Origin of the sequence: Streptomyces apocyni (assembly GCF_009739465.1) — a bacterium.
GTDB classification, from domain to species: domain Bacteria; phylum Actinomycetota; class Actinomycetes; order Streptomycetales; family Streptomycetaceae; genus Streptomyces; species Streptomyces apocyni.
In genome coordinates this window covers 57,672-113,519 of record NZ_WHOM01000055.1, presented here as the reverse complement: position 1 = coordinate 113,519, position 55,848 = coordinate 57,672, and the positions used below count along the sequence as shown (strand labels likewise).

Here is a 55,848-nt window from a genome sequence, read left to right as displayed (position 1 = left end):
CGAGCGTCTTGAGCCCGCGCTCAAGGAGGAAGCACATCCCGGCGTCCAGCGAACCGCCCAACTTGAGCATCTGAGCCCAGATCCTGTCGACGTACTTCCGCGGTCCCGCTGCCGCACCGGCCGTCACGTCGCTATGACCGTTGAGGTACTTGGTGGCACTGTGGATCACGAGGTGCGCGCCGTGTTCCAGCGGCCGCAGATGGATCGGCGTGAGGAAGGTGTTGTCGATCACCAGGAGCAGGTGGCGCTCCCGGGCGAGCTTCCCCAACTCGACGAGCGGGACGGCCTTGAGGAGGGGGTTGGTGAGTGACTCGAAGAACAGGACCTGCGTCTCGTCACGTACTGCGGCCCGGACGGCGTCGATGTCCGTGGGATCGGTGAAGGTGACGGTGCGGCCCAGTTGATGCATGTCCTCACGGAGCAGGTTGTACGTTCCGCCGTACACGTCCCGGCTGCTCACGATGTGGCCGCCGTGGTTGGTGAGCGCGAGTAGCGTGGTGGTGATGGCGGCCATCCCCGAGGAGAAGACCATGGCGCTTTCGGTGTTCTCCAGCGAGGCGAGTTTCTCCTGCACGGTCCACTGGTTGGGGCTGCCGTACCGCCCGTAGATGGGGACGTCCCGAATGTGCCCCTGGTCGAACGCGGCGTAGGTGTCCTCGGTGAACCGGAAGGTCGTGGTCTGGAAGACCGGTGTGCCCACCGCGCCGGTGCCGGGGTCCTCGTAAGTACCCGCGTGCACACTACGGGTGCCCAGGCCCCGACCGTCCACGACCCGCTGCTGGTCCAGCCTCGGTCCCGGAACGCGTCCCCTGGACAGGCTGTCCGTCCACTCCTTGCCGCTGCCCGGTTCGGGGGCGTTGCCTTGGGATCTGGCCACGACGCTCCTCTCGCGTGAGTGGCTGTCACTGTAAAGTGGCCCACCCTTCAGCGCGCCCCAGGGGAATCCCTGACTACCGGCGTACGGCACGAGGCCGCGAGGATCGCCGCCAGGACACGTACGCGCAGTACACGGGCACTTCGGGAGGGGCCAGGTGACTTTCGCGGCACGATCTCCACGACCGTGCTCCGCCCGACTCGACAATCCGCAGAACGGGGGCTGGAGTGAGGAACGCGTCCCACCAGATGCTGTTGCGAGGCAGCAGGTTTCCACTGAGTCATCTGGATGTACTGGAGTCGGAAGGTGTGCACATCTTCCGGGAGGTCGCCGGGGAGTTCGACCGTCCGGTGCTCCTGTTCTCGGGCGGCAAGGACTCCATCGTCATGCTCCACCTGGCGCTCAAGGCCTTCGCTCCCGCACCTCTTCCGCTCGCTCTGCTGCATGTGGACACCGGCCACAACTTCCCCGAAGCGATCGCCTACCGCGACAGGACCGTGGTCAAGCACGGACTGCGCCTGCATATCGCCTCCGTGCAGGAGTTCATCGACAGCGGTGAACTGCGCGAGCGGCCCGACGGCACCCGAAACCCCCTCCAGACCCTGCCTTTGCTGCGTTCCATCGAGGCCAACAAGTTCGACGCTGTCCTGGGCGGCGGCCGCCGCGACGAGGAGAAGGCCCGCGCGAAGGAGCGCGTGTTCTCTCTGCGTGACGAGTTCGGCGGCTGGGATCCACGCCGCCAACGCCCCGAGCTGTGGCAGCTCTACAACGGCCGCCACGCCCCTGGCGAACACGTCCGGGTCTTCCCCCTGTCCAACTGGACCGAACTGGACGTGTGGCAGTACATCGCCCGTGAGGGGATCGAACTCCCCGCCATCTACTACGCCCACCGGCGCGAGGTCTTCGCGCGGGGCGGCATGTGGCTGGCACCTGGCGAGTGGGGAGGACCGAAGGACAGCGAACGCACCGAGATCCGCCAGGTCCGCTACCGCACCGTGGGCGACATGTCCTGCACCGGTGCCGTCGACTCCACCGCGGACACCGTCGAGAAGGTCATCGCGGAGATCGCCGCCTCCCGCCTGACCGAACGTGGTGCCACGCGGGCCGACGACAAGCTCTCCGAAGCGGCCATGGAAGACCGCAAGCGCGAGGGGTACTTCTGATGACCCGGCCCACCACCACAGCACTGGACACCGACCCGGCCGCGTCGGCCACTTCACTGTTGCGGCTGGCCACCGCCGGCTCCGTCGACGACGGCAAGTCCACTCTCGTCGGCCGTCTCCTGCATGACTCCAAGTCCGTCCTGACCGACCAGCTGGAAGCCGTCGAGCACTCCTCCCGCAACCGCGGCCAGAGCACCCTCGACCTCGCCCTTCTCACGGACGGGCTGCGTGCCGAACGCGAACAGGGCATCACCATCGATGTCGCCTACCGCTACTTCGCCACCCCCAGACGCCGCTTCGTTCTGGCCGACACCCCCGGGCACGTCCAGTACACCCGCAACATGGTCACCGGCGCCTCCACCGCGGAACTGGCGGTGATTCTGGTCGACGCGCGCAACGGCGTCGTCGAACAGACCCGCCGCCACACCGCCATCGCCACGCTCCTACGCGTCCCCCATGTCGTCCTCGCGGTCAACAAGATGGACCTCGTCGACTACGCGGAACCCGTCTTCGCCGCCATCGCGGCCGAGTTCACCGGCTACGCCGCCTCCCTCGGCGTCCCGGAGATCACCACGATCCCGCTCTCCGCGCTGGCCGGGGACAACGTGGTCGAACCCTCGGCCACCATGGACTGGTACGCCGGGTCGACCCTGCTGGAGCATCTGGAGACGGTACCGGTCGCCCACGCCCCCTCCGACGGCGTGCCCCGCTTCCCTGTCCAGTACGTCATCCGATCGCAGAGCCCCGACTACCGCGGCTACGCGGGCCAACTAGTCTCCGGCGTCCTGCGCGTCGGACAGCCCGTCACCGTCCTCCCCTCCGGACACACCACCATCGTCGAAGGCATCGACGCCCTCGGAGAACCGGTCGACATCGCCTGCGCTCCCCAGTCGGTGACACTGCGGCTCCGCGACGAACTGGACATCTCCCGCGGCGACCTCATCGCTTCACCGGACGCCCCGCCCACACCCAGCCAGGACCTGCACGCCACCGTCTGCCACCTCCACGACACCCCCCTGACCGAGGGGCAACGGGTCCTGCTCAGGCACACCACCCGCACCGTCGCGGCCATCGTGAGAGAGATCCCCTCCCGGCTCACCCTCGACGACCTCTCCCCACTCCCCCGGCCCGGTCGCCTCGTCGCCAACGACATCGGCCATGTCGTCCTACGCACCGCCGAACCCCTGGCCGTCGACCCCTACGCACACTCCCGCCAGACGGGCTCCTTCCTCCTCATCGACCCCATGGACGGCAGCACCCTGACGGCCGGCATGGTCGGGGACACCACCTTCTGGTAGGAGCCCGGCAGGTTCCGCGCCCTCTCCCCTTCTCCCCGGCCCTTCTCCCCGCCCTTCCACCAGGCCGTCTTCGATCTGCTGCGCGCCGAGCGAGGCGAGGGCGAGGCGCTGCTGTTCGCCCGCTACGCCACGGCGGGCGGCCCAGCAGTACCCGGTCCACGGGGGCGGCGACTGCGAGTCCCACTTCGGCCCCATGGCCGAGTCGTTGCGCGGCGGACTCTCCCTCGGCCTGTCCGGCTTCGGTTTCTGGAGCCATGACATCGGCGGCTTCGAGGGCACCCCGACCCCGGCCGTGTTCAAGCGCTGGGTGCAGTCGACCGTGCACACCCGCCTGGCCGGCGCCTCGGAGGCCCCCAGAGACTCTCGGCTTCTTCTCACCGCCCGAAGCAGGCACCTGAACCTGGCGGCCCGTTGCCCGCCCGTCGGCGGTCGCCGACGGGCAAAGTTGAGGCGCGTTCGCGTATCACCGGAGATACCAGGCACACTTTGCGTGTCGAAGTCCCGTCACCCAGAGGATGACTCACGCATGATTACGCTCACGAAGGAAGCTGGCCCCGCGGACCTGGACGGGGTGACCCATCTGTCCATCGGAGTGTCCTGGGACCCCACCGCCGGAACCAGTGGCGGGGTGATCGGCAAGCTCCGCCGCAAGTCGGGCACCGATCTCGACCTGATCGCCATCGCCATGAACGGCGGGGACCCGGTACGCCTGGCGGGCCTCGACTCCCTCGACCCCATGGGCAACGGCTCCTTGGTGCACAGCGGTGACAACCAGTCCGGGCACGGGGACGGCGACGACGAGACGGTGACCGTCGAGTTCGCGCGGATACCGTCACACATCACGTCGATCGTCTTCGTCGCCGCCGCCTTCAAGAAGGGCAGTTCCTTCCAGAAGGCGCGCAACATCAGCTTCAAGGTGTACGACGCGACCGGCGGCAGCATCGCGCAGGTCGCCGACATCTGGCCGAGCCTGCTCACCCAGGACAACGGCTGCGCCGTGGCCAAGGCCGTGCGCGCCGGTGACAGCTGGAAGCTCGAAGTGATCAACACGACAGGGAAGATCAAGCAGGGTGATGAGCACGCCCTGATGCGCTTCGCCGTCAGCAAGTAGCGTCAGGCCCAGGCCCCGCGACCTCTGGTGATCAAGGCTCCTGGAAGCCCTTCATCATCAGAGGTCGCGGGGACGCGTCAGGGAACGTCGTGACGGGCTGTCTCAGTCAAAGACCCGCTCCGCCGACTCCCGGATCGTGCCCGCCAGTGTCTCGGGGGCCGTGAGGTGAGCGTGGTGACCTTGGCCGGGAAGTGTGACGACCCGCGCGTTCGGCAGGGCGATCGCCAGGTCAGCCAGTCGCTCCCGCAGGCGGGACGGGCTTGTGTCACCCTCCACCAGGGTGGTCGGCACGTCGAGCGTCCTGAAGCGGTCGACGCCGATCTCGAGCGCGTCGATCGCGCCGATGTCGGCGAGCCCCGCGGCCACCTTCGAGGTGAACGCGGCCCCTGCCGTCAGATCCGCGGTCAGCCGTTCCACCACCTCCGCGGGTTCTTGGGCGATGTCACGCAGATGGATCCGCATCGCCTCCCGGGGATCGCCTGCGGCGAGGGCCTCGCGGGCGCGCCGGGCCGCCTCCCCACCGGCCAATGACCGGGTGGGCACCGGCGGTTCGTAAAGGAACAAGCCCGCCAGCATCCGGGGCGCTCGCAAAGCGGCTTCCAACGCGGCCACGGCCCCTGAGGAGTGTCCGACCAGGAGTACGGGCGGGTCGAGGAGTCCGGCGATCGCGAGAATGTCCTCCGCCTCGGCGGCCATGGAGTGTGTCGGAGCAATGCTCGCCCCGGGGGCGTAGAGGCGACGGACGATCCTGACCACCCGGAAATCGTCGATCAACGCCCGCGTCACGCCGTCCCAGGACGTGGCGCTTTCTGCGCCTCCGTGAACGAGCAGCAGCGTCGGCCCTTCACCGTCGTCGAGAGCTGTGATGGGCGGGCCAGTGGTGGATGTCGCGAGAAGCTCAGCCATGCGCGGAAGTCTGCGCCGTCCGCCCGTGCTCTGGGTGGACAACGAGCAGACAGAATCACGAGAGATCATCAGCCGAAGGGGCGGCAAGAGCTGCCCGGGTGACGATGCTGACGTGAAGCCCGCCCCCCGCCTGCGCGGTCGGGTGGTCAGGCGGGGTGATCAGCTGCCCGGTGTCGGGTGGCCGTCCTCGTCGGTGTGGTCGGTCTGGGTGGAGAACTTGGACAGGAATACGTCGTACCGGCCGTCGTCCCTGCGGGTGAGGGTGGCTCCGTCCTGCCAGATGCCGTTCTCGTCCCACCACTGGCTGCCGAGTGGGTCGCCCTGGTTCTGGTGGATGTTGTGCATGCCGAGGTCCGGCGACTCGAAGGGCTCGCCGAAGACGAGCACGCGGCGGCCGGGTACGAGGATGGGTTCCAGGGCGCGGGCGGCATCCAGGTTGGTGCCCGCGGTCCAGGGGCGGGGCGAGAAGAGAGGGCCGAGCAGCTTCTGCAACGGGAGCGGCAGCTTCGTCGGGAAGGCGCAGCCAGGCTTGGCGGCGAGGGCCGGGTGGCGGATGAAGTCCAGGGCACCGGAGCCGGGGGCCCGGGTGAGTTCGTGGTAGCCCTGCGGCAGCCCGCCGACGGGGCCGAGGGCTTGGGCGGCCAGCGTGAACACCTTCCACCGCACCGGTGGCGGACTGCTTACTGTCCACGTCGACGGCGCAGCGGTAGCTCCCGGCGGGCGCGTCGATCTCGAGGTTGACGTGGAACCAGCGGCCTTGTGTGTCGGGGCGGTCGCGGAAGTGGTGGCGCAGGATTCCGGAGAGCACGCCATAGGCATCGAGCGGCATGACGCCCAGTCAACCACCGCGACGGGAGCCAGGCGGTGACCACCGCACCCCGTTTCTCGCGTCCCATGGGATTCCCCGTCGGGATGGCGGACCCGCAGGTCACATCGCCACCGGTGCGTAGACCGCGCCGCCCGCACACCTCGGCCTGAACACCGCGCACAGGCCAAGAAGCTCCAGAAGCACGGTCTGCGGCCCCACGGCTACAAGGGCGAGATCGACGGCATCGCCGGATCGGGGACCCAGGCCGCGTTCAGGAGGCTGGCCAACTCCTCCTGACCAGCGCCCGAGCTGACGAGCTGACGAGCTGACGGGCTGAACAGCTGATCCAGGCCGGGTGGCGCACTATCGGGGGGTGCGCCACCCGGCCGCGCCTACCCCCCGACGCTGCCCAGCCAGAGCGTGTCACGCGCGCGCGTCATCGCCACGAAGAGCTGGCTGCGCAGCAGTTCTTCACGCTCCCGCGCCGTTTCGGGCACGTCCGCGACGCCGGAGCCGCCCGCTGATGCTCCGTTCGGCAGGGCGGCGTCGTGTCGCGGCAGGTACACGTGCTTAAACTCCAGGCCCTTGGCCCTGCGGTACGTGCCCAGCTTGACCGCGTCGACAGGGCGGCCGTCGTAGTGCTCCAGCAGGCATACCGGAATGTCCGCCTGAGCGAGCAGTCGCCGGTAGTGGCCGATGGCCTTCATCGAAGGGCACAGCACGGCGGCGTCGGCTCGCGCGCCGTCGGGCAGCGCACGCAAGGCGTCCAGGAGCAGGCGGTCGTGGGCGTCCACGGTGGGCTCCGTGACACGGACCACCTGCCCGTCGTGGTACGTGAGGTCGATATCGCGGCGGCCGGGTGTCCGCAGGCCGTCGATGTCCTCGAAGGCGTCGTCGGCCACGACCGTGAGTGCCGCGTCCAGGATCTGCTTACTGTTGCGGTAGTTGGTCCGCAGCACCTGTCCGCGGTCCCCGCGAATGTCGATGCCCGCGTCGGCGAGGCGGAACCCGCCCGGGTAGACGGCCTGTTGGCCGTCGCCGACCAGGAGCAGTCCGTTGGGGGCGTCATCGACGAGGGCGTGCAGGAGGCGTACCCCGACGAGGGTGAGGTCCTGCACCTCATCCACGATGACGGCCGCGTACGGGGGCCGGGCCCTGTGACGCGCCGCTTCCGCCAGGGCGAGCGAGAGGACGTCGTTGAAGTCGTGCACACCGCGCTCGACGCGCAGCGATTCGTACGCCTCGTACAGCGCCCACACCGCCTGCCGGTGCGGGCGACGCAGGCTCGCCCTGCGGCGGCGCCGGGGGACGGTCGCGTACTCGTCGAAGGTGGTGATGCCGCGGCCCTTGATGACGTGGGCGATCTCGTCGCTCCAGTACGGTGGCGCCGGGTCGATCTCGGCCAGGCGGCTGTCACGTCCGACGTGCTTCCACGCGAGGCTGAAGGCGGTCTCGGCCTTCTCCCTGTGCAGCCGTACGGGGACGCCGCGTTCCCGGAGAAATTCCCGCGCCCAGGAGTGCAGGCTGCAGAAGTCCACGCGGTCGGCGGTCGCCGGGGCCATGGTCGTGAGGAACGTGCCCTGTACACGCGGGAGGTTGTTGGCGAACGTGACGTACAGGACGCGGCCGCCGCCGCGCCTGGCGAGGTGGGCCGCGCGGTGCAGCCCGACTACCGTCTTGCCGGTGCCCGCCGGGCCGCTGATGCGGGCCGGTCCCGACCAGTTGCGGCGTACGAGCGCGACCTGATCGGGATGGAGGAAGGTCATCCACTGCTCGATCGGGGCCCGCAACGCCTCTTCCACGGCCGCGTCCCGTAAACCCTCCAGGTCGAACAGTCCGTCAGACACAGCCTGTTGCGCCTTCTCCGGCACGGGCGGCCCGGGCGCTGGCGGCGGTGCCTGCCGCGTGACCGTCGATCCCTCGTAGTCGGGGAAGACCCGTTCCAGATGGTCGGCGATCGCGCGGACGGACTCCCCGCGCAGTCTGCTGCGCTCCGACAGCAGCGCGGACCCCACCTCGTGCTCGCCCAGGATCCTGATCCGGCCGAGCATGGCGTCGACCCGTTGTCCCGCGAACACCATGAGCGGCTGAACCGCCACTGGGGACAAGCCGAGCGCCGCGACCGCGCCCTCGGCGGCCTTCGTGACCGCGAGCAACTTCACCGCGTGGTCATCTCGTGGCTCGCCCCCGGCACGGAGCCTGCCGTCCGTGACCACGGGAGCAGCGCGCCAGTTCTTGACGTCGATGACGAAGACCCCGCCCGGCCCCACCAGCAGCATGTCCACGTTCGCGGTACGTGTCCCGGGCCAGCGGCGATCCACGAGCAGCCGCCACCCGCGCTCCGCGAGCACCAACAGCTGTGCGGCGACCAGCCGTTCGCCCTCGCTCGCCGCTTCCCATTGCCGCGCCTGCTGGCGGGCGGCCTGCCACTGCTCCCGCAGCAGCCGTTCCTGCCGCCGCGCTTCCTGCGCCCGTCGCGACGCCGACCCGCCTGCCGCCATGCACTCAGCCCCCTCGTACGCGGAGTAGTGATCATAGGACGGACGGCAACCGCTGCGGCAGGGCGCGTGCACCTCGCGTCGGGCGTGCAAGCGCACTCCAGGCCGGTTTTCAAGAGAAGAACGTCACAGTCGATCACCCTGCTGCTCGCTTGTTAATCTGGCCTAACATCCGAGCATGAATGTCCTGCCTGACGACGGGCTCTCGCTCGCCGCCGAGTTCCCCGACGCGACCCATGAGCAGTGGCAAGGTCTCGTGGAGGGTGTCCTGCGCAAAGCGGGCAAGGAGGTCTCCGGAGCCGCCGCGGAGGACGCCCTGTCCACCCTGCTCGAGGACGGCCTCCGCACCCAGCCCCTGTACACCGCGCGCGACGCGGCGCCGGAACCCGGCCTGCCCGGTTTCGCCCCGTTCGTACGCGGCGGCCGGGCGGAGGGCAACACCGTCGGTGGCTGGGACGTACGCCAGCGGCACGCCGCGGCGGACGGCGGCGCGGTGCTGGCCGACCTGGAGAACGGCGTCAGCTCCCTCTGGCTGGTCGTCGGCGAGGACGGCATTCCGGTGCCCGCGCTCAGCGGAGTCCTGGAGGGTGTCTATCTCGATCTGGCGCCGGTCGTCCTGGACGCTGGCAGTGACGTCGCGTCGGCCGCGGCGGAGCTGCTGCGGATCTACGAGGAGCGGGGTGTCGGCAAGGAGGCCGCGCGCGGCAACCTGGGCGCGGACCCGCTGGGCCACGAGGCCCGTACGGGTGAGGCCTTCGGCTTCGCGCCGGTGGCGGCCCTCGCGCGGCGCTGCGCCGAGGGGTACCCGGGGCTGCGGGCGCTGACGGTGGACGCGCTGCCGTACCACGAGGCCGGTGGCTCGGCCGCCCAGGAGCTGGGCTGTTCGCTGGCGACCGGGGTCGCGTATCTGCGGGAACTGACCGCTGCGGGGCTCAGTATCGAACAGGCCTGTGCCCAGGTGGAGTTCCGGTACGCGGCCACCGCCGACCAGTTTCTGACCATCGCCAAGCTGCGTGCGGCGCGCCGGCTGTGGGCCCGCGTAACGGAAGCCTGCGGGGCCTCGGAGGCGGGCGCGCAGCGCCAGCACGCGGTGACCTCGCCGGTGATGATGACGCGCCGCGACCCCTGGGTGAACATGCTGCGGACGACGATCGCCACGCTGGCCGCCGGGGCCGGTGGCGCGGACTCCGTCACCGTGCTGCCCTTCGACGACGCGCTCGGCCTGCCGGACGCGTTCGCGCGCCGTATCGCCCGCAACACCTCGACGATCCTCATCGAGGAGTCCCATCTGTCGCGGGTGATCGACCCGGCGGGCGGCTCCTGGTACGTGGAGCGGCTCACCGACGAACTCGCCCACGCGGGCTGGGAGTTCTTCCAGAGCATCGAGCGGGCCGGTGGCCAGGAGGCTGCCCTGCGCTCCGGGATGATCCGTGAGCGGCTGGCCGACACCTGGTCACTGCGGAGCGCGAAGCTGGCCAAGCGCCGCGAACCGATCACTGGTGTCAGCGAGTTCCCGCATCTGACGGAGAAGCCGGTCGTCCGCGCTCCCGCGCCCGAGCCGCCCTCCGGCGGCCTGCCGCGCGTGCGACGCGACGAGGCGTTCGAAGCGCTGCGCGCCCGCTCCGACGCCCACCTCGCCGCGACCGGGGCCCGGCCCCGCGTCTACCTGGCCGCACTCGGTCCCGCCGCCGCTCACACGGCCCGCCTCACCTTCGCCGCCAATCTGTTCCAGGCGGGCGGCATCGAGCCCGTCACAGAGGGCGGGTTCGAGGAGAGCGGGGCGCGGGAGGTCTGCCTGTGCTCCAGCGACGCACTGTACGAGGAGCAGGCCGAGGCCCTGACCGAGCGGTTCCGGTCGGCGGGTGCCGAGCAGGTGTTCCTGGCCGGCCGCCCCGGGCCGTACGCGGGTGTGGACACCTATGTCTTCGCTGGCTGTGATGCCGTCGCCGTACTCTCCGCCGCCCTCGACCGTATGGGAGTGTCCTGATGGGAGACCGTCCGACGGGGGCGATCCCCGAGAACCCCTCGATCCCTGACTTCTCCGGCATCGAGCTGGGGACCCCCGCCGCCAGCGGCGGCCCTGATGAGTGGCGTACGGCGGTCAAGCGAGCGACCGACGGGGAAGACCCGCGCTGGGAGACCCCGGAGGGCATCGCGGTCAAGCCGCTCTACACCGGGCAGGACCTGGAGGGTCTGGACTTCCTGGGCACCCGTCCGGGTATCGCGCCGTATCTGCGCGGCCCGTACCCGACGATGTACGTCAACCAGCCGTGGACGGTCCGCCAGTACGCGGGCTTCTCGACCGCCGAGGAGTCCAACGCCTTCTACCGGCGCAACCTGGCCGCCGGCCAGAAGGGCCTGTCCGTCGCCTTCGACCTGCCCACGCACCGCGGGTACGACAGCGATCACCCGCGGGTGACGGGTGACGTCGGCATGGCGGGTGTGGCCATTGACTCCATTTACGACATGCGCCAGCTCTTCGACGGTATCCCGCTGGACAAGATGAGCGTGTCGATGACGATGAACGGCGCTGTGCTGCCCGTACTGGCGCTGTACATCGTGGCGGCCGAGGAGCAGGGAGTACCGGCGGAGAAGCTGGCGGGGACCATTCAGAACGACATCCTCAAGGAGTTCATGGTCCGCAACACCTATATCTATCCGCCGAAGCCGTCGATGCGGATCATCTCCGACATCTTCGCCTACACCTCGCAGCGGATGCCCCGCTACAACTCCATCTCCATCTCCGGCTACCACATCCAGGAGGCGGGCGCGACAGCCGACCTGGAGCTGGCGTACACGCTCGCGGACGGGGTGGAGTACATCCGGGCCGGTCGGGAGGTGGGGCTCGATGTGGACGCGTTCGCGCCCCGGCTGTCGTTCTTCTGGGCGATCGGCATGAACTTCTTCATGGAGATCGCCAAGTTGCGGGCGGCCCGGCTGCTGTGGGCCAAGCTGGTGAAGCAGTTCGATCCGCAGAACGCCAAGTCGCTCTCCCTGCGCACTCATTCGCAGACCTCGGGCTGGTCGCTGACCGCGCAGGACGTGTTCAACAACGTGACGCGTACGTGCGTCGAGGCGATGGCGGCCACCCAGGGCCACACGCAGTCGCTGCACACCAACGCGCTCGACGAGGCGCTCGCCCTGCCCACCGACTTCTCGGCGCGTATCGCCCGCAACACCCAGTTGCTGCTCCAGCAGGAGTCCGGCACGACCCGGGTCATCGACCCGTGGGGCGGCAGTGCCTACGTGGAGAAGCTGACGTACGACCTCGCCCGCCGGGCCTGGCAGCACATCCAGGAGGTCGAGGCGGCGGGCGGCATGGCGCAGGCCATCGACGCCGGTATCCCCAAGCTGCGCGTGGAGGAGGCCGCGGCCCGTACCCAGGCCCGGATCGACTCCGGACAGCAGCCGGTGATCGGGGTGAACAAGTACCGCGTCGAGACCGACGAGCAGATCGATGTCCTCAAGGTCGACAACTCCTCCGTCCGCACGCAGCAGATCGAGAAGCTGCGGCGACTGCGCGCCGAGCGCGACGAGCGTGCCTGCCAGGACGCGCTGGACGCCCTCACCCGGGCCGCCGGGGGCGAGGGCAACCTGCTGGAACTCGCGGTGAACGCGGCTCGCGCGAAGGCGACCGTCGGGGAGATCTCCGACGCCCTGGAGAAGGTGTACGGACGGCACGCGAGCCAGATCCGTACGATCTCCGGTGTGTACCGCAACGAAGCTGGCGAGTCCCCGTCCGTCGTCCGCACCCGGGAGCTGGTGGACGCGTTCGACGAGGCCGAGGGCCGCCGACCGCGCATCCTGGTCGCCAAGATGGGCCAGGACGGCCACGACCGCGGCCAGAAGGTGATCGCGACCGCCTTCGCCGACCTGGGCTTCGACGTCGACGTCGGCCCGCTGTTCCAGACCCCGGCTGAAGTCGCCCGCCAGGCGGTCGAGGCGGACGTGCATATCGTCGGGGTCTCCTCGCTGGCCGCCGGGCACCTCACCCTCGTACCCGCGCTGCGCGAGCAACTCGCGGAGGAGGGCCGCGAGGACATCATGGTCGTGGTCGGCGGGGTGATTCCCCCGCAGGACGTGGCGACCTTGCTGGACATGGGCGCGGCGGCCGTGTTCCCACCGGGCACGGTGATCCCGGACGCGGCGTACGACCTGGTCCGGCGGCTGTCCGCCGATCTCGGCCACGACCTCTGAGGCCGCGAAGACCATGGCACTCGACCTCGACACCTATGTGAAGGGCGTACTCGACGGCAAGCGGGCGGTCATCGCCCGCGCCATCACCCTCGTCGAGTCCACCCGGCCGCAACACCGGTCACTGGCCCAGGCCTTACTGACCGAGCTGCTTCCGCACAGCGGGCGCGCCCGGCGTATCGGCGTCAGCGGGGTGCCCGGCGTGGGGAAGTCGACGTTCATCGACGCGTTCGGCACCCTGCTGACCGGGCTCGGGCACCGGGTGGCCGTCCTGGCCGTTGACCCGTCCTCCAGCCGCACCGGCGGTTCGATCCTCGGCGACAAGACCCGGATGGAACGCCTCGCGGTGGACCCCGCGGCCTTCGTACGTCCCTCGCCCACCGCGGGAACGCTGGGCGGAGTGGCGAAGGCGACCCGTGAGTCGATCGTGGTGATGGAGGCCGCGGGCTACGACGTGATCCTGGTCGAGACGGTCGGCGTCGGCCAGTCCGAGACCGCCGTCGCGAACATGGTCGACTCCTTTCTGCTGCTCACCCTGGCCCGTACCGGCGACCAGTTGCAGGGCATCAAGAAGGGCGTCCTGGAGCTGGCCGACGTACTCGCCGTCAACAAGGCGGACGGCCCGCATGAACGTGACGCCCGTTCCGCCGCCCGCGAACTGGCGGGCGCGCTGCGCCTGATGCACGGCCAGGACGCGTTCTGGACGCCGCCCGTGCTGAGCTGCAGCGCGCGGGAATCGACCGGCCTCGACACGGTCTGGGAGCGCCTCGAGCAGCACCGCGCGCTGCTGGAGTCCACCGGGCGGCTCGCCGCGAAACGCCGCGATCAACAGGTGGACTGGACCTGGAACATGGTCCGCGACGAACTCCTCGGCCGCCTGAACGCCGACCCGGCCGTACGAGACATGGCGCCCGCACTGGAACAGCAGGTCAGGGATGGCGAGTTGACCGCGACGCTGGCGGCCGAACGCATCCTGGGCGTCTTCCGCGAGGGGCGTGGCCTGAGCTCAGGCCACGTCAGCGGCCCCGAGGACGGTTGAGATCCGGTTCCTCCAGGTACCTGGGGCACGCGGGGACGCGGCAGGGGCCCGGGCCCCACACGGGCACGTACACCCCGAGCGTCTTGTGCCGTCTCTTGATGGTCATGGGCAGGGGGCGCGCGCACACCGGGCACCGAATCGTGCGGAGGGGACCTGTCTCGTGCTCGGGATCGCTCATCCGTCGATCAGCGCCCTGGCTCAGGTGGATCGTCCGAGCGCTCCCGCTCGGCTCCTGTCTCTTCCCGGGAAACGTGGGGCTCTTCCCGGGGGGCCTGGGTGTCGCTCTGAGGTGCGGGGGCCTCGCCCACGGGAACCGAAATTGGATCTTCCGGTACGGGTCGCCGCACGCTGAGCACGACGGACACCGCCAGCACCACCACGATGAACGCGAGGCTGATCGGCGAGGGCACTTCCGGAATGCTCGAGTTGATCGTCTTGTGGGCCGCCTGGAGAACCAGCTTGACGCCGATGAAGCCGAGAATGACCGCGATGCCCATGTTCAGGTAGTGGAAGCGCTCCAGCAGACCCGAGAGCAGGAAGTACAGGGCGCGCAGCCCCAGGATGGCGAACGCGTTACTGGTGTAGACGATGAAGATATCGTCGCTGACGGCCAGCACGGCGGGAACGCTGTCGACGGCGAAGACGAGGTCCGCCGCCTCGATCGCGGCGATCACCGCGAGCAGCGGTGTGGCCACCCGCTTCCCGGCCTCCTTGACGAAGAAGGCGGTGCCCGCGTACTCATCCCGAACCGGCACGATCTTGCGGAGCATGCGCAGGGCGAAGCTCTTGCCGGGGTCGAAGCTCTCCTCTTCGCCCTTGATGAGCTTGTAGGTGCTGTAGAAGAGAATCGCCGCGAACACGAACAGCACCGCGGTGAAGCGGCTGACCACGGCGACACCGAGGGTGAGGAAGATTCCGCGGAAGACCAGCGCGCCGATCACGCCGTAGAACAGGACACGGTGCTGGTACGCCCGGGGCAGCCTGAAGTAGGCGAAGATCACGGCGAAGACGAAGAGGTTGTCCACCGACAGGCTCTTCTCCAGCAGCCACGCGGTGGTGTAGTCGGTACCGGCCTCCGTACCGAGGACGACGAAGACGACGACGCCGAAGGCCAGAGCCAGGCCCACCCACAGGGCACTCCAGGCCGTGGCCTCCTTGAAGCCGATGACGTGTGTGTCGCGGTGGGCCAGCAGGTCCACCGCCAGCGACACCACGACGGTCGCGACGAATGCTCCCCAGAGCCAGAGCGGAACGTCAAGCAATCTGGTCACCCTCTTCGCGGCGCACACCTAGACGGATACGTAGCCGTATTCGGGAGTTTCTGGCGTTTCGCTCCACCAATGACCTCCGGGCGCCCGAGGGAGTCGACTCCTCATGGGTCGTTGCCCACTGTGGCCCCACAGAACACCAGACTCAGGGAGATTTTCACGATCCGCAGTGGCACGGTTTCAGACACCCCGTGCCGTGAAGGATCACGTCCGGAGCGCAGTTTCATGGTCATCGGCCAAGACCGTGTCGAGCACACTCAGCGCCGTCACCCCCGGCTGGCCCTGGGCTACGCCAGCTGCCGCATCAGGGGGTCGCTGCGACTGCGCGACGGCTACCGGCGAAAGCCACGGTTGCCTCCCGGTTGAGCCGAATGCAGGTACTGCGTTGTGCGCTGGATTTCATCGCCGCTTATGTTTTACGCGTAGCACTGGGGCTGCGATGCGAATCCAGGGAGCGGCATGGGTAAGGCGGAGTACGACTTCATCATCGTCGGCGGCGGATCGGCGGGCTGCGCACTGGCCAATCGGCTCAGCGCGAACCCGGCCAACAAAGTGCTCGTGCTGGAGGCGGGTCGGCCCGACTGGAGCTGGGACATCCTCACGCATATGCCCGCCGCGCTGACGATGGTCATCGGTAACCGCTTCTACGACTGGTGCTACAACTCCGAACCTGAGCCCTTCATGGGCGGCAGACGCGTCAGTCACGGCCGGGGAAGACTGCTCGGTGGATCGAGTTCCATCAATGGAATGATCTTTCAGCGCGGCAATCCGATGGACCTGGAACGCTGGGCCGCCGACCCGGGCATGGAAACCTGGGATTACGCGCACTGCCTGCCGTATTTCAAACGGATGGAGCACTGCGTAGCCGGGGAAGACGACTGGCGCGGCCAGGGCGGCCCGCTGTGGCTGGAGCGCGGACCCGCGAAGAACCCGCTGTTCACCGCGTTCCTTGAGGCGGCGCAGGAGGCTGGCTACCCGCTCACGTCCGATGTCAACGGCTACCAGCAGGAGGGGTTCGCGCGCTTCGACCGCAACATCCGCAAGGGGCGGCGCTGGTCGGCGGCGCGCGCGTACGTCCATCCCGTGAAGAAGCGGCCGAACCTCACGGTGCAGTGCTTCTCGCAGGTGGACCAGGTCCTGTTCCAGGGCAAGCGGGCCGTGGGCGTCGCCTACCGCCAGTACGGGCGACAGGCCCGGCAGGCGTTCGGTGGCGAGGTCATCCTCAGCGGCGGTGCCGTCAACACGCCCCAGCTACTGCAACTGTCCGGTATCGGGAATCCCGACGAACTCCAGCCACTGGGCATCGACATGGTGCACGAGCTGCGGGGGGTCGGGGAGAACCTCCAGGACCATCTGGAGGTCTATGTGCAGCACGCCTGCAAGCAGCCGATCTCGTACAACCCGTCACTGAAATGGACGCGGCGTCCCGCTATCGGGCTCCAGTGGATGCTGTTCCACACCGGCCCTGCGGCGACCAATCATTTCGAGGCGGGCGGTTTCGTACGCGGCAACGACGTCGTGAAGTACCCCAACCTCATGTTCCACTTTCTGCCGATCGCGGTGCGCTATGACGGCACGCCGGTGGGCGCGGAGCACGGCTATCAGGTGCATATCGGGCCCATGTATTCGGATGTGCGTGGGTCGGTGAAAATCAAGTCCAAGAATCCGAAGGCGCATCCGGCGCTGCGGTTCAACTATCTGTCCACGCCCAATGACCGCAAGGAGTGGCTGGAGGCGATCCAGGTGGCGCGGGACATTCTGTCCCAGCCCGCCTTCGCCGAATACGACGCGGGTGAGTTGTCACCGGGTCCTGAGGTCAGCACGGATGAGCAGGTCCTGGACTGGGTGGCCCGTGACGCCGAGACCGCGTACCACCCGTCCTGCACGGCCCGTATGGGCGTCGACGACATGTCGGTGCTCGACCCGACCTCGATGCGTGTGTACGGCGTCGAAGGGCTCCGGGTGGTCGACGCGTCCGCGATGCCGTATCTCACCAACGGAAACATCTACGCGCCGGTGATGATGCTCGCCGAGAAGGCCGCCGACCTCATCCTCGGCAACACCCCCTTGGCGCCGTCCACGGTTGACTTCTACCGGCACCGTCCCCAGGGGAGTTAGCACTGTGTCGAGTGACGGAGAGAGCGGCAGCACCGCCGAGCAGCAGGACCCGACCGAGGTGGAAGCGGACGCGGAGGGCGGGATCAGGCTCAAGCCCGTCGTCTTCTACGGCTCGTCCGTCGTGATTCTCGCGATCTCCATCTGGGCGATCATCGACCCGTCGGGCGCCGAGAGCGCCATCGGCGTGGTGGTGGGGTGGATCACCGACGGTTTCGGCTGGTACTACTTCCTCGCCGCGACCCTGTATCTGCTGTTCGTGGTGTTCGTCGCCGCGTCCCGGTACGGCAAGATCAAGCTCGGCCCACAGCACTCCACCCCCGACTACGGGTTGTTCGCCTGGGCCACGATGCTGTTCGCCGCGGGCATCGGCATCGACCTGATGTTCTTCTCCGTCGCCGAGCCGGTCAGCCAGTATCTCGCCCCGCCCGAGGGCGACCCGGAGACCGTCGAGGCCGCCCGGCAGGCGATGGTGTGGACGCTGTTCCACTACGGCATCACCGGCTGGGGGATGTACGCGCTGATGGGCATGGCCCTCGGCTACTTCGCCTTCCGCTACCGCCTTCCGCTGGCGATCCGGTCGGCGCTGTACCCGATCATCGGCAAGCGCATCCATGGCCGGATCGGTGACGCGGTCGACCTCGCGGCCATTCTGGGCACGGTCTTCGGTATCTCGGTGTCACTCGGTATCGGTGTCGTGCAGTTGAACTACGGGCTGACGTACCTCTTCGACGTACCGCAGGGGACAGCGGCACAGATCGCGCTGATCGCCCTCGCGGTGGTGCTGGCCACGGTGTCCGCGGTCGCGGGTGTGGACCGGGGCATCAGACGGCTGTCCGAGCTCAACGTCATCCTCGCGATCGTGCTGATGCTCTACATGCTGTTCGTGGACAGCCCGATCCGGATGCTCAACAGCCTCGTCCTCAACATCGGCGACTACGTCAGCCGCTTCCCGTCGATGACGCTGAACACCTTCGCGTACGACCAGCCGACCGAATGGCTCAACGCCTGGACGCTGTTCTTCTGGGCCTGGTGGATCGCGTGGGCGCCGTTCGTGGGGCTGTTCCTGGCGAGGATCTCGCGCGGCCGCACCATCCGGCAGTTTGTCGCCGCGACGCTGATCATCCCGTTCTTCTTCACGCTGACGTTCCTGTCGATCTTCGGCAACAGCGCGCTGGGGCTCGTGCGGGGCGGGAACGCCGAGTTCGGTGAGATCGCCGCGACCGCGCCCGAGCAGGGCTTCTACGAACTGCTCGGGCAGTTCCCCGGGGCCACGTTCACCGCCGGTCTCGCCACCGTCGTCGGGCTGCTGCTCTATGTCACGTCGGCGGACTCCGGTGCCTTGGTGGTGAGCAACCTCAGCTCGCGGCTGCCCACCCCGCTCACCGACGCGTCTCCCTATCTCCGCATCTTCTGGGCGGCGGCGACCGGCCTGCTCACGCTGGCCATGCTCCTCGTCGGCGGTGTGCAGGCGCTCACCAGCGCGACGATCATCATGGGCCTGCCGTTCTCGTTCGTGATGTTCCTGATCATCTGGGGCTTGTACAAGGCGCTGCGCATCGAACGGATGCGGGAGGACGCGCTGACCACCACGCTGTCCTCGTCGCTGTCCGGACGGACCGTGAACCGCAGTCAGACCCCGGAGTGGAACTGGCGCCAGCGCCTTACCCGGGCGATGAGCTTCCCCACCAAACGCGCCGCGACCAGGTTCATGGACGAGGTGTGCCGCGCGGCGTTCCAGGACGTCGCGGCGGCGCTGAGTCAGCGGGGCGCCGACGCGTCGCTGGTGGAGGGGATCGACGAAGAGGTCGGCGTCCCGCACATGGAGCTGCGCATCCCGATGGGCGGCAACGAGATCTTCATCTACCGGGTGTGGCCGGACGAGGTGCCGACCCCGGCGTTCGCCACCCGGTCGATCACCGCGCATGACACGTATGTGCGCTACGAAGTGCACCTCGCCGAGGGCAGCCAGGGCTACGACGTCATGGGCTACAGCAAGGACCAGCTGATCGGCGACATCCTCGACCAGTACGAGCGGTACCTGGAGTTCCTGCGGCTGCACCGCGAAGCCACCGCCCACTCGACACTGCCCGACCACCGGCCGGACACGGCGGAGGTACACCTGCCGGACAAGGACGCCTAGGGACGCCCAAGGACTTCTGGACCGGGGGCGGCGTGGCGCCGTCAGCCCTCGGTCGGGCCCTCCGCGATGATCCAGCCCCAGCCGTCGCTCACCGCCGTCGGCGGGGACTGCCCGCCGCCGACCGGACGCCGCTGGTGCTGGACGGCGTCGACGGGCCTGGTGCGGTGGAGTCCATCGCCGAGGTACTCGGCGACGCGCGCGCGGACCACCGGCCCGTACTCGTGCTCAGCCGCAAGCCGTTGAGGGCGGCTCGGGGGTGGGCCGGTGGCGAGCCCATCACCCTCACCGTGGCTCCCCTGCCCGACGAGGAGATCGCAACGCTCGCGGGCCGGTCCGGTATCGGGGACCCGGCAGCGCGGGACGCCGTGGTCCGGCTGGCCGGTGGCATCCCCCTGCGGGCGCGTGCCGTCTGCCGGGCGTTGCACGCCGGGGCCGCGCCCACCGCCCCCGGCGCGCTGGCCGACGAGGTGAGCGTCGACATCCTCCAGCGCCTCGAACGTGAACTGCCGGGCCGCCGCAGGGCCCAGACGCTCCGACTGCTCGCCAGCGTCGGTACGGCGGACGAGAAGCTGCTGGCCGCTGGCCCGGAGTTGTTCACGGACCTGGCCGGGCTCAGCCTGGTGCGGCGGACCGCCCTGGGACTGACCGTCGCCGAGCCGTACCGCGCCCTGCTCGACCTGGCCTACCAGTGGCGTCGGCCGGGCCAGCACGGCGCGTTGCTCTCCCGCGCGGCGCGGTACCGCGGCGCGATGCTCACCGCCTCGGCGCCACCCGAGCGGCAGGCCGAACTGGCGGAGCAGGCCATGTTCCTGGCCGGTGATCCGGTGGTACGGGAGGTGCTCTTCCCACCTGGCCGCCCGCCGGTGCCGATTGGGATGGCCGAGCCGTCCGACGCCGACGACATCGGCCGCCTGATGCACGGCTGGGCGTCGCTCAAGGGCTTCGACCGGCGTCGTACGGAACGGCTGGTCACCAAGTGGCTGGACGACGACATCACCGGGTTCCGGCTGGCCCGCGAAACACCGACGGACGGCCGATCGGTCTGGTCAGCCTGATCCCGGTCCGGGAGCGGACCCTGGCTGGGGTGGAGCCGCTGCTCCAGCAGCACACCGAGCGCCTCGTGGCGGGCGGTGACCGCGGTGGGCTGTTCTTGGGGGCGGCGTTCTGCCCCGACCCGCCCATCCACGCCCACGTGCTGCGCCACATCCTGCGGCAGGCGGTCATGAACGGACGGCTGCTGGTGTCCACCGCCGATCCGGGCTATCGCCAGCTGCTCGACCGGCTGGCCTTCCGCCGCCACGGGGGAATCCGCGACGACATCTACCGCTGCGGACGCGCCCCGGAGGTCTACAGCAACGACTTCAGCGGCGCGGCGCTCCCCGCCTGGCTCCGCCGCCTGGGCGCCACCGGCAACAGCACAGGCACCGGCACAGGCACCGGCCCTGACACCGCCGACGGCTCCGCCGTAGCGCACCTCACCAGCACGTTGGGCAGCCTGCACACCTCCGGAGGCGTGGCCGACAGCCCGCTGCTGGCCAGCGCGCACACGGCGACGGTGCAGGCACCGCGCGCCTGGCTCGTCGCAGCCGTGGACACGCTGGCGGCAAGCCCGATATCAGCTGACGCCGAGGCCGGACGGGTATTGCGCGCGTACTACGTCGACCGGTCGGGCACCCACGGGCAGGTGGCACGCCGCCTGCACCTCAGCCGCGCCACGTACTTCCGGCGGCTGCGTCCCGGTGTGCTGGCGCTGGCCGTCCGGCATGGCGGCTGACCGGGTACCTACCGGCTGTTGAGTAGGTGTACTCAACCGGTCCGCGCGGTGGGCTCCTAGGGTCGCGGTACGGGACCCGGCCGGTGGATTGCTCGGGGCGATCGCGAGCGGGGGCGTGGGCGTGGTGGCTCGGTGGTGGCGAGGGAGCATGGTCGCCTCGGTAGTGTCGTTGGCGCTGGCCTGTGTCGGTTGCGGGGTGCTGTCCACGAAGGAGGACCAGCGGCGGGCGAGCGCGCTCGCCAATGAGCTGTTCCCCGGCAAGCTGGAGGTGATCTCGGCGAAGTCGCTGTTTCCCGCGACCCTTGGCTCGGAGGTGGCCTTCCGGCTGACCGACGACGCCGACGCCGTGGTGCGGTTGAGGGTCGACCGGCAGGGAGACACCTGTGGCCGCGAGGACTGTGAGCGCGCGCTGACCAAGGCCGTGGCGGACGCCAGGGCTCGGGCGCGCGACCTGCGCACGCTGACCACGGCGTTCGCAGACTGCGGCTACGAGGTGCACGCGGTCGGCCAGGGGCACAGCGTCACCCAGCCGTGGGTGGTGGCCGCACCGACGAACGCCACCGTGACCTCCGTACTCGCGGAGATCGGCGCGTGCGTCGAACAGTGGTCCCGGTCCCGGGCCGCGCAGGATGTACCGCCTCCCGCCAGCGGTACGACCTCCGTGCTCGTCACCGCTCCTGAGGCACTGCGCGATCGGCCGACCGGGGGCGACGACCGGCCGACCCTGATGCGGATGACCGACCCCAAGCTGCTCGGCGCGCTCTCCAGAGGCGCGTACTACCGGGTGAGTTACCCGTGGCGTGACGGCGTGGCCGACCCTGGGTCGGGTGCCGCGTACCTGGTCCGCCCCGTTGCCGAGCGGGATCGGTTCGGCGCGGAGGTACGCGAGGGGGTCACGCCCTGGCTCACGGCTTCCCGCCCCGAGGCGGTGCTCTCGACCTACACCGGCGCGTGGCGGCTGCTGCCCGGACGGGTCGACCGGGTCAAGGGGTACGTGCTCTACTGCGACGAGCCCGACGGGCGCCGTCGCTGCCTCGGCCAGCACGCCGTGGCGGTGACCACCGACCTGTCGGGCAAGCTGATCGGCGAGCCCACCGAAGTGCGCGACGTCCGGATCGGCAACGGCGCGCTGCGGCTGCCTCCGCTCTGAGGCGCTGAGGCAGCTCTGGGGCTCTGCGGTTCTGAGGTTCTGAGGTTCCGGCGTCAGGCTGAGTCCCGGCGTACGAGTTCGGTGGGCAGGATGACGGCAGCCGGTTCCTCGCCCTCGATGCGGGCCAGCAGCATCCGTACCATCTCCGTGCTGATGCGGTCCCAGGGCTGGCGGATCGTGGTGAGCTGGGGGCGCGCGGCCAGCGCGGCGGGCGAGTCGTCGAAGCCGCCGACGGCCACGTCATCCGGCACTCGGCGCCCGGCCCGCTCCAGGGTGTCCAGGACCCCCTGCGCCATCAGGTCCGATGCCACGAACACCGCGTCCAGGTCGGGCGCCCGCCGCAGGAGCAGCTCGGCCGCGCTCTCGCCGCTCGCCCTGCTGTAGTCGCCCGAGACGATCAGCGACTCGTCGACGGGCAGTCCGCACTCGGCGAGCGTCTCGCGGTAGCCCGCGAGCCGGCGTCGTCTACTGGGAGCCCGCCTGGACCGCCGTCACCGGCAATGGCTGGGACCCGGCCGACCCCTCGTCAGGCAACGGCTGGGAGAACCAGGCCCTGTTCGGCTACAACGACCGGCTGCTCCCCGCGGCGAACTGGTTCCGTCACCGCTGATCGGGCGGAACTCGGCGTCGCGTGCAACCTTGCCGCAACCTCGTACGGGGCAGAGTGGCGCACGTCCCCGAAAACCGAAGGGCGAAGCCCATGGCCGACAGCACTGACAGCACCAGTAACAGCGCTCCGCGCGTGGAGCTGACTCCCGCAGCCGCCGGTCTGATCCGGCGGCTGCGGGAGGTCCATGGCCCGCTGATGTTCCACCAGTCGGGCGGCTGCTGCGACGGCAGCTCACCGATGTGCTACCCGGAGGGCGAGTTCCGCACCGGTGACTCCGATGTGCTGCTCGCGTCCCTGGCCGTCGACGGGGTCGCGGAACCGGTCGGGTTCTGGATGTCCCGCAGCCAGTACGCGCTGTGGAGTCACACCCGGCTCATCGTCGATGTGGTGGCGGGCCGCGGTGGCGGCTTCTCGCTGGAGGCCCCGGAGGGCGTGCGGTTTCTGATCCGCTCCCGGGTGCTGGGTACGTAGTGGCACGCACGTACTAGTACGTGGTTACTCGATGACGATCTCGACGTCGATGTTGCCGCGGGTGGCCTTGGAGTACGGGCAGTACGCGTGCGTCTGCTCGACGAGCTGGCGGCCCGGCTCGCCCTCAAGGTGCTCCGGCAGCTCGACCCGCATCACCACGGCGAGCCCGAAGCCGCCGTCGGTGTCCTTGCCTATGCCGACCTCCGCGGTCACCGAGACGTCCTTGACGTCGATCTTCGCGGTACGGGCGACGGAGCTCATGGCGCTGGCGAAGCAGGCCGCGTACCCGGCGGCGAAGAGCTGCTCGGGGTTGGTGCCCTCTCCGTTTCCGCCGAGCGCCGTGGGGAGGGAGAGCGGCAGGTCGACCTGACCGTCGGAGCTGACGGCGCGGCCCTCACGGCCGTTGGCGGTGGCGACAGCGGTGTACAGCGCGTCCATGGGGTGGATCCTTCGCGACTCGGGGAAACCTGACACCCACAACTAGAGCACACAATTAAGTTGTGCACAACTTAATGTCGCGCACGCGCTACCCTTGAGCCATGCACTCCATGGACTCGATCGACTCCGTCGGTTCCTTCGGCTCCGTCGCGGACGAGGACTTCCTCCGGCTCGACCTGCAGGTCTGCTTCTCGCTGCACTCCGCGGCGCGCGCCTTCAACGCCGCCTACCGGACCGCTCTGAAGGAGCTGGGGCTGACCTACCCCCAGTACCTGGTGATGCTGGTGCTCTGGGAGCACGGCGAGCTGCCGGTCAAGAAGATCGGCGCGTATCTGCGCCTCGACTCCGGCACCCTCTCGCCACTGCTGAAGCGGCTGGAGTCGGCCGATCTGGTCGAGCGCCGCCGCAGTCGCGACGACGAGCGCTCGGTCACCGTACGGCCCACCGAGAACGGCATCGCCCTGCGCGCCCGCGCCCTCGCGGTGCCGCGCCGCATCGCCACCGCCACCGGCCTGCCGCTGGACGAGATCCGCGAGCTGCGGACCCGGCTGAACGTCCTCGCGGAGGCGTTGGACGCGGCGGATCTCGCAGCGGACGCCGCGGACGAGTCCTAAGGGTTCAGGTTGCTCACCAGGTCCGCGGTCGCCGTCAGCCCCTCGTGGATGGTCGGCGCCATGCGGGAGCTCGCCAGATAGAAGCCCAGCAGCACACAGACCACGGCGTGCGACATCTTGAGCGCGCCGTTGCGCAGGAAGACCACGGCGAGAATCAGAAGCAGCAGCACCACAGAAATCGAAATGGCCATCGTCGCCCTCCTCCGCCACATCCGCACCGTGGCTTCGGCCGCCAGTCTGGCGTAGCGGAGGGGTCCATCAGGCGATCAGCATGTACTCCGAACGTGTGTTGTCGGCTTCACGGCCGGTCGTACGCGTCGAGGAACGCTTCGAGTGCCCGCAGGTCATCGGTGTTGATGTGGTCGGCGTTGGCGTCGATGAGCTCGCTCCACACCGCGCCGCGCTCCTGGCCCGGCAGGTCGGGCGTCGCCCAGAAGCGGACCCGCTGGCCACGGGAGTGCGCGGTGGCCATGATCGTACGCAGCTTCTCGCGTTCGGCGGCGGGCATCGGGCCCCACCCTCGCCAGGTGAAGTGCTGGAACCAGTTGTCGCTGATCAGCGGGATCAATGAGGCGGGCGCGGGTGCCGGGGATTCGAGGTCGGCGAGCCGCCCGTCGTAGAAGGCGTAGCGCAGCCGTTGGGACTCCATCGGGGCACGGGCCGCGCGGTCCCCGGAGATCACCGCGGTGACGGCGGCTGGACGCACTTTGCCGTAGGTGTAGGTGGTGAACAGACGTCGGTAGCGGCGCAGTTGGCGGTGGAGTTCGAGGTAGGCCGCCGCGCCGTCCGCCTTAATGTCGATGAGGAGCTGTACGGGCTTGTGATAGCCGGGGTACACGCAGCCGCGATGGTCCTTGACGCGGGCGAGGAGCGGGTCGAGGTAGAGGGACTTGAGGGTGCGGGCGGGGTCCAGGTCCCACGGGTCGTGGGCGACCAACAGCTCGCCGTCGACCAGGAAGATGTCCGCCTCGACGCTGGTGAAGCGGTGGGCGAGCGCGTCGTGCAGGGGCCGGGGGTGCAGATAGTCGTTGTGCGCGTGGGCGCGTCTGAGCGGGCGCGGGTGGGGGTGCGGGGTGCGTTCACCGGCGAAGGCGTACGAGGGTGCGGCGACCGCGCCGGTGACGGCGGCGGCGAGCGTGGTGACGGCTCTGCGGCGGGTGACGAGGGCCATGACGGTGTGCCTCCCGAAAGGACTCGGCTGTCGGCTGCGGATACGACGAAGGGCGGGGCCTTGGTGAGTATGCGGCCCCGCCCCTGTCAACCGTCGGTGTTCTACCCCGAGTTGGTGCTATTGACGCTGTACATTCATCCGGTACCGGTCAGGTCAGGTCAGGCTTTCAGGTCACCGAAGTGGACGGTGCGGTCGCACCAGCGGTCGATGAGGAGACGGTCGTGGCCGACCGCGAGCAGTCCGGCGCCGCTGTCTCGGCGGTAGTCCTCCACGACGTGCACCAGCGCCGCCGTGGTCGAGGCGTCCAGCATCGCCGTCATCTCGTCGCAGACCAGCCAGCGCGGGCGCAGCACCAAGGCGCGGGCCAGGCAGGCCCGTTGCAGTTGCCCGTCGCTGACCTCGTGCGGGCGGCGGCCGAGGAGTTCGTCGCCGAGTCCGACGGTGTCCGCCCACTCCGGTACCCGCCGCGCGACGTCGGCGGCCAGGCCGTTCGCCCGTAGCGGCTCGGCGATCAGGTCGCGGAGCCTCAGGCGCGGGTCGGCGGAGAGCCTCGGCTGCTGGAACACCACGCCGAAGGCGGTGCGTTGCGCCCGGGGTGCCCGGTGCCGCCAGCCGCGCGCGGGCTCGCCGTCGATGATGACGCGTCCGGTGTCCGGCCGGTGCAGCAGCGCGGCGACGCGCGCGAGGGTCGACTTGCCGCAGCCGCTGGGGCCGAGCAGCCCGACGGACTCGCCGGGGGCGATGGTGAGGCTGGCGCCGCGCAGGACGGGGGCCCGGCGGTCGTATCCGGCGGTGATCGCGTCGAGCTCAAGCACGGGTGGCCTCCTGGGCGGCGGCTGCCGGGGCGGCGTCCAGCACCGGGTGGTGGCAGGCCACGGAGGCGTTCAGCGGGGGAATGTGGGCGCAGGCCGATGTCGTATACGCGCAGCGCGGGGCGAAGGCGCAGCCCTCGGGAAGTGCGCCGAGTTCGGGCGGCATGCCCGGGATGGGAGTGAACTCCCGCTCGGGGAGGGCGTTCAGCAGGCCACGGGCGTACGGGTGCCGGGGGCCGGGTTCACCGAAGAAGGCCTCAGCTGAGGAGAGTTCGACGATACGGCCCGCGTACATCACCGCCACCTGGTCGGCGATGCGCTCGGCGGCCGCCAGGTCGTGGGTGATCATCAGGAGGGCACGGTGGTCCCCGGTGTGCCGCTTGAGCTCGTCCACGGTGCGCTCGACGAGGTCGCGGTCAAGCCCGGTGGTGGGCTCGTCGGCGAGCAGCAGCGGGGCGTCGCCGATCAGCGCGAGCGCGGTGGCCGCGCGCTGGGCGAGCCCGCCGGACAGTTCGTGCGGATACCGGTCGAGGTGGTCGGCGGGGAACGCGGCCCGCTCGGCGGCGGCCTCGGCCGCCTGGCGTACCGCTGGCTTACGGGTGCCCGTCAGCTCCCTGACGGTCTCCTCCAGTTGGGAGCGGACGGTGCGTACCGGGGTGAGATGCGCGGCCGGACTCTGCGGTACGAGGCCGACGCGCCGCCCACGCACGGTGCGGGCCAGCGTCGCCTCGTCGGCGGTGAGCAGGTCCAGGCCGTCCAGGAGCGCGGACCCCGCCGTCTCGGCGTTGCCGGGCAGCAGCCCCAGCAGCGCGGAGGCCAGCACCGACTTGCCGCAGCCGCTCTCGCCGACCAGGGCGAGGCACTGGCCCACGGCGAGGTCGAAGTGGGCGCCGGTGACGGCCGCGATGTACCGCTGGCCGCGCATCCGGAAGCGGACGGACAGGTCGCGTACGGACAGCACGGGCTCGTCAGGCACGGGCGCGCCGGACACGGGCTCGTCAGGCACGGGCGCGCCGGACACGGATTCGCTGGTCAGGTGTTTGGGCGGGGTCACAGCGTCAGCTCCGATCGGCGGCGCGGGTTGAGCCGTTCCCGCCAGGCACCCGCGAGGCCCGCGATCGCCAGCGTCGGGACGATGATGAACAGGCCGGGGAACAGCGTCGGCCACCAGTCGCCCGCGAGCAGCGAGCCACGGGCGCTCTGCACCAGGGTGCCGAGGCTGGCCTGGTGGGTGGGCAGGCCCAGGCCGAGGAAGGACAGCGCCGACTCGTGCCAGATGGCGTGCGGCACCATGAGCACCGCGGCCAGCCCGGCCTGCGGCAGCACCCCCGGGACCAGATGCCGTACGGTGACCCGCCACCGCGACGCGCCCCCGGAGACCGCCGCGTCGACGTACGGCCTGGAGCGCAGCGAGAGTACTTCGGCGCGCACGATCCGGGCCGTGGACAGCCAGTGGGTGAGCGCGACGGAGATCACCACGGGCCAGACGCCCGGCTGGAACATGGCCACGATGAAGATGCCGAGCAGCAGGTGCGGCACGGACGCGAAGATGTCCACGAGCCGCATCACGACACGGTCGACCCAGCCGCCGGACGCCGCCGCGCACGCCCCGACGGCGGTGCCGATGACGGTCGCGACCAGTGCGGCCACCAGGCCGACCAGCAGCGAGACCCGCAGACCGTACACACAGCGCAGCAGCAGATCGCGGCCGACGTCGTCCGTCCCGAAGGGGTGCGCGAGCGACGGCGGCAGCAGCTTCGCGGACAGGTCGACCGCCTGCTCGTCGAGTTGCGCCAGCGGCGGCACGAGGAGCACGGCGAGCACCACGGCCGCCATGATCACCGCGGAAGTCCGTACCCGCCACGCGCGCGTGGAGCGGCGTACGGCACCGGCACCGCCGCGCCGCCAGAGGTCAGCCATCGAAGCCCACTCTCGGATCGGCCAGCCCGTACAGCAGGTCGGCGATGAGGTTGCCGAGCAGCACGGCGACCGTGGCGAGCGCGGTGAGTGCGGCCAGCAGCGGGAAGTCCACGGCGGTGGCGGCCTCGACGGTCGCGGCCGCGATACCGGGCCAGCTGAAGACGGTCTCCACCAGCAGCGCCCCGGTGATCAGTTCGGGTACCCGGGAGCCGATCAGGGTCAGCACGGGCAGCATCCCTGACCGCAGCGCGTGTCCCAGCAGTACGGTGCGCGGCGCGAGGCCACGCGCGCGTGCCCCGCGTACGGGGTCCTCATCGAGCGCGTCGGCCACCCCTTGGCGTACGTACAGCACGAACCACGGCAGCTGGGAGGCGGCCAGCACGGCGGCGGGCAACGCCAGATGGCTGAGGACCTGGCCCGCGGTCACCTCGGTGCTCCCGGTGTCGGTGAGCCCGCCCGCGGGCAGTACGCCCAGCTTCAGCGCGAAGAGCCACACGGCGAGCAGCCCCAGCCAGAACGGCGGCGCGGCCTGCAGGGTGTACGCGAGCGAGCTGATGGCTCGGTCGCACCAGCCACCGGTGCGGCGCCCGGCCAGCACGCCGAGCGCCGTGCCGAGCAGCACGGCCACCACGAACGCGACCGCGGCGAGCAGCACCGACCAGCCGAGCCGCTCCCCGATGACCTGGGTGACGGGTTGCCGCATCACGCTGGAGTCACCGAGGTCGCCGCTCAGCGCGTGGGTCAGCCACTGCCACCATCGGCTGACCAGCGGCTGGTCGACGCCGAGGTTGGCGCGCAGCTGGTCGAGGTTCTCCTGCGAGGCGGTGAGGCCCGCCGTGCCCGCGTACGCCTTGACGGGGTCGAAGGGCGAGGCGGCGGCGATCGCGAAGGCCCCGAAGGTCACCACGAGCAGCACCGGGACGGCGAACAGCGCCCGCCGTCCCGTCATGCGTGCCATCGGCCCCCAGGGGATGCGCCCGGGGGCCGGGGCGGTCTTGCCGAACGTCACTTCTTCGGCTGCCAGTCCTCGATGTTCCACCAGGGTCCGGCGGCGAGCCCGTGGTCGTGTGGCTCGACCTGCGTGGTGAGGTCACCGAACGTGGTGTCGACCACGTACAGGTGGTCGATGTGGGTGAGGAACGTGTACCCCGGGTCCTTCACCAGCTCGCGCTGGACGGTGTCGTAGGCGGCCTTACGCTTGGCCGGGTCGTTGGTCTTGCGTCCCGCCTCGATGGCCTTGTCCACGGCGGGGTTGTCGTACCAGGCCATGTTGTTGAAGCCGTCGCCCGCGAGCTCCGACGTGAGCAGGGTGTACTGGTCGAAGTCGGGGTCGGCCGGCGCGCCGCCACCGGCGAGTACGGCATCGGTCTTCATCCGGGGCTCGATGACCTCCCAGGTGCCGGCCTGGACCTTGATCTCGATTCCGGCCTTCTTGGCGTCCGACGCGTAGGCCAGGGCGTGGTCCTGGCGGAGCTTGTCGCCGGACTTGTACCAGAGCGGGAAGCTCGCCTTGACGCCGTCCTTGACGCGGACGCCGTTCTCGCCCGGCTTCCAGCCCGCGTCGTCGAGGATCTTCTTGGCCTTGGCGAGGTCGTGGGTGCGCTCGGTGCCCTTGGTGAACCACTCGCTGTCGGTGGGCACCGGGCCGTAGGCCTCCTTGCCCGCGCCCTCCAGGATGGAGTCGACCATCGCCTTGCGGTCGACGGCCACGTCCAGGGCGCGCCGTACGGCGGTGTCACCCGCGACCTTGTTGTGGGTCGGCAGGGTCACCACCCGGTAGTCGAAGCTGGTGGCCGCGTAGGTCGTGCGGTCCTTGTCCCCGGCGAAGGTCCCCGCCAGGTTGGGCGGCAGGATCGCGCCGTCCAGGTCCCCGGCGCGCAGCCGGGTGGCCCGGATGTCGTCGTCCTCGATGATCGCCATGGTGAGGTCCTTCACCTTCGGCGCGCCGCCCCAGTAGTCGGGGTTGGCGGTGAAGGTGAGCTTCTCGCCCTTGGACCACTTGACCAGCTTGTACGGTCCGGTACCGATCGGCTTGGTGGTGAACGCGCCGCTGTTGACGTCCTGCTTGCCCGCGATGTGCTCGGGGGCGATGGGCAGTACGGTGCGCTCGGCGAACGGCGCGTAGGGGTACGTGAGATGGAAGACGACCGTGTCGTCCCCCTTGGCCTCCACGCCCTTCAGCGCGTCCAGTTCGCCCTTCGAGGCGTTGTTGGTCTTCTTGTCGAGGATGGTCTCGTAGGTGAAGACGACGTCCTGGGCGGTGAAGGGCTTGCCGTCGCTGAACTTCACGCCTTCGCGCAGCTGGTAGGTGTAGGTCAGCCCGTCGTCGCTCACCTTGGGCAGCGCCTTGGCAAGGGCGGGCCGGAGCGACATGTCGGCGTCGTGGGTGAGCAGACCGTCGAATATCTTGGAGTTGCCGTCCTTGCCGTACCCGAGCAGGGGGCTGAGGCTCTCCGGCTCGTACGCGATGCCGACCACGGCCGAGTCCTTGGCCCCGCCGGAGCCGCCACCGCTCTCACCGGGCGCCGAGCAGGCCGACGCGGCGACCGCCAGAGCGGCGACCGCCGCCAGTGCGCCGGTTCCCCGTATCGATCGGGCCCTCATACGCCACACCCCTACTAAAGATCAACAGTTATTGCAAACAGTTCGCAATTATGCCGCATGTAATGGGTGTGCCAGACCTGGGGACCGTACCGGGTGTCGAGGTGCCCCGTCCTGCGCGGCTCCGGGCTCAGTCCGTGGCGCCGCGCGCGAGCACCGGGAGGGGGGCACTCCAGTCGTACTGGCCGCCGCGTGCGAGGTACTTGGAGCGGTCGAGCGTGATCTGCCGGAGCGCCGCGGGGACACCGCACCTCAGTATGGAGGCGCTGTACGTGTACGAGCCGCGCACGTTGTCGAAGAACCGCCCCGCGGGGTCGAGCATCGCGTAGCTTCCGGTCATGGCGTCGTTGTTCTCCGGTACGACGTCGATGCCGTACCGGGCGACCCAGGAGTGGCGCCGTACGAACTGCCGGAACTCGTCGTCCGTCACGGACAGGGCGTTGCCCGGTCCGCCGTTCTGACCGGCGATGGGCAGCATCTGGAGTATCTTCCAGCGGCGGGGCTCCGTCGCGACGACGAACGCGGCCAGGTCCTCGTGCCGATTGGCCCTGGTGACGACGGTGTTTATCTTCAGGCGGATACCCGCCCGGTGGACGTCTTCGCACAGGGAGCGGTAGGTGTCCTCGGACAGCGGGCGGCCCGCCGTGGTCCTCCCGAGTGCGGTCAGCACCTGCGGAGAGAGACTGTCGATACTCACCACCAGCCAGTCCAGTACGGCCGCGAGTGTGTCGGTGACCCGCACCAGCGACCCGTTGGTGACCACCGCCGTGGTCATCCCCGCGTGGTGCGCCGCTCGCAGGAGGTCGCCCAGCCAAGGGCAGAGGAAGGGCTCGCCTCCGGCGAAGGTGATCTTCCGGAATCCCGCGTCGGCCAGCAGGCCGACGACCCGCAGCGCTTCGCTCGCGGTCAGGTGGCCCGCGGGCAGGACCTCCTCCCGTACGTCCTTGAACCGGGCGAAGCAGAATCCGCACCGCATGTTGCACGGCTGCCAGATAGGGAAGTTCACGGCCTCGACCGGAGGCCGTCCCGTGCCGCCTTCAGCCATGGCCGCCTACCTTGCCGGTGGGGAAAAGGCCAGGTCCAGCAAGTGTGCGAGCGAGGTCTTCGGTCCCCGCCGCGACAAAGGAGACGGCGCCCCGGTGCAGGGACCGCTCCAGACGCAGTGGCTGCCCGTCCGTGCCCAGCACACAGCCGCCGGCCCGCTGCACCAGGAAGATCCCGGCGCACACGTCGAGCAGACTCGATCGGGGTCACAAACGACCGGATTACCTGTTCTCGAATCGGAGGTTCACCAGTTCGGCCAATTTCTCGCGGTGGCGGCCCGCGGTGCCGAGAGCGATGGAGTCGGACTTGGCGCGCTTGAGGTAGAGGTGGACAGGGTGTTCCCAGGTCATGCCGATGCCCCCGTGCAGTTGGAGGGCCTCCTCGGCGGCGCGTACGGCCACGGGGGCGCTGTAGGACTGGGCGAGTGCCACGGCCAGCGGGGCTTCCGCGCTGCCCGTCGCCAGGGCGTCGGCGGCGTTGCGGGCCGCCGCGCGGACGCCCGCGACCGCCAGCCACAGCTCGGCCAGCCGGTGCTTGAGTGCCTGGAAGGAGCCCACGGGACGGTTGAACTGGTGCCGCTGGCGGGTGTGGGCGACGGCCTCGGTCAGGCACCAGTCGGCGAGTCCCAGCTGCTCGGACGCCAGCAGTCCGGCACCGGCGAGCAGCCCTCGGCGTACCGCCACGGCCGTTTCCGTGGTCAGAGCCTGTGGGGCCAAGGCGCCGTCCAGGACGACATCGGCGACGGGCCGGGTGAGGTCGAGCGAGGTCCGCGGCAGCACGGTGACGCCGTCCTGGTCGGTCGCGACGGCGTACAGGCCGTCATCCGCCGGGACCAGCAGGACATCGGCCGCGCCCGCGTCGGCGACCGCCGCGATCCGCCCGTACAGCCGCCCGTCACCCTCGCGGCGTGCGCGTGGGTACGTACCGTCCGGCGCGGTCGCCGAGGGCACGGCGACCGCGCCGATGGTCCGGCCGGACGCCAACGCCTCCAGCGGCGCGGCCACTTCGGGGGCGTCCACCGGGCAGCCGAGCAGCGTTTCGGTCGCGATGACGGCGCTGGTCAGATAGGGCACGGGGGCCACGGCGCGGCCCAGCTCCTCCAGGACGACGGCGGCCTCCCGGTGCGAGGCGCCCTGTCCGCCGAGCCGCTCGGGGACGAGCAGCCCCGCGAGGCCCATCTCGCCCGCGAGGGTCTTCCAGGTCTCGGTGTCGTGCGGGTGGCCTGACGCGATCCTGGCCAGGACAGCGGTCGCGGCGCAGTGGTCGGCGAGCAGCGAACGTACCGCCGTGCGCAGCTGGTCCTCCGTCTCCGAGTACAGGAGGTCGGCGGGGGCGGGGGTGCTCATCGGGCGAGGTCCTTCCAGGCGATGTCCTTGTCGGTGCGCGGCTCGGACGGCAGGCCGAGGACCCGCTCGGCGACGATGTTGAGCAGGACCTCGCTGGTCCCGCCTTCGATGCTGTTGCCCTTGGAGCGCAGATAGCGGTAGCCCGCCTCGCGGCCGGTGAAGTCGACGATCTCGGGGCGGCGCATCGTCCAGTCGTCGTACAACAGCCCCTCATCGCCGAGTAGTTCCACCTCCAGGCCGCTGATCTGCTGGTTGAGGCGGGCGAAGGTCAGCTTCATGCCGGAGCCCTCGGGTCCTGGCTGGCCCTGGGCGAGCTGCTGGCGCAGCCGCTCGCCGGTGAGCCGGGCCACCTCGGCCTCGACCCACAGGCCAAGGAGGCGCTGGTGCAGGTCGTGGGTGCGTAGTTCGGGGCGGCTTCGCCAGGTCTCGGCGACCGGGGCGATCATGCCGCCCTCGCGCGGCAGCCGCATGCCGCCGATCGCGACGCGCTCGTTCATCAGGGTCGTCTGCGCGACCTTCCAGCCGTCGCCGACGTCGCCCAGGCGGTGGGTGTCCGGGATCCGGACGTCGGTGAGGAACACCTCGTTGAACTCGGCTTCGCCGGTGATCTGGCGCAGCGGCCTGACCTGGACACCGGGGTCGGTCATATCGCAGACGAAGTAGCTGATGCCGCGGTGCTTGGGCAGGTCGGGGTCGGTGCGGGCGATGAGGATGGCCCAGCGGGCGGTGTGCGCGCTGGAGGTCCACACCTTCTGCCCGTTGACGACCCAGCTGTCGCCGTCCCGGATGGCCCGGGTGCCGAGCGCCGCCAGGTCGGAGCCCGCGCCGGGCTCGCTGAACAGCTGGCACCACACCTCGTCGCCGGTCCACAGCGGCCGCAGCCAGCGCCGTTTCTGCTCCTCGGTGCCGTACGCGAGGACCGTGGGCGCGGCCATGCCGAGGCCGATGCCGATCCGGCGCGGGTCGTTGTCCGGCGCGCCCGCGGCCTCCAACTCGGCGTCGACGACGGCCTGTAGGGCGCGCGGGGCGCCGAGGCCGCCGAGGCCTTCGGGGTAGTGCACCCAGGCGAGCCCGGCGTCGAAGCGGGCGCGCAGGAAGTCCGCTCGGTCGGTGTCGGCCGGAGGGTGGGCGCGCAGCAGGTCCTGGGTCCTGCGGCGCAGTGCGGTGGCGTCCGTCATGCGGTCACTCCCTCGGGGACTACGGCGACCCGGCCGGTGGTGGTGCCGTCGGCGACCCGCTGGACGGCGGCCGCCGCGTCCGTGAGCGGTACCCGTTCGCTGATCAGCGGCTTGATGGCGCCCTTGGCGGCGAGTTCGGTGAGCCGCTCGTGGCACTCTCGTACGGCCTGGGGGTCCTTGGTGTTGTACAGGCCCCAGTGCAGTCCGAGTACCGTGTAGTTCTTGACCAGGGCGTGGTTGAGGGCGGGCGTTGGGATGACGCCGCTCGCGAAGCCGACGACCACGATGCGGCCCTCGAAGGCCACGCACTTGGTGGACTGGGTGTACGCGTCGCCGCCCACCGGGTCGTAGATCACGTCCGCGCCCCGGCCGCCGGTGGCGTCCTTCACGGCGCCCACCACGTTGTCCGTGCGGCGGTCGATGACGACGTCGCAGCCCAGCTCCTCGGCGACGCGCACCTTGTCGGCGCCGCCCACCACGCCGATGACGCGCGCGCCCGCGGCTTTTCCGAGCTGGACGGCCGCGCTGCCGACGCCCCCCGCGGCGGCGTGCACCAGCAGGGTCTCGCCCTCCTTGAGCTGCCCTCGGCGGTGCAGTCCGAAGACGCCGGTCTGGTAGCCGATGTGCAGCGCGGCGGCCTCGGCGTCGTCCAGGGACTCGGGCGCGGGCAGCAGCGCCGCCTGGTCGGCGACGGCGTACTCGGCGAAGCCGCCGTAGGGCAGTACGGGGTTGGTGATCACCCGGCGGCCGTCCTCGGTCTCGCCGCAGATCTCGACGCCCGGGGTGAACGGCAGCGGCGGCCGTACCTGGTACTGGCCGCGGCACAGGAGCGCGTCCGGGAAGTTGATGTTCGCGGCCCGCACCCGGAGCAGTACCTGCCCCTCGCCCGGCGTGGGCTGGTCCGTCTCTTCGAGCCGCATCACCTCGCCCGGCTCGCCGTTCTGGTGCACTCGCCATGCCTGCATGCGGGGCCTCCACGGAGGGGTCGTAGAACACTGAGCTGGCCGCATACTAAGCGGTCGCTTGCCCTTCTGGGAACCGTCTGGTCAGTCTGGTCAGTCCGCTTTCCGCTTCCGCGACGGCCGGGCCCGTACGTGCATCCGCTCCCCCTGCGGCCCGAAGAGGCTCATGAACTCCACCGGGCCCTCACCCGTGGAGCCGAACCAGTGCGGCAGCCGGGTGTCGAACTCGGCGGCCTCGCCAGGGGTGAGCACCACGTCATGTTCAGCGAGCACCACGCGCAGCCGCCCGGACAGGACGTACAGCCACTCGTAGCCGTCATGGGTGCGCGGGTCGGGCTCGGTGTCACCGGCCGGGATGATCACCTTGTACGCCTGGAGGCCGCCCGGCTGACGGGTCAGCGGCAGCATCGTCCGGCCGTTTCTGACCACCGGCTTGGTGCGCACCCGAGGATCGTCGACCGGGGGTGCGCCGACGAGTTCGTCGAGCGGGACCTGGTGGGCGCGGGCGATGGGCAGCAGCAGTTCCAGGCTGGGCTTGCGCAGCCCGGACTCCAGCCGGGACAGGGTGCTGACCGAGATGCCGGTCGTCTCGCTCAGCCCGGCGAGGGTCGCCCCGCGCTCCTTTCTGATCCGCCGCAGCCGGGGGCCGACCCCGAGCAGCACGTCATCGATCTCTTCCGACTGCCGTGTTTCATCCATGACTCCATCTTGCAGAATCGGCAAAGAGGTTTGTCAATCGGTGGTGCTGGGCGGGACGGTCGTGGTGGAGGTGGTTTCCATGACCCACATGAGTTCGTACGAAGTAGTGGTGGTCGGCGGCGGCACGGCGGGGCTGAGCGCGGCCCTGGTGCTCGGCCGCGCCCGGCGCAGCGTGCTGGTGGTCGACGCGGGCGAGCCGCGCAACGCCCCGGCCGCGCACATGTACGGCGTCCTGTCCCGGGACGGAATGCCGCCCGGCGCGTTCCTCGCCGAGGGCCGCCGGGAGGTGCGGGCGTACGGAGGCGAGGTCGTCCAGGGCCGGGTGACGGCCGTACGGCCGGACGGTGAGACAGGCTCTCAGGGCGAGTTCGAGGTCACGCTCGACGACGGGCGGTCAGTGCACGCCCGCCGGATCGTGGTGGCCACCGGCCTGGTCGACGAACTCCCCGGTCTGCCGGGCTTCGCCGAGCGCTGGGGCCGCGATGTGCTGCACTGCCCGTACTGCCACGGCTGGGAGGTGCGGGACGAGGCCCTCGGGGTGCTCGCCTCGCCGGTGATGGGCGCCCATCAGGCGCTGATGGTCTCCCAGTGGTCCAAGGACGTCACGCTCTTCCTGCACACCGTGCGGGAGCTGCCGGACCAGGAGTGGCGCAGGCTCGCCGCGGCCGGGGTCTCGGTGGTGGAGGGGGAGGTCGGCGGCCTGGTGGTCGAGGATGACCAGCTGACCGGGGTGCGGATGGCCGACGGCCGGGTGTTCCCGCGTACGGCGATGTTCGCCGCTCCCCGGCTCGTACCGCGCGATACCCTGCTCACCGCGCTCGGCGCCGAGACCCAGGACACGCCGCTTGGCCCGTATCCGGCCGTCGACCCGACGGGGCTGACCAGCGTGCCCGGCGTCTGGGCGGTGGGCAACGCGGCGGGGCCCATGGAGCAAGTGGTGAACGCGGCGAGCGCGGGGTACCGCGCCGGGGCGGCCATCAACGGCGAGTTGCTCTTCAGCGACCTCGACCGGAGCGCCCCGGACGGTACCGACGGACAGGCTGTCAGCGGCTGAAGACCTCGAAGGTGACGGCGAACTCGCCGCGGAACTGTTCCGCCGCCCGTTTCCCCGTACCGGTCAGGAACGTGCGTACGTACGTCTCCGGGTCCTCGTCCGTGAGCGCCTCGATATACGCGCGGTGGGCGAGCAGCGACCGCACCGCGCGCTCGAAACCGGCCGTGGCGTCCACGGCGTGCGTGGGCGACGAGGACCCGGCGATGGCGACCCAGCGCACGCCGTCCCAGGGCTCCAGGCCCTGTTCGACGAGTTCGGGGAAGATCCAGCGGTTGCCCGCGTCGGCCGCGGCGTCCAACGTCGCCCGGCCGACCGCCACATGGTCGGGGGTGTTCCAGGCGACACCGCCCCAGGTGTCCCGGTGATTGAGGGTGATCAGCAACTCGGGCCGGTGCCTGCGGATGGCCGCCGCGATGTCGCGGCGCAGCCCGAGCCCGTACTCGATCACTCCGTCCTGGTGGTCGAGGAACTCCACGGTGGAGACGCCGACTTCGGCGGCACTGGCGATCTGCTCCCGCTCGCGCAGCGGGGCGCACTTGGCGGGTTCCAGCCCGTCGATTCCGGCCTCGCCGCGCGTGGCCAGCAGATAGGCGACCTCACGGCCGCCGTCCGTCCAGCCGGCGATGGCGCCCGAGCAGCCGTACTCGAGGTCGTCAGGATGGGCGACGACCGCCAGGGCGCGCTGCCAGTCGTCGGGCATGGGTGTGAGCTGATCCGTCATGTCCGCAGGTTAATCGCTGGTGGCGGCGGACGCTCCGGGGTTTCGGGGTTCGGGAAGCGGGCCCGTGGTCACAACTCGTCCCTGACCAGGGCCAGCAGACGGCCGATCACGCGCTGGCCGCTGGCCCGTACCCCGTCGTGTTCGTACTCGTCGGTGACCCAGGTGCGCAGGCCGCGAATCGCGCGCGCGGTGTCCAGCGAGTGTGCCGTGTCGACGTACATGTCGTCGTGGTAGATCGCCGCGGCGACCGGCACTTCGTTGGCCGCGAGGCGCTCGGGAGCGTAGAGCGGGGTCCAGTCGGTGCGCTGGGCGAGGAGTTCCGCGGTCTCGCGCAGGGGGCGCAGCGCGGGATCGCAGTCGAAGGCCCACGGGTGCACAGTCTCGCCGGTGAAGAGCAGCGGCGCGTCGGAGTCGAGGGTCTTGACCGCGTCGAACTGCGGGAATTCGGCGCGTACGCGCTGCGCCGCCCAGTTGGTGGGCCGCTGCCGCCCGCCCTGAGCGTAGATCGCCTCGTGCAGAACGGCGTACAGCGGGCGCGTCGCGTACGAGAGCGCGGCCTGCGCCTGCTCCTGGAAGGCGTCGGAGAGCGCGGCGCCCTGCGGGGTGCGGACGAACGCGTTCTCCAGGAGGTAGTGCAGCTGGTGGCTGCCCTCGCCGGAGCCCAGCAGGATGCCGAGGGACTGGAACGCCTCGACGGTCAGCCGATAGCCGCCGTTGAGCGTCACGCCGTCCCGCTCGGCGAGGTACCCGGCGATCCGGCGGGCGCGCTCGACGTCCTGCGGGTAGCGGGCGTAGTGCGCGGCCACCTTGCGCTCGATACGTGGGTACGCGGCCCGGTATACGTCGTCCGCGTGCGCGTCCAGGGAGGGCAGGCCGCCCGTGACGAGGACCGTGTTCAGGCCTTCGGGCGCGGTCGACAGGTAGTGGGTGGCGCAGAATCCGCCGAAGCTCTGCCCCAGGACGGCCCAGGGGGCGCCGCCGGTGAGCTGGGGCCGGATGAACTCACAGTCGCGGACGATGGCGTCGGCCCGGAACCGGGCCAGGTAGTCCGCCTGCTCCCGCGGGCCGCCGCGCAGCGTGAGCGTCTGCCGGTTGGCGGGGGTGGAGCGGCCCGTGCCGCGCTGGTCGAGCAGGAGTACCCGGTAGTCGCGCAGTGCGCGGCCGAGCCAGGCCTGTCCCCCGACGAAGCGGCGGGCCCCGCAGCCGGGGCCGCCCTCCAGGTACACCAGCCAGGGCAGCGCGTCGTCCACGCGGTCGCTCGCGACGACCTCGCGGGCGTAGAGCTCGATGGTCTCGCCGTCCGGCACGTCATGGTCGAGAGGGACGGAGAAGTGTCGGTCGGTGAGAACGACACCGGGCTGGCGGTATGTGGTCAAGGCTGCTCCTGAACTGTGCGGGTCCGCGCTCAGTTCATCACACCGGGAGTGCGCTCCGGGGGCAGTGGCCAGCGTGCGCGCTTAGCGTGAGGGGATGATCCGGTTCGAGCAGGTGACCAAGCGCTATCCGAACGGCACGACAGCCGTGGACGACCTCTCGTTCGAGGTCGGCAGGGGCGAGGTGGTCACGCTCGTCGGGCCTTCGGGCTGCGGTAAGACGACCACGATGATGATGGTCAACCGGCTGATCGAGCCGACCGGCGGCCGCATCTTCGTGGCCGGTGAGGACATCGCCCAGGTGGACCCGGTGCGGCTGCGCCGCCGCATCGGCTATGTGATCCAGCAGGTCGGGCTGTTTCCCCACCGCACCATCCTCGACAACACCGCGACCGTGCCCGCGCTGCTCGGCTGGAAGCGGTCCAAGGCCAGGGCGCGCGCGGCGGAGCTGCTCGACCTGGTCGGTCTGGACCCGGCGACCTATGGCACCCGCTACCCGCACCAGCTCTCCGGTGGCCAGCGCCAGCGCGTCGGCGTCGCGCGTGCGCTGGCCGCCGATCCGCCCGTACTGCTGATGGACGAACCGTTCGGCGCGGTCGACCCGGTGGTGCGCGAGCAGTTGCAAGAGGAGTTCCTCAAGATGCAGGCGACGGTGCGTAAGACGGTGCTGCTGGTCACCCATGACATCGAGGAGGCGGTCCGGCTCGGCGACCGGGTCGCCGTGTACGGGCAGGGCCGGATCGAGCAGTTCGAGGCACCGGGCGCGGTGCTCGGCAACCCCGCGACCCCGTATGTGGCCGACTTCGTGGGTGCCGACCGCGGCCTGAAGCGGCTCTCGGTCACCGCGATCGAGCCCGCCGACCTGGAGCAGCCACCGGTCGCCCGGATCGACGAGGGCGCCCGGCGGGCCGCGGCGCGGCTGCGCGAACAGACGGCACGGTGGGCCGTCGTCCTGGACGAGGACGGCGCACTCCACGGCTGGGCCGGGGTCGACGAGCTGGCACTCGCCACAGAGCACGGCACGGTCGGGGAGCTGGCGCACCGGATGAACTCCTGGGTGCCGGTGGGGGCGCCGCTCAAGCAGGCGTTCGGGGTGATGCTCCAGCACGACGCGGGGTGGGTGGCCGTGCTCGACGGGGCGCGCTTTCTCGGGGTGCTGACGCCCGCGAAGTTGCACGAGGCGCTGCGGCGGTCGGTGGACGCGGACGCGCGGGGGGTGGCGCGCGAGCAGGTCGTGTTCGACTCGGTGGCGGACGCCTAAGGATGTCTCCCCTCCCTCTAGATCGGGGCCCTAGATCAGGCCCTTGTCTTCCAGGTACGCGTCGGCCACATCCGCAGGCAGCCGCCGCCAGCTGTCCACCTCCCGGTTCATGGCCGCCAGATCCTCGGTGGTCAGTACGGAGTTGAGCTTGCCGAGCACCTTCGTGACGGCCTCGCTGCCAGCCCGGGCGCGGTTGACGACGGGCACCACGTAGTCGGCGTTCTGCAACTTCTTGTCGTCCTCGAGGAGCACCAGGCCGAACGCGTCGAGCGTCGCGTCCGTGGACGTGGTGAGCACCATCTGGTCCCGGCCGCTCTGGACGGCCTGTTTCGCCTGGGTGGTGCCGACGCCCTTCGGGTCGATCCCGGTGATGTGGATGCCGTAGACCTTCTCCAGGCCCGGTTTGCAGTACGGGCGCTCGACGCACTCGTCGCCCGCCGCGAGCCGCACCTTCAGTCCTGACCGGCCGAGGTCGGTGAGGGTGCTGAGCCGGTGCCGCTTGGCGTAGGCGGCGGTGACCGCGAAGGCGTTCTGATCGACGGCTCGCCCCGGGTCCAGCACGGTCAGCCCGCGCGGTGCGGCGAGGGCGCGCAGGGCGGTCATCGTGTCGTTCAGGTCAGGTGAGCCGACCGGGGGTGCGTCGGCGCCGTTGGTCTTGGCGTTGAGCCAGTCGGCGAAGGTGGCCGCGTACTCGGGTACGACGTCGATCTGGCCGCTCTCCAGGGCCGGTTCGTACAGTTCCCGGTTGGCGACCGACAGCATCTCCGTCCGGTACCCGGCCTCGCGCAGCAGCCGCGCGTACATCTGGGCCAGCAGGTCGCTCTCGGTGAATCCGGCGGACCCCACGGTCAGCTGACGGCTGTCGCCGGGTTCGGCGGTGACCGCGCCCTGGTTCTCCAGTGCGGGCCCGGTAGCGCACCCGGTGAGCAGCAGCAGGACGAGCAGCGAGCCCATCCCCGTACGCCACCACCGCTTACGGACGCCCGTGCGGCCGCTCATGCGGCAGCCCTCCCCCGTGCCCACCCGGGCGCCCGCTCCACGACCTCGAACAGCCCCTCCACCAGCAGCGCGAAGGCGGCGACCAGCACCGCGCCCGCCACGACCTGCGGGGTCGAGGCGCGGTTGAAGCCCGCCGTGATGATGCGGCCGAGACCGCCGCCGCCCGCGAGCGCGGCGATGGTGGCGGTGGCCACCAGCTGGACGGCCGCGATGCGCACGCCGCCCAGGACCATCGGCAGGGCGAGCGGCAGTTCGACCCGCCACAGCATCTGCCGCCCGGTCATGCCCATGCCGCGCGCGGCCTGGACGACACCACGGTCGACGCCGCGCATCCCGACGTAGGCGTTGGTGAGCAGTGGGGGCACGGCGAAGAGCACGAGCGCGACCACGGTCGGGCCCTCGCCGATCTCGCCGAGCGGCGTGAGCAGCAGCAGGACGAGTACCGCGAAGGTGGGGACGGCGCGGCCCACGTTGGAGAGGTTGACGGCGAGCGCGCCGCCCTTGCCCAGGTGGCCAAGGACCAGCGCGATGGGCAGGGCGATCAGACAGCTCAGGACGAGGCAGACGACGGTGAGGACGAGATGCTCCAGGAGGCGCTGGCCGACGCCGTCGGGACCGGTCCAGTGGGTGCTGTCGGTGAGCCAGCCCCAGGCGTCGGTGAGTGTCGTCATGCGCGCTGCCAGGGGGTGAGGAGCCGCTGGACGCCGAGGAGCAGCAGGTCGGCGGCGACGGCGATGACCACGCACAGGACGGACGCGGTGAGCACCTGGGCCTTGAAGTAGGTGTTCATGCCCGCGTAGATGAGGTTGCCGAGGCCGCCGTATCCGACGATCGCGCCGATCGTGAGGAGCGAGACGGCCGATACGGTGGCGATCCGCAGACCGGCCATCGCGGCGGGCAGGGCGAGCGGGAGTTCCACGGCGAGCAGCAGCCTGACCGGGCCGTAGCCCATGCCGCGAGCCGCCCGCCGGGTCTCTTCGGGTACGGAGCGCAGCCCGGCGAGGATGTTCCGCACGAGCAGGGTGAGGGAGTAGAGCACGAGGCCCGCGACGACCAGGGACGCGGAGAGGCCGTACACCGGCAGCAGCAGCGAGAACATCGCCAGTGACGGGATCGTGTAGAGCACCGTGGTGAGCACGAGCACCGGCCCCGCGGCCGGGGACCAGCGGCGGGCGAGCAGGGCCAGCGGCACCGCGAGCAGCAGCGCGATCAGCACGGAGAGCGTCGTCAGCTGAACATGCTGCCAGACCGCGTCGGCCAGGATCTCCCGGCGGGTGCTCAGATACTCGCCGCAGATCCACTCGTTACGCGCGAGGCAGTCGTCCGGTGGCGCGGTCACCCGTCCATTGCAGCGCGCCGGACACGGTCGGGCGCGTTGTGCTGGCCCGTACGGGGAAACGCGTGAGGTACTCGTCTCAGGGACCACCTAGGGAGTCAGCATGGGCAGAATCCTCTACTCCATGACGGTGTCGCTGGACGGCTACATCGAAGACCCGGACGGCAGCATCGACTTCTCCGCGCCGGACGACGAAGTGCACCGGGTGCACAACGAGCGCGCGCGGGATACCTCGGCGTTCCTGTTCGGGCGGCGGCTGTACGAGATGATGGAGGAGCCCTGGTCCACGGCCGCGCGCCAGGAGGGTCTGCCCGACGTCGAGGCGGAGTTCGCCCGTATCTACCTGGACACGCCTCGGATTGTCTTCTCCGACACGCTCACCCGGGTTCCGCAGGGCGTCCGGCTGGTGCGGCGGAAGGACGCGGTGGCCGAGGTGGCCCGCCTCAAGGAGCAGAGCGAGGGCACGTTGGACATCGGCGGCCCGGAGCTGGCGGCCTCGCTCCTCGACCTGATCGACGAGTTCCGGCTCTTCGTCGCGCCGGTGGCGCTCGGCGGTGGCAAGCCGTACTTCCCGGTCGGGCACCGGCTCTCGTTGCGTCTGACCGAGCAGCGGTCCTTCGCTTCCGGGACGGTGTATCTCCGGTACGAGCGGGGTTAGGTTGTGCGGTATGAGCAATCTGGATCGTCAGGCCACGGTCACCGCCTGCGGTGGTCGCGGATTCGTGGTCGCGGAGCCGGTACGCGAACTGCTCTCGCCGCGGCATGTCACGCTGGGCGAGTCGACCGAGGTCCGTCGACTGCTGCCCAACCTCGGCCGGCGCATGGTCGGCGGCTGGGCTTTTGTTGATCATTACGGTCCCGATGACATCGCGGACGAGCCTGGCATGCAGGTGCCGCCGCACCCGCATATGGGCCTGCAGACCGTGAGCTGGCTGCACCAGGGCGAGGTGCTGCACCGCGACAGCACCGGCAGCCTGCAGACGGTACGGCCCCGCGAGTTGGGGCTGATGACCTCGGGCCGGGCGATCAGCCATTCGGAGGAGAGCCCGAAGTCCCACGCGCGCTTTCTGCACGGCGCGCAACTGTGGGTGGCGCTGCCCGAGGCACACCGGCACACCGACCCGAGGTTCGAGCACCACCCCGAACTGCCGCTCGTCACCGCCACGGGCCTGACCGCCACGGTCATCCTGGGCACCCTTGACGGAGCGACCTCACCGGGGACGACGTACACCCCGATCGTCGGCGCGGACCTCACCCTCGCCGGGGGGACGGAGACCACCCTCCCTCTCGAACGCGACTTCGAGTACGCCGTCCTGTCCATGTCGGGCGAGGTACACGCCGACGGCGTCCCCGTGCTGCCGGGTTCGATGCTCTACCTCGGCTGCGGCCGCTCCGAACTCCCCCTGCGCGCCGCGTCCGACGCGTCGGTGCTGCTGCTCGGCGGCGAGCCCTTCGAGGAGGAACTCGTCATGTGGTGGAACTTCGTGGCGCGTTCCCATGAGGAGGTCGAACAGGCCCGCAGGGACTGGATGGAGGGCACCCGCTTCGGCGAAGTACACGGTTACGACGGCGATCCGCTGCCCGCGCCCGCGCTGCCGCCGGTGGCGCTGAAGCCCCGGGGCCGGGTGCGCTGACCTGCCCTACACGTCGTACCAGGCCATCGAGCTCATCCGCCAGCCAGCCGGTGTCCGGACGAACTGGGTGGTCTTCTTCCCCGAGCCCGCGAACGCCTCACCGTCGTAGAGGCCGGACTTGCGGTATTCGCTGAACCGGTGCGCGATCGGCCCGGATATCTCGGTCCGCTCCGCGACCTCCCACTCCGAGAACTCCGTCAGCGTCCCATCAGTGAGCATCTTCTTCCGGGGCTGGATAAACCCGTCGAGGTCGTAGATCACGTGATCGTCCCCGGCGATGCTGATGATCATGCCCTGCGGAATGAACACCTCGCGGATCACGTCAAGGTCTGGCTGACTGCCGTCGGTGTTGGTGAACGCGCCGAGGAACGTGCGCATCAGCTGGTCCAGCTGGACCTTGTCGTCGGACACACGTACCTCCACCAGTACCTCTCTCGTCACCGGAACACACCGCGCGCCTGATCGTCGCCTACTGCCACCGCTTGAGCAAGACCCGAAAGAGCTTAGGTTAGGCTAAGCTAACTGCTGCTTGCTACGCAGCAGGTACACATGGGCATCGCTCGGGCGCGCAGAGAGACGGAGAGTATGACGGTACGGATCGCGGTGGCCGGAGCCAGTGGCTATGCCGGAGGGGAGATTCTGCGTCTGCTGATGTCACATCCCGGCGTGGAGATCGGAGCGCTCGCCGCGCACAGCAGCGCGGGCCGCCCGCTCGGCGAAGTGCAGCCGCATCTGACCGCGCTCGCGGACCGGGTGCTCGTGGAGACCTCGGCCGCCGCGCTCAGCGGGCACGACGTGGTGTTTCTGGCCCTGCCGCATGGGCAGTCGGCCGCACTCGCCGAGCAGGTGGGCGGCGAGACGCTGGTGGTGGACTGCGGCGCGGACTTCCGGCTGCGCGACCCGGCCGACTGGGAGCGGTTCTACGGTTCGCCCCATGCTGGCACCTGGCCCTACGGACTGCCCGAACTCCCCGGCGTACGGGAAGAGTTGAAGGGGACGAACCGGGTGGCCGTGCCTGGCTGCTATCCCACCGCGGTGACCCTGGCGCTGTACCCGGCGTTCGCCGCTGGCCTGGTGGAGCCGGAGGCCGTGATCGTCGCGGCGAGCGGGGCGTCGGGGGCGGGCCGTACCGCCTCACCACGGCTGCTCGGCTCCGAGGTGATGGGCGCGATGAGCCCGTACGGAGTCGGTGGCGGGCACCGGCACACCCCGGAGCTGACCCAGAACCTGTCGCGAGTGGCGGGCGAGCGGGTGGCCGTGTCGTTCACCCCGACGCTGGCGCCGATGGCCCGGGGCATTCTCGCCACCTGCTCGGCGCGCCTGCGCCACGGAGCGGCGGGTGATCCCGACAGCGCACAGGCGGCGGTACGGGCGGCGTACGAAGTCGCCTACGCCGACGAACCGTTCGTCCGGCTCCTGCCCGCCGGGCAGTGGCCGTCGACCGCCGCCGTACTCGGCTCCAACAGCACCCAGGTGCAGGTGACCGTGGACGAGCAGACCGGCCGACTGATCGCCGTCAGCGCGATCGACAACCTGACGAAGGGCACCGCGGGCGGCGCGGTGCAGAGCATGAACATCGCCCTCGGCCTGCCGGAAGGCCTGGGCCTGCCCACGAACGGAGTGGCTCCGTGAGCGTGACCGCCGCACAGGGATTCCTCGCGAGCGGCGTGGCCGCCGGGGTCAAGGAATCCCCCGATCTGGACCCGGCCCTGGACGCGTCCGCGATGAGCTGGACCAATGATCTCACCGCGGAGTACGTCCACGAGAACAGCGCGTACAGCTCGTGAGTGGGCTCGCGGAGTTCCAGGGCCGGACGGTTGTGATCAAGTTCGGCGGTAACGCCATGGTGGACGAGGACTTGAAGCGGGCGTTCGCCCAGGATGTGGTGGACCTGTGGCACGCGGGGCTGCGCCCGGTCGTGGTGCACGGCGGTGGGCCGCAGATCAGCGCGCTGCTCGGGCGGCTCGATCTGGAGGTCCGCTTCGAGGCGGGGATGCGGGTCACCACGCCCGAAGTCATGGACGTGGTACGGATGGTGTTGACGGGTCAGGTCCAGCGGGAGCTGGTGGGACTCGTGAACCGCCACGGGCCGTTCGCGGTGGGGATGTCCGGTGAGGACGCGCACACCATGACGGCCGTACGGCGCTCGGCGTGGGTGGACGGCGAGCCCGTGGACATCGGGCTGGTCGGCGACATCGTCGAGGTGGACCCGAGCGCCGTACAGGGGCTGCTGGATCAGGGCCGTATCCCGGTGGTGTCGCCCGTGGCGCGGAGCGCGGACGGGCAGGTCTACAACGTCAACGCGGATCTCGCGGCGGCGGCGATGGCTGTGGCACTGGACGCGGCGAAGCTGGTGGTCCTCACCGACGTCGAGGGGCTGTACGCGAACTGGCCGCACAGCTCCGAGGTGATCAGCCAGCTGACCACCCGCGAGCTGGAGAAGCTGCTGCCGGAGCTGGCGGGCGGGATGCTCCCCAAGATGGAGGGGTGCCTGCGAGCCTCCCAGGCAGGCGTGCCTATGGCGCATGTACTGGACGGGCGGGTGCCGCACGCGCTGCTGCGCGGCGTGTTCACCGGTGACGGGCCCCGGGGCACGGTCGTGGTGCCGGATGAAGAGGACGCCGTATGACCGCCGGTCCGGCGGTCTGGCGGTCTGGCGGTCTGGCCGGTCCGCCCGCCGCTGACCAGCCGTTGGCGCGCCGTCATGAGGGACACGTACGGCACTCCCCCGCTGGCCCTGGCCGGGGCTGAGCACGGTGTGGGAGGCGAGCCTGGGTCAGAGCGCGCGGGCCAGCACCTGTGAATCGCGCCGGGGGTCAAGGGAGTTCACCCAGGCCGCCGGTGCGAGGCCGGGAGCGGCGGGGGCGAATCCGTAGCGGAGGAAGAGGCGGCCGCCGCCGGTCGTGGCGGTGAACAGGGCGTGCAGTGACTGGGCGGTCGCCTGCGCGAGCGCCACGCGCAGCAGCCCCGCGCCCACACCACGGCCCTGACTGCGTGGCGCGACGCAGAAGTTGTACAGAACGCCCGTGGGCCCGCCGTCGCGGGCCGGGTTGGCGGCGTGTACGCGCAGCCCCAGGCAGCCGTCGAGGGTGCCGTCCTCTCCGTCCACGACCAGGTAGTCGGCCGCGTCCAACGCGTAGCGGGAGAAGGACCGTTCACGCAGCGCTCCCGAGCGCGCGAACGGCCGGGACAAGGCCGCCAGGGCGGCGGCATCCGCGCGGCGCGCGGTCCGTACCGTGACCGGGGCAGGCAGGGTGGCGGCGCGTGACGACGGTGTGGCGAGGCGTGGGGCGGCCGTGATCAAGAGGTTCCCTTCCATCGGCCCACGGCTCACGGGGGCGCGGCTCGGCCACCGTGGCACCCAGGGGCACCAGACGCCACTAAGGTTAGCCTTACCTAAGTCACATGCCAAACCTGGTCACGGCCGGTCGGCGTAGCTCCGTCCGCAGGAGCGCCCGGGGTACTCGCCGGTCTCCGGTACGCCCACCTCGCGCATCCTGCGCATGACCTCGCCGAGGATCGGTTCGTCCACGTCCTCGGGGCAGTTGAGCTCGCGGTCGAAGACCATCGTCTCCTCGGCGGTGGTCCACAGCACCCACCGGTGCGGGCCCGACGAGGCCTGCCACAGGTGCGCGTACGCCTCGATGCTGTCAGCGCGCGTCGTCATCGTGCCGTCCCTTCGGATTCCGTGTGTCATGTGCGGCTCTTACGCGCCTGGGTGACCAGCAGCCAGATGAGGTAGAGGCCGCCGATGGTGCCGGTGGCCGTGCCCACCGGAAGGATCGCCGGTGAGAAGACCCGCTGCACCGCGAGGTCACTCGCGGCCAGCAGTACGGCGCCCATCAGGGCCGCCGGGACAAGCCCGGGACCCGCCGACCGGGTCAGCCGGCGAGCGAGCTGCGGGGCGGCCAGCGCGACGAACCAGATCGGGCCCGTCGCCGCCGTGGCGAACGAGGCCAGCGCCACGCTGATGACGAGCAGGATGAGCCGGCTGCGCTCCACGTTCACACCGAGCGCGTGGGCGGTGTCGGAGCCCATCTCCAGCATCGACAGCCTGCGGCCATAGCGGAAGGCGAGCGGGAGGAGGATCGCGACGGCGATCCCCACCCCGGTCGCCTGGGTCCAGCCGCGGCTGTTCAGACTGCCGATGAGCCAGGTCTGCGCCTCCAGCGCCTCCTGCAGGCTGGCCCGGGTGATCAGATACGAGTTGACGGCGAGCAGCAGGGCGCTCACGCCGATACCGACGACGACGAGCCTGAATCCGTGCAGGCCACCGGTGAACACCAGCAGATAGACCGCGAGTGCGGTGGCCAGCCCGCCCGCCAGCGCGCCGAGCGCGATCTGGGTCATGCTGCCGTGCAGCACGATGATGACCAACAGGGCGCCGGTCGCCGCGCCGTTGGTGAAGCCGATGATGTCCGGGCTGCCCAGCGGGTTGCCGGACAGACTCTGCAGAATCGCCCCGCTGACCGCCAGCGCCGCGCCCACGAAGAGCGCGGTCAGCAGCCGTGGCAGGCGCACGGTGTTGACGATGAAGTCCGCGCCGCCCGAGCCGTTCCCGGCCAGGGCCTGGAGCACCTCGCCGATGGACAGCTCGAAGTCCCCGGTGGTCAGGGTGACTCCGACGACCACGAGGAACGTGACCAGCAGCGCCACCGACACGGCCAGCGCCCTGCCCTGGACGCGCAGCGACAGCCACCCGCCCCGGGTCCGTACGACAAGTCCACGGACCGTGCGGACGTCGTCCTCCGCGTCCGCTTTCAGGGCGTTCACAGCATGACCAGCTTCCGGCGACGGCACAGGGCGATGAACAGGGGCGCGCCCAAGAAGGCGGTGACGATGGCGACCTGGATCTCGCCGGGGCTGCCGACAACCCGGCCCAGCACGTCCGCGCCGAGAAGGAGGATCGGCGCGAGCAGCATCGAGTACGCGAGGACCCACCGCTGGTCGGGGCCGATCATGAACCGGGCGATATGCGGAACCGCGAGGCCGACGAACCCGATCGGTCCCGCCGCCGCGGTGGCCGCGCCGCACAGCAGCATCACCGCGACCGCGCCCAGCACCCTCGTCCGGCCGACCCGGACGCCGAGCGCCTGCCCGACCTGGTCGCCCAGCGCCAGCGCGTTCAACGGCCTGGCCAGCGCGAGCGCGATCACGAGTCCCGCCGCGACGAACGGCAGGATCACCACGACGACGTCCATGCCGCGGCCACCGAGCGTGCCCACCGTCCAGAACCGGAAGGCGTCGAACGCCTCGGGATCGAGCAGCAGCACCGCCGAGTTGAACGCGAAGAGGACAGCGGTCAGCGCGGCTCCCGCGATGACCAGCCGTTCCGGTGTGGCTGGTGCGCGCCCGGCCGAGCCGAGCACATAGACGGCCACCGACGCGAGCGCCGCGCCGACGAAGGCGAACCACACATAGCCGAGAGCCGATCCCACCCCGAGGAAGCCGATGGCGACGACGACGCCGGTCGACGCGCCGAGGTTCACCCCGAGCAGACCGGGATCGGCCAGCGGATTGCGCGTCAGGGCCTGCATCAGCGCACCTGACACCCCCAGTGCCACGCCGACCAGCAGGCCGAGCAGGGTCCGCGGGATGCGGTAGTCATGGATGACGATGGCGGCCTTGGAGCCGTCGTTGTCCCACAGCACGTTCCAGGTGGAGGTGAACGGTATCCCGCGCGTCCCCACCCACACACTCAGCAGCGAGACGACGACCAGCGCGGCCACGGCCACGAGCAGCCCCAGTCCACGCAGCGCCGTCACGGTCCCCCGGCGTCGCGGCGGCGGCGTCGGAACGCCGCCGGTATCGCTCCCGGGTTTCGCCACCGCGTCGACCGAAACCAAGGACTGCCCCCCACCTGACGGCACAACGCGGCACCACACCAATAGATTTACTTAGGCAAGGCTAACTGAATGGTCAGGCGGCTACAAGAATCGGGTCGGGTAGTAGTTAGAGTAGCCTTACCTAACTTATGATCTCTGTGGAGGTACGCATGCTCGAAGGAGGACCAACGGGGGGCGATGTCCTCCGACGGGCGATCGAGGGGCAGCGGCGCCATGTGGTCAACGCTTCGCTCCTCGGCATGGCGCACCAAGGGTGCGAGGCGATGGTCCCCGTCGTCATCGGCGTGGTCATCGACAAGGCCGTGGCGACCGGCTCATCCGGCGCGCTGCTGCGCTGGACGCTGGTGCTGGCCGCCCTGTTCTTCGTCCTGTCCACCTGTTACCGGACGGCTGCCAGGATCAGCGAACGGGCCGGTGAACAGGCCGCACACCGGATACGGCTCGACCTGGGCGCCCGCGTACTGGACCCGCGGGGCGGAGCGGACGCGGGCCGGCTGCCCGGCGTCCTCACCACCATCGCGACCGGCGATGCCAAGCGGGTGGGTTCGGTCCCCGCCGTACTGCCCTTCGGGATCGCGGCGATCGCCGGTCTGGCGATCAGCGCCGTGGTGCTGCTGCGGATCTCGGTACCGCTCGGGCTGTTGGTCCTGCTCGGTATCCCGCCCCTGCTGTGGCTCGGGCACCGGATCAGCATGCCGCTCGAACGACGCAGCGGTGTGGAGCAGGAGCGGGCGGCGCACGCGTCGGGCGTGGCCGCCGACCTGGTGGGCGGGCTGCGGGTGCTCAAGGGCATCGGCGCCGAGCCCGCCGCGGTGGACCGGTACCGGCGTACCAGCCAGGACTCGCTGGCGGCGGCGCTGCGCGCCGCCAACAGCCGGGCCTGGCACGACGGTGCGATCCTCGCCCTGACCGGAATCTTCATCGTCGTCATCGGGCTGGTCGGCGCGCATCTGGCGATGCGTGGCGAGATCACCGTCGGTGAGCTGGTGGCGGCCGTCGGGCTCGCCCAGTTCCTGCTCGGACCGTTCCAGCTCCTCACCTTCGTCAACGGCGAGTTCGCCCAGGGCCGCGCATCGGCCGGGCGGATCGCCGAGGTACTGGCCTCGCCGCCCGCGGTGACGGCGGGCTCGGCCGCGCTGACCGACCCCGTCGCCGGAGGACTCCGGCTGCGCGGCGTGACGCATGGCGCGCTGCGCGGGCTCGACCTCGACATCGCGCCCGGAAGTACGGTCGGCGTGGTCGCCAGCGACCCGGCCGTGGCGGCCGACCTGCTGCTCTGTCTGGGCCGCGAACGCGACCCCGAGCAGGGCGCGATCGAGCTCGACGGCACACCGCTGGCCGACCTCGACCCCACGGACATCCGGCGCGCGATCCTGGTCGCCCACCATGACGCGGCGCTGTTCGAGAGCAGCCTGATCGACAACGTACGGGGCGGAATCGACGCCACGGGAGCCACGGCTGACGGCGCGACAGACGGCATGACCGTGGACGTCGGGCCCGCGCTCGCCGCGTCGGCGGCCGATGACGTCGCCCGTATGCTCCCGGACGGCGTGGACACCCCGCTCTCCGAGCGCGGGCGTTCGCTCTCCGGCGGGCAGCGGCAGCGGGTCGCGCTCGCCCGGGCGCTCGCCGCCGACCAGCCCGTGCTCGTCGTACACGACCCGACGACCGCGGTGGACACGGTGACCGAGTCCCGGATCGCCGCCCGCCTGAAGGAACTTCGCCGCGACCGCACCACGCTGCTGGTCACCACCAGCCCGGCGCTGCTCGCCGTGACCGACCGGGTGGTGGTGCTCGACGGCGGGGCCGTGACCGCTGACGGCTGCCATCCGGACCTCGTCGCCACCGACGAGGCGTACCGCTCGGTGGTACTGACATGAACGACGAAGGACGGACGATGAGCGCAGCCAGCCCACCCGAGCGCGCACTCCTGCCGATCGCCACCGGTGCCCAGACCCTCGCGGTGGTCCGTGCGTTGCTGCGCCCCCAGCGCCTCCTCGCGGTGGCCGCGGTGACCGTGCTGGTCATCGGGACAGGCATCGGCCTGCTGACCGCCCCGCTGCTCGGCCGTATCGTCGACCTGGTCGTCGAGCAGGCCGGAACCGGCGCGCTGACGGTGCCGATGGTGCTGTTGCTGGCCGTGGCGGTGGCCCGGGGCATCGCGACCGCGATCGGCAGCTCGCTGGTCGCCCGGCTCGGGGAGACCGTACTCGCCAGCGTGCGGGAACGGTTTATCGAGCGGGCGCTGCGGCTGCCGCTCGAACGCGTGGAGCAAGCTGGTTCGGGCGATCTGACCTCGCGGGTGACCGGTGATGTGACGGTGGTGACGAAGGCGGTGCGCCAAGCGCTGCCGGAGTTCAGCCGCTCACTGCTCACCATCGCCCTGACGATGGTCGGACTCGCCGTACTGGACTGGCGCTTCCTGCTCGCCGTGCTGCTGAGCGTGCCGATCCATGTCTTCACCGTACGGTGGTATCTGCCGCGCGCCGTGCCCGTGTACGCCAACCACCGGGTGGCGACCGGCGCGTTGCAGCACCAGCTTCTCGACAGTGTGGGCGGCGTGCGGACGGTGCGCGCGTTCCGGCTGAACGGGCGTCACGCGCAGCTGCTGGAGCAGCGGTCGCAGGACGCCGTCGATCTCGCGCTGCGCGGTATCCGGCTGGTGACGGGGTTCTTCTCGCGGCTCAACCTCGCCGAGTTCGTCGGCCTGGCGGCGGTCCTGGCGACCGGATTCGTGCTGGTCGACCGCGACGCGGTGAGCATCGGTACGGCGACGGCGGCGGCGCTGTACTTCCACAGCCTGTTCAACCCCATCAACGCCGCGCTCTTCCTGATCGACGAGGCGCAGTCCGCCGGGGCGAGCCTGGCGCGGCTGGTCGGTGTGTCGAACCTGCCGCCGGAGGCCGAGCCCGAGCGGCCCGCCGAGCCGGTGGACGGCTCGGTCAAGGTCGCGTCGCTGAGTCACGCGTACGTGCCGGGGCACCCCGTGCTGAGCGATGTCGACCTGGAGGTACGCAGCGGGGAACGGGTCGCCCTGGTCGGCGCGAGCGGGGCCGGGAAGACCACGCTGGCGAAGCTGATCGCCGGAATCCACCAGCCGTCATCGGGGACGATCGCCCTCGGTGGCGTGGACTCCGGTGAGCTCGGTCCGGCCGGTACGCGGCGGACCGTGGCACTGATCAACCAGGAGGTGCACGTCTTCGCCGGTCCGCTCGCCGACGACCTGCGACTGGCCCGCCCCTCGGCCACCGACGACGAACTGCGCGCCGCGCTGGCCAAGGTCGACGCGCTCTCCTGGGCCGACGCGCTGCCTGAGGGCATCGACACGGTGGTCGGTGAGGGCGGGCACCGGCTCACGGTGACGCAGGCGCAGCACCTCGCGCTGGCCCGCCTCGTGCTGGCCGACCCGCCGGTCTCCATCCTGGACGAGGCCACGGCCGACGCGGGCAGCGCGGGCGCGCGCACGCTGGAGGCGGCGGCCGAGCGGGCGATGGAGGGGCGTACGGGGCTGCTGGTCGCTCACCGGCTGCCGCAGGCGGCGGCCGCGGACCGGATCGTCGTCCTCGACGAGGGCCGCGTCGTGGAGACCGGCACGCACGACGACCTGGTGGCGGCGGACGGCCACTACGCGGCCCTCTGGTCCGCCTGGTCCGCCACCCGCCACCACCCGACCCCAGTCCCAGTCCCCGCACTGTCCGAGCCACCCGCCCCGGTCCCGGACCCGATCCCGGTCCCGCGAACAGCGGTCCCCTGACGGCCTGTTCCGCAACCGCGACCGGGCACCCACCGCCACCTGGCACACCCTCTCCACGCCCCACCGAAGGCCCCCGCACCCCGGGGGCCTTCGGCCATGCCCACGCGACGGTGTAGCCATCAGGACCGTAGTCGGCCGACACAGCCGATCGCCCTGGGCCGTCACGTCGGCCGGTCAGGGCAGCACAGGCCGTTCGGCGTCCGAGCACCCCAGCGATCACAACCGCTACCTGCGAAACCACGAAGCGCTCCCGGCTACGCCACGATCCGGGGCCCACCTGCCACGCCCACTCGACGTTCGGCATACCTCCTCGACTCGCCGAGCGAAGCAGGCGCCTCCCACCCGAGGTTCAGGAAGCCGGGGCGAGGGTGGGCGCGCACGGGCGTCCGCGTCGCACCCCGGGTCGGAGCAGCGCCCGCCCGCTGCGAAGCAGCCGGGCACTGTGCCGCGACCGCAGGCGCCGGGACCCCCGAGCGGGGCGGCTCCGCCCGTACCTCGCGACCCGCGGATCAGACCGCGCGCTGTGAAGCAGCCGCGTCGCCGTGGTTCTTGTGATCGTCCGGTGCCGGAGGGCCTCGCACAGCGCCTCGTGTTCGGGCGCAGGCCGAGAGGGCGAGGGTGCGGCCACCGGGCGAGGCGTACCCGCCACGCGCGCGAAGCCGCGGGGGGATGTGGGGGCACCACGGCGTCGTCGCGCGCGAGCGAAGGGCGGTGGGGCCCGCGCTGTTACGCAGGTCGCCGCCTGCCCGGGGATTTCCTGGGCAGGCGGCGAGCGGTGGTGCTGTGGGGGTGGTCAGGCCTGTTGGCTGATCAGGCTTGCGGGGCGGAGGTCGGTCCAGTGGGTTTCGACGTAGGACACGCAGGCCTCGCGGGTGTCGTCACCGAACGCGGTGCGCCAGCCCGCCGGTACCTCGGCGAAGGCGGGCCACAGCGAGTGCTGGTTCTCCTCGTTGACCAGGACCAGGTAACGGGCCTGCGGGTCCTCGAACGGGTTGGTGGTCATGCGTCACTCCTCATCGACATCACAGCGAACAGCTCCGAGAGCGGCTGTTCCGGGGCGGCTGCCGCATGGCGCAGCAGCCTCTGAAGTTCTTCGGTCAGCTGCTCGGCCTTCGCCTTGCCGAGCAGTTCGGTCGCGTAGATCAGAGCGCAGTGCACCGGGCCGTCGTCGCGCGGCTCGTAGAAGCTGAGCGTCAGCTCCGCCTTCGTCGAGCCGGTGGTCACGACGTCCAGCTGGCCGACCCCGCCCTCCAGTTCGGCGAGTCGCGCCTGCTCGTGGTGGATCACCATGACCTGCGGGCCGGTGGGCGGCAGCCCGGTCGCCCGGACGACATCGTCGAACGGGACGTCCTGCCGGTCCAGCGCGCCGAGCGTCGTCTCCCGTACCCGGGTCAGCAGCTCGGCGAAGGTCGGGTCACCCGCCGTGTCGGTGCGCAGCACCACGGTGTTGAAGAAGCAGCCGACCAGGTCGGCCAGTTGGTCGTCGGTGCGACCGGCGACCATGGTGCCGATCGGCAGGTCGGTGCCCGCTCCGTGCGCGGTGAGCACGGCGGACAGTGCCGAGTGCAGCACCATGAACATGCTGGTGCCAGTCGCCTGGGCCAGCCGGTCCACCTCGGCGTGGAGCTGCTCGTCGAGGGCGAATCCGACGTGGTCGGCGCCT

The 55,848-nt window shown here is 70.5% G+C and carries 52 protein-coding genes and 4 pseudogenes (2 of these 56 running past the window's edge); 24 read left to right on the top strand and 32 right to left on the bottom strand.

Features of this window, described 5'->3' with window-relative positions:
• On the bottom strand, positions 1–877 hold the 5' portion of the coding sequence (locus tag GCN81_RS15455; protein ID WP_156725184.1) for a trans-sulfuration enzyme family protein. The gene continues 407 nt to the left of window position 1, outside the view; only the first 877 of its 1,284 coding nucleotides appear in the window; it begins with the start codon at positions 875–877; its stop codon lies beyond the left edge, outside the window.
• Positions 878–1,122: 245 nt separating this feature from the next.
• On the opposite strand from GCN81_RS15455, the gene cysD reads away from it, so the two are divergent.
• The 4 genes and pseudogenes from cysD (at position 1,123) to GCN81_RS15435 (ending at position 4,446) form a co-directional block, all read left to right on the top strand.
• Positions 1,123–2,037, top strand: a complete 915-nt coding sequence (gene cysD / locus GCN81_RS15450; protein WP_156725183.1) for a sulfate adenylyltransferase subunit CysD — start codon at positions 1,123–1,125, stop codon at positions 2,035–2,037.
• Positions 2,037–3,335 (top strand): sulfate adenylyltransferase subunit 1, encoded by a 1,299-nt coding sequence (locus GCN81_RS15445; RefSeq protein ID WP_156725182.1) that lies wholly within the window; start codon positions 2,037–2,039, stop codon positions 3,333–3,335. The genes cysD and GCN81_RS15445 overlap by 1 nt, the downstream gene beginning before the upstream one ends.
• Before the next feature lie 54 nt (positions 3,336–3,389).
• A pseudogene (locus tag GCN81_RS15440) lies at positions 3,390–3,681 on the top strand (TIM-barrel domain-containing protein); the annotation flags it as partial.
• A 180-nt stretch (positions 3,682–3,861) separates the two neighbouring features.
• Positions 3,862–4,446 (top strand): TerD family protein, encoded by a 585-nt coding sequence (locus tag GCN81_RS15435; RefSeq protein ID WP_156725181.1) that lies wholly within the window; start codon positions 3,862–3,864, stop codon positions 4,444–4,446.
• Positions 4,447–4,548: 102 nt separating this feature from the next.
• On the opposite strand, the gene GCN81_RS15430 is transcribed toward GCN81_RS15435, so the two are convergent.
• The 4 genes and pseudogenes from GCN81_RS15430 to GCN81_RS15420 all read right to left on the bottom strand — a co-directional run bounded on the left by GCN81_RS15430 (position 4,549) and on the right by GCN81_RS15420 (position 8,661).
• Positions 4,549–5,352, bottom strand: coding sequence for an alpha/beta fold hydrolase (locus GCN81_RS15430; RefSeq protein ID WP_197287650.1), 804 nt, complete (start codon positions 5,350–5,352; stop codon positions 4,549–4,551).
• Between the two features lie 159 nt (positions 5,353–5,511).
• Positions 5,512–6,018: a DUF2278 family protein gene (locus tag GCN81_RS15425; protein ID WP_267904589.1), complete on the bottom strand. Its 507-nt coding sequence runs from the start codon at positions 6,016–6,018 to the stop codon at positions 5,512–5,514.
• 64 nt (positions 6,019–6,082) lie between these two features.
• Positions 6,083–6,181 (bottom strand): annotated as a pseudogene (locus GCN81_RS32740) (DUF2278 family protein); the annotation flags it as partial.
• Between the two features lie 371 nt (positions 6,182–6,552).
• Positions 6,553–8,661: a nuclease-related domain-containing DEAD/DEAH box helicase gene (locus GCN81_RS15420; RefSeq protein WP_156725179.1), complete on the bottom strand. Its 2,109-nt coding sequence runs from the start codon at positions 8,659–8,661 to the stop codon at positions 6,553–6,555.
• 175 nt (positions 8,662–8,836) lie between these two features.
• Here GCN81_RS15420 and GCN81_RS15415 point away from each other — a divergent pair, with 175 nt between their 5' ends.
• Genes GCN81_RS15415 through meaB form a run of 3 tightly spaced genes read left to right on the top strand, consistent with a single transcriptional unit; the run spans position 8,837 to position 13,891 of the window.
• Complete coding sequence (locus tag GCN81_RS15415; RefSeq protein WP_156725178.1) at positions 8,837–10,645, top strand: methylmalonyl-CoA mutase subunit beta; 1,809 nt, start codon at positions 8,837–8,839, stop codon at positions 10,643–10,645.
• A complete protein-coding gene (gene scpA / locus GCN81_RS15410) occupies positions 10,645–12,855 on the top strand; it encodes a methylmalonyl-CoA mutase (RefSeq protein WP_156725177.1) in 2,211 nt (736 codons plus the stop codon). Before GCN81_RS15415 ends, scpA begins: the two co-directional genes overlap by 1 nt.
• 13 nt (positions 12,856–12,868) lie before the next feature.
• Entirely contained in the window at positions 12,869–13,891 is a 1,023-nt protein-coding gene (gene meaB, locus GCN81_RS15405) for a methylmalonyl Co-A mutase-associated GTPase MeaB (protein WP_156725176.1), read from the top strand.
• Positions 13,892–14,076: 185 nt separating this feature from the next.
• Here the strand turns inward: meaB and GCN81_RS15400 are convergent, their stop codons facing one another.
• A complete protein-coding gene (locus tag GCN81_RS15400) occupies positions 14,077–15,153 on the bottom strand; it encodes a TerC family protein (RefSeq protein ID WP_156725175.1) in 1,077 nt (358 codons plus the stop codon).
• A 465-nt stretch (positions 15,154–15,618) separates the two neighbouring features.
• On the opposite strand from GCN81_RS15400, the gene betA reads away from it, so the two are divergent.
• The 5 genes from betA to GCN81_RS15375 all read left to right on the top strand — a co-directional run bounded on the left by betA (position 15,619) and on the right by GCN81_RS15375 (position 22,341).
• Positions 15,619–17,277, top strand: coding sequence for a choline dehydrogenase (gene betA / locus GCN81_RS15395; RefSeq protein WP_156725174.1), 1,659 nt, complete (start codon positions 15,619–15,621; stop codon positions 17,275–17,277).
• A 4-nt stretch (positions 17,278–17,281) separates the two neighbouring features.
• Entirely contained in the window at positions 17,282–19,417 is a 2,136-nt protein-coding gene (betT, locus tag GCN81_RS15390) for a choline BCCT transporter BetT (protein WP_156725173.1), read from the top strand.
• A gap of 32 nt (positions 19,418–19,449) precedes the next feature.
• Positions 19,450–20,472, top strand: coding sequence for a hypothetical protein (locus GCN81_RS15385; RefSeq protein ID WP_156725172.1), 1,023 nt, complete (start codon positions 19,450–19,452; stop codon positions 20,470–20,472).
• Between the two features lie 29 nt (positions 20,473–20,501).
• On the top strand, positions 20,502–21,191 hold the full coding sequence (locus GCN81_RS15380; RefSeq protein ID WP_156725171.1) for a hypothetical protein: 690 nt from the start codon (positions 20,502–20,504) through the stop codon (positions 21,189–21,191).
• Between the two features lie 148 nt (positions 21,192–21,339).
• Positions 21,340–22,341 carry an SCO7460 family lipoprotein gene (locus GCN81_RS15375; protein ID WP_156725170.1) on the top strand — a complete coding sequence of 334 codons (1,002 nt, stop codon included), beginning with the start codon at positions 21,340–21,342 and terminating at the stop codon, positions 22,339–22,341.
• A 53-nt stretch (positions 22,342–22,394) separates the two neighbouring features.
• Here the strand turns inward: GCN81_RS15375 and GCN81_RS15370 are convergent.
• Positions 22,395–22,814: pseudogene (locus GCN81_RS15370) on the bottom strand (LacI family DNA-binding transcriptional regulator); the annotation flags it as partial.
• Here GCN81_RS15370 and GCN81_RS15365 point away from each other — a divergent pair.
• Together GCN81_RS15365 and GCN81_RS15360 are read left to right on the top strand one after the other, a co-directional pair.
• Positions 22,799–22,951 (top strand): annotated as a pseudogene (locus GCN81_RS15365) (glycosyl hydrolase 53 family protein); the annotation flags it as partial. The pseudogenes GCN81_RS15370 and GCN81_RS15365 sit on opposite strands and share 16 nt — an antisense overlap.
• Positions 22,952–23,041: 90 nt before the next feature.
• A complete protein-coding gene (locus GCN81_RS15360; RefSeq protein WP_156725169.1) occupies positions 23,042–23,422 on the top strand; it encodes a DUF779 domain-containing protein in 381 nt (126 codons plus the stop codon).
• Positions 23,423–23,446: 24 nt separating this feature from the next.
• Here the strand turns inward: GCN81_RS15360 and GCN81_RS15355 are convergent, their stop codons facing one another.
• Positions 23,447–23,860, bottom strand: coding sequence for an organic hydroperoxide resistance protein (locus GCN81_RS15355; RefSeq protein WP_156725168.1), 414 nt, complete (start codon positions 23,858–23,860; stop codon positions 23,447–23,449).
• A 101-nt stretch (positions 23,861–23,961) separates the two neighbouring features.
• Here GCN81_RS15355 and GCN81_RS15350 point away from each other — a divergent pair, with 101 nt between their 5' ends.
• Positions 23,962–24,474: a MarR family winged helix-turn-helix transcriptional regulator gene (locus GCN81_RS15350; protein WP_407697972.1), complete on the top strand. Its 513-nt coding sequence runs from the start codon at positions 23,962–23,964 to the stop codon at positions 24,472–24,474.
• Here GCN81_RS15350 and GCN81_RS15345 read toward each other — a convergent pair.
• The 12 genes from GCN81_RS15345 to GCN81_RS15290 form a co-directional block, all read right to left on the bottom strand.
• Positions 24,471–24,665, bottom strand: coding sequence for a hypothetical protein (locus GCN81_RS15345; protein WP_156725167.1), 195 nt, complete (start codon positions 24,663–24,665; stop codon positions 24,471–24,473). The genes GCN81_RS15350 and GCN81_RS15345 overlap by 4 nt on opposite strands.
• 107 nt (positions 24,666–24,772) lie before the next feature.
• The gene (locus tag GCN81_RS15340; RefSeq protein WP_156725166.1) at positions 24,773–25,645 is read right to left on the bottom strand and encodes a phosphatidylinositol-specific phospholipase C/glycerophosphodiester phosphodiesterase family protein; all 873 of its coding nucleotides are present in this window, start codon (positions 25,643–25,645) and stop codon (positions 24,773–24,775) included.
• A 158-nt stretch (positions 25,646–25,803) separates the two neighbouring features.
• Entirely contained in the window at positions 25,804–26,460 is a 657-nt protein-coding gene (locus GCN81_RS15335) for an ABC transporter ATP-binding protein (RefSeq protein ID WP_156725165.1), read from the bottom strand.
• A complete protein-coding gene (locus GCN81_RS15330) occupies positions 26,453–27,382 on the bottom strand; it encodes an ABC transporter ATP-binding protein (RefSeq protein ID WP_156725231.1) in 930 nt (309 codons plus the stop codon). Before GCN81_RS15330 ends, GCN81_RS15335 begins: the two co-directional genes overlap by 8 nt.
• Before the next feature lie 125 nt (positions 27,383–27,507).
• Positions 27,508–28,377 carry an ABC transporter permease gene (locus GCN81_RS15325; RefSeq protein ID WP_156725164.1) on the bottom strand — a complete coding sequence of 290 codons (870 nt, stop codon included), beginning with the start codon at positions 28,375–28,377 and terminating at the stop codon, positions 27,508–27,510.
• A complete protein-coding gene (locus tag GCN81_RS15320) occupies positions 28,370–29,335 on the bottom strand; it encodes an ABC transporter permease (RefSeq protein ID WP_156725232.1) in 966 nt (321 codons plus the stop codon). The genes GCN81_RS15325 and GCN81_RS15320 overlap by 8 nt, the downstream gene beginning before the upstream one ends.
• Before the next feature lie 47 nt (positions 29,336–29,382).
• Entirely contained in the window at positions 29,383–30,981 is a 1,599-nt protein-coding gene (locus GCN81_RS15315; RefSeq protein ID WP_156725163.1) for an ABC transporter substrate-binding protein, read from the bottom strand.
• A gap of 127 nt (positions 30,982–31,108) precedes the next feature.
• A complete protein-coding gene (locus tag GCN81_RS15310; RefSeq protein ID WP_197287649.1) occupies positions 31,109–32,023 on the bottom strand; it encodes a viperin family antiviral radical SAM protein in 915 nt (304 codons plus the stop codon).
• A gap of 220 nt (positions 32,024–32,243) precedes the next feature.
• A complete protein-coding gene (locus GCN81_RS15305) occupies positions 32,244–33,368 on the bottom strand; it encodes an acyl-CoA dehydrogenase family protein (protein WP_156725162.1) in 1,125 nt (374 codons plus the stop codon).
• On the bottom strand, positions 33,365–34,546 hold the full coding sequence (locus GCN81_RS15300; protein ID WP_156725161.1) for an acyl-CoA dehydrogenase family protein: 1,182 nt from the start codon (positions 34,544–34,546) through the stop codon (positions 33,365–33,367). Before GCN81_RS15300 ends, GCN81_RS15305 begins: the two co-directional genes overlap by 4 nt.
• On the bottom strand, positions 34,543–35,511 hold the full coding sequence (locus tag GCN81_RS15295; protein WP_156725160.1) for an NADPH:quinone oxidoreductase family protein: 969 nt from the start codon (positions 35,509–35,511) through the stop codon (positions 34,543–34,545). Before GCN81_RS15295 ends, GCN81_RS15300 begins: the two co-directional genes overlap by 4 nt.
• Positions 35,512–35,601: 90 nt before the next feature.
• Positions 35,602–36,207 carry a helix-turn-helix domain-containing protein gene (locus GCN81_RS15290; RefSeq protein WP_156725159.1) on the bottom strand — a complete coding sequence of 202 codons (606 nt, stop codon included), beginning with the start codon at positions 36,205–36,207 and terminating at the stop codon, positions 35,602–35,604.
• Between the two features lie 79 nt (positions 36,208–36,286).
• On the opposite strand from GCN81_RS15290, the gene GCN81_RS15285 reads away from it, so the two are divergent.
• Positions 36,287–37,261 carry an NAD(P)/FAD-dependent oxidoreductase gene (locus GCN81_RS15285; RefSeq protein WP_156725158.1) on the top strand — a complete coding sequence of 325 codons (975 nt, stop codon included), beginning with the start codon at positions 36,287–36,289 and terminating at the stop codon, positions 37,259–37,261.
• On the opposite strand, the gene GCN81_RS15280 is transcribed toward GCN81_RS15285, so the two are convergent.
• A complete protein-coding gene (locus GCN81_RS15280) occupies positions 37,251–37,982 on the bottom strand; it encodes a PIG-L deacetylase family protein (protein WP_156725157.1) in 732 nt (243 codons plus the stop codon). The two genes, GCN81_RS15285 and GCN81_RS15280, sit on opposite strands and share 11 nt — an antisense overlap.
• A gap of 68 nt (positions 37,983–38,050) precedes the next feature.
• Complete coding sequence (locus GCN81_RS15275; RefSeq protein WP_156725156.1) at positions 38,051–39,358, bottom strand: alpha/beta fold hydrolase; 1,308 nt, start codon at positions 39,356–39,358, stop codon at positions 38,051–38,053.
• 94 nt (positions 39,359–39,452) lie between these two features.
• Here GCN81_RS15275 and GCN81_RS15270 point away from each other — a divergent pair, with 94 nt between their 5' ends.
• Positions 39,453–40,616 (top strand): ABC transporter ATP-binding protein, encoded by a 1,164-nt coding sequence (locus tag GCN81_RS15270; protein ID WP_156725155.1) that lies wholly within the window; start codon positions 39,453–39,455, stop codon positions 40,614–40,616.
• 30 nt (positions 40,617–40,646) lie between these two features.
• Here the strand turns inward: GCN81_RS15270 and GCN81_RS15265 are convergent, their stop codons facing one another.
• Genes GCN81_RS15265 through GCN81_RS15255 form a run of 3 tightly spaced genes read right to left on the bottom strand, consistent with a single transcriptional unit; the run spans position 40,647 to position 42,954 of the window.
• The gene (locus tag GCN81_RS15265) at positions 40,647–41,570 is read right to left on the bottom strand and encodes an ABC transporter substrate-binding protein (protein ID WP_156725229.1); all 924 of its coding nucleotides are present in this window, start codon (positions 41,568–41,570) and stop codon (positions 40,647–40,649) included.
• Between the two features lie 41 nt (positions 41,571–41,611).
• Complete coding sequence (locus GCN81_RS15260; protein ID WP_156725154.1) at positions 41,612–42,286, bottom strand: ABC transporter permease; 675 nt, start codon at positions 42,284–42,286, stop codon at positions 41,612–41,614.
• The gene (locus tag GCN81_RS15255) at positions 42,283–42,954 is read right to left on the bottom strand and encodes an ABC transporter permease (RefSeq protein ID WP_156725153.1); all 672 of its coding nucleotides are present in this window, start codon (positions 42,952–42,954) and stop codon (positions 42,283–42,285) included. Before GCN81_RS15255 ends, GCN81_RS15260 begins: the two co-directional genes overlap by 4 nt.
• A 100-nt stretch (positions 42,955–43,054) precedes the next feature.
• Here GCN81_RS15255 and GCN81_RS15250 point away from each other — a divergent pair, with 100 nt between their 5' ends.
• Both GCN81_RS15250 and GCN81_RS15245 read left to right on the top strand, forming a co-directional pair.
• Positions 43,055–43,609 (top strand): dihydrofolate reductase family protein, encoded by a 555-nt coding sequence (locus tag GCN81_RS15250; RefSeq protein ID WP_156725152.1) that lies wholly within the window; start codon positions 43,055–43,057, stop codon positions 43,607–43,609.
• Between the two features lie 10 nt (positions 43,610–43,619).
• Positions 43,620–44,585, top strand: a complete 966-nt coding sequence (locus tag GCN81_RS15245) for a pirin family protein (RefSeq protein ID WP_156725151.1) — start codon at positions 43,620–43,622, stop codon at positions 44,583–44,585.
• Positions 44,586–44,591: 6 nt separating this feature from the next.
• On the opposite strand, the gene GCN81_RS15240 is transcribed toward GCN81_RS15245, so the two are convergent.
• Positions 44,592–44,996 (bottom strand): DUF4440 domain-containing protein, encoded by a 405-nt coding sequence (locus GCN81_RS15240; protein WP_231626741.1) that lies wholly within the window; start codon positions 44,994–44,996, stop codon positions 44,592–44,594.
• A 174-nt stretch (positions 44,997–45,170) separates the two neighbouring features.
• Between GCN81_RS15240 and argC the strand changes: the two genes are divergently transcribed.
• Genes argC through argB form a run of 3 tightly spaced genes read left to right on the top strand, consistent with a single transcriptional unit; the run spans position 45,171 to position 47,214 of the window.
• Positions 45,171–46,217 carry an N-acetyl-gamma-glutamyl-phosphate reductase gene (argC, locus tag GCN81_RS15235; protein WP_156725150.1) on the top strand — a complete coding sequence of 349 codons (1,047 nt, stop codon included), beginning with the start codon at positions 45,171–45,173 and terminating at the stop codon, positions 46,215–46,217.
• Positions 46,214–46,372, top strand: coding sequence for a hypothetical protein (locus GCN81_RS15230; RefSeq protein ID WP_156725149.1), 159 nt, complete (start codon positions 46,214–46,216; stop codon positions 46,370–46,372). Before argC ends, GCN81_RS15230 begins: the two co-directional genes overlap by 4 nt.
• Positions 46,369–47,214 (top strand): acetylglutamate kinase, encoded by an 846-nt coding sequence (argB, locus tag GCN81_RS15225; RefSeq protein WP_267904588.1) that lies wholly within the window; start codon positions 46,369–46,371, stop codon positions 47,212–47,214. The genes GCN81_RS15230 and argB overlap by 4 nt, the downstream gene beginning before the upstream one ends.
• 147 nt (positions 47,215–47,361) lie before the next feature.
• Here the strand turns inward: argB and GCN81_RS15220 are convergent, their stop codons facing one another.
• The 4 genes from GCN81_RS15220 to GCN81_RS15205 all read right to left on the bottom strand — a co-directional run bounded on the left by GCN81_RS15220 (position 47,362) and on the right by GCN81_RS15205 (position 50,350).
• Positions 47,362–47,889 carry a GNAT family N-acetyltransferase gene (locus tag GCN81_RS15220; protein WP_231626740.1) on the bottom strand — a complete coding sequence of 176 codons (528 nt, stop codon included), beginning with the start codon at positions 47,887–47,889 and terminating at the stop codon, positions 47,362–47,364.
• A gap of 114 nt (positions 47,890–48,003) precedes the next feature.
• A complete protein-coding gene (locus tag GCN81_RS15215; RefSeq protein WP_156725147.1) occupies positions 48,004–48,252 on the bottom strand; it encodes a hypothetical protein in 249 nt (82 codons plus the stop codon).
• Positions 48,253–48,278: 26 nt separating this feature from the next.
• Entirely contained in the window at positions 48,279–49,358 is a 1,080-nt protein-coding gene (locus GCN81_RS15210) for a FecCD family ABC transporter permease (protein ID WP_231626739.1), read from the bottom strand.
• Complete coding sequence (locus GCN81_RS15205; protein WP_156725146.1) at positions 49,355–50,350, bottom strand: FecCD family ABC transporter permease; 996 nt, start codon at positions 50,348–50,350, stop codon at positions 49,355–49,357. Before GCN81_RS15205 ends, GCN81_RS15210 begins: the two co-directional genes overlap by 4 nt.
• Positions 50,351–50,580: 230 nt before the next feature.
• On the opposite strand from GCN81_RS15205, the gene GCN81_RS15200 reads away from it, so the two are divergent.
• Together GCN81_RS15200 and GCN81_RS15195 are read left to right on the top strand one after the other, a co-directional pair.
• Positions 50,581–52,311 carry an ABC transporter ATP-binding protein gene (locus tag GCN81_RS15200; RefSeq protein ID WP_197287660.1) on the top strand — a complete coding sequence of 577 codons (1,731 nt, stop codon included), beginning with the start codon at positions 50,581–50,583 and terminating at the stop codon, positions 52,309–52,311.
• Positions 52,312–52,328: 17 nt separating this feature from the next.
• Positions 52,329–54,185, top strand: coding sequence for an ABC transporter ATP-binding protein (locus tag GCN81_RS15195; RefSeq protein WP_156725145.1), 1,857 nt, complete (start codon positions 52,329–52,331; stop codon positions 54,183–54,185).
• Between the two features lie 793 nt (positions 54,186–54,978).
• Here the strand turns inward: GCN81_RS15195 and GCN81_RS15190 are convergent.
• A complete protein-coding gene (locus tag GCN81_RS15190) occupies positions 54,979–55,188 on the bottom strand; it encodes an MbtH family protein (RefSeq protein WP_156725144.1) in 210 nt (69 codons plus the stop codon).
• Positions 55,185–55,848, bottom strand: the 3' portion of a protein-coding gene (locus GCN81_RS15185) for a non-ribosomal peptide synthetase (RefSeq protein ID WP_156725143.1). Its footprint extends 13,955 nt past the window's final position; only the last 664 of its 14,619 coding nucleotides appear in the window; its start codon lies beyond the right edge, outside the window; the stop codon is at positions 55,185–55,187. The genes GCN81_RS15190 and GCN81_RS15185 overlap by 4 nt, the downstream gene beginning before the upstream one ends.

Bases quoted from the DNA above. Each gene is read 5' to 3' on its own strand.
- cysD (WP_156725183.1), top strand. From the start codon at position 1,123: ATGCTGTTGCGAGGCAGCAGGTTTCCACTGAGTCATCTGGATGTACTG.
- GCN81_RS15445 (WP_156725182.1), top strand. From the start codon at position 2,037: ATGACCCGGCCCACCACCACAGCACTGGACACCGACCCGGCCGCGTCG.
- GCN81_RS15435 (WP_156725181.1), top strand. From the start codon at position 3,862: ATGATTACGCTCACGAAGGAAGCTGGCCCCGCGGACCTGGACGGGGTG.
- GCN81_RS15430 (WP_197287650.1), bottom strand. From the start codon at position 5,352: ATGGCTGAGCTTCTCGCGACATCCACCACTGGCCCGCCCATCACAGCT.
- GCN81_RS15420 (WP_156725179.1), bottom strand. From the start codon at position 8,661: ATGGCGGCAGGCGGGTCGGCGTCGCGACGGGCGCAGGAAGCGCGGCGG.
- GCN81_RS15415 (WP_156725178.1), top strand. From the start codon at position 8,837: ATGAATGTCCTGCCTGACGACGGGCTCTCGCTCGCCGCCGAGTTCCCC.
- scpA (WP_156725177.1), top strand. From the start codon at position 10,645: ATGGGAGACCGTCCGACGGGGGCGATCCCCGAGAACCCCTCGATCCCT.
- meaB (WP_156725176.1), top strand. From the start codon at position 12,869: ATGGCACTCGACCTCGACACCTATGTGAAGGGCGTACTCGACGGCAAG.
- betA (WP_156725174.1), top strand. From the start codon at position 15,619: ATGGGTAAGGCGGAGTACGACTTCATCATCGTCGGCGGCGGATCGGCG.
- GCN81_RS15375 (WP_156725170.1), top strand. From the start codon at position 21,340: ATGGTCGCCTCGGTAGTGTCGTTGGCGCTGGCCTGTGTCGGTTGCGGG.
- GCN81_RS15360 (WP_156725169.1), top strand. From the start codon at position 23,042: ATGGCCGACAGCACTGACAGCACCAGTAACAGCGCTCCGCGCGTGGAG.
- GCN81_RS15355 (WP_156725168.1), bottom strand. From the start codon at position 23,860: ATGGACGCGCTGTACACCGCTGTCGCCACCGCCAACGGCCGTGAGGGC.
- GCN81_RS15350 (WP_407697972.1), top strand. From the start codon at position 23,962: ATGCACTCCATGGACTCGATCGACTCCGTCGGTTCCTTCGGCTCCGTC.
- GCN81_RS15345 (WP_156725167.1), bottom strand. From the start codon at position 24,665: ATGGCCATTTCGATTTCTGTGGTGCTGCTGCTTCTGATTCTCGCCGTG.
- GCN81_RS15340 (WP_156725166.1), bottom strand. From the start codon at position 25,645: ATGGCCCTCGTCACCCGCCGCAGAGCCGTCACCACGCTCGCCGCCGCC.
- GCN81_RS15330 (WP_156725231.1), bottom strand. From the start codon at position 27,382: ATGCGCGGCCAGCGGTACATCGCGGCCGTCACCGGCGCCCACTTCGAC.
- GCN81_RS15325 (WP_156725164.1), bottom strand. From the start codon at position 28,377: ATGGCTGACCTCTGGCGGCGCGGCGGTGCCGGTGCCGTACGCCGCTCC.
- GCN81_RS15320 (WP_156725232.1), bottom strand. From the start codon at position 29,335: ATGGCACGCATGACGGGACGGCGGGCGCTGTTCGCCGTCCCGGTGCTG.
- GCN81_RS15315 (WP_156725163.1), bottom strand. From the start codon at position 30,981: ATGAGGGCCCGATCGATACGGGGAACCGGCGCACTGGCGGCGGTCGCC.
- GCN81_RS15310 (WP_197287649.1), bottom strand. From the start codon at position 32,023: ATGGCTGAAGGCGGCACGGGACGGCCTCCGGTCGAGGCCGTGAACTTC.
- GCN81_RS15305 (WP_156725162.1), bottom strand. From the start codon at position 33,368: ATGAGCACCCCCGCCCCCGCCGACCTCCTGTACTCGGAGACGGAGGAC.
- GCN81_RS15300 (WP_156725161.1), bottom strand. From the start codon at position 34,546: ATGACGGACGCCACCGCACTGCGCCGCAGGACCCAGGACCTGCTGCGC.
- GCN81_RS15295 (WP_156725160.1), bottom strand. From the start codon at position 35,511: ATGCAGGCATGGCGAGTGCACCAGAACGGCGAGCCGGGCGAGGTGATG.
- GCN81_RS15290 (WP_156725159.1), bottom strand. From the start codon at position 36,207: ATGGATGAAACACGGCAGTCGGAAGAGATCGATGACGTGCTGCTCGGG.
- GCN81_RS15285 (WP_156725158.1), top strand. From the start codon at position 36,287: ATGACCCACATGAGTTCGTACGAAGTAGTGGTGGTCGGCGGCGGCACG.
- GCN81_RS15280 (WP_156725157.1), bottom strand. From the start codon at position 37,982: ATGACGGATCAGCTCACACCCATGCCCGACGACTGGCAGCGCGCCCTG.
- GCN81_RS15270 (WP_156725155.1), top strand. From the start codon at position 39,453: ATGATCCGGTTCGAGCAGGTGACCAAGCGCTATCCGAACGGCACGACA.
- GCN81_RS15265 (WP_156725229.1), bottom strand. From the start codon at position 41,570: ATGGGCTCGCTGCTCGTCCTGCTGCTGCTCACCGGGTGCGCTACCGGG.
- GCN81_RS15260 (WP_156725154.1), bottom strand. From the start codon at position 42,286: ATGACGACACTCACCGACGCCTGGGGCTGGCTCACCGACAGCACCCAC.
- GCN81_RS15250 (WP_156725152.1), top strand. From the start codon at position 43,055: ATGGGCAGAATCCTCTACTCCATGACGGTGTCGCTGGACGGCTACATC.
- GCN81_RS15245 (WP_156725151.1), top strand. From the start codon at position 43,620: ATGAGCAATCTGGATCGTCAGGCCACGGTCACCGCCTGCGGTGGTCGC.
- argC (WP_156725150.1), top strand. From the start codon at position 45,171: ATGACGGTACGGATCGCGGTGGCCGGAGCCAGTGGCTATGCCGGAGGG.
- GCN81_RS15215 (WP_156725147.1), bottom strand. From the start codon at position 48,252: ATGACGACGCGCGCTGACAGCATCGAGGCGTACGCGCACCTGTGGCAG.
- GCN81_RS15200 (WP_197287660.1), top strand. From the start codon at position 50,581: ATGCTCGAAGGAGGACCAACGGGGGGCGATGTCCTCCGACGGGCGATC.
- GCN81_RS15195 (WP_156725145.1), top strand. From the start codon at position 52,329: ATGAGCGCAGCCAGCCCACCCGAGCGCGCACTCCTGCCGATCGCCACC.
- GCN81_RS15190 (WP_156725144.1), bottom strand. From the start codon at position 55,188: ATGACCACCAACCCGTTCGAGGACCCGCAGGCCCGTTACCTGGTCCTG.